This window comes from Streptococcus sp. 27098_8_66 (assembly GCF_041431945.1).
GTDB classification, from domain to species: Bacteria; Bacillota; Bacilli; order Lactobacillales; family Streptococcaceae; genus Streptococcus; species Streptococcus dentalis.
Genome location: NZ_JAPVYS010000006.1, coordinates 1 through 57,671, shown reverse-complemented (window position 1 = coordinate 57,671; position 57,671 = coordinate 1). Strand labels below are relative to the sequence as shown.

At 38.1% G+C, this 57,671-nt stretch carries 57 protein-coding genes (1 of these 57 running past the window's edge); 44 read left to right on the top strand and 13 right to left on the bottom strand.

Going from position 1 to position 57,671, the window contains the following annotated elements; translation table 11 throughout:
• From O3642_RS06100 to O3642_RS06065, 8 genes are all read right to left on the bottom strand, one after another.
• Positions 1–509: the 5' portion of a conjugal transfer protein gene (locus O3642_RS06100; RefSeq protein WP_371605609.1), read on the bottom strand. The gene continues 487 nt to the left of window position 1, outside the view; 509 of the gene's 996 nt are visible here — the first part of the coding sequence; its start codon is at positions 507–509; the stop codon falls past the left edge of the window.
• An 11-nt stretch (positions 510–520) separates the two neighbouring features.
• Positions 521–1,078: a conjugal transfer protein gene (locus O3642_RS06095; protein WP_371605608.1), complete on the bottom strand. Its 558-nt coding sequence runs from the start codon at positions 1,076–1,078 to the stop codon at positions 521–523.
• A 1-nt stretch (position 1,079) separates the two neighbouring features.
• Positions 1,080–1,313, bottom strand: coding sequence for a hypothetical protein (locus O3642_RS06090; protein WP_049474705.1), 234 nt, complete (start codon positions 1,311–1,313; stop codon positions 1,080–1,082).
• Between the two features lie 14 nt (positions 1,314–1,327).
• Entirely contained in the window at positions 1,328–2,560 is a 1,233-nt protein-coding gene (locus O3642_RS06085) for a replication initiation factor domain-containing protein (RefSeq protein WP_075565684.1), read from the bottom strand.
• 207 nt (positions 2,561–2,767) lie between these two features.
• Positions 2,768–4,456 carry an FtsK/SpoIIIE domain-containing protein gene (locus O3642_RS06080; protein ID WP_371605607.1) on the bottom strand — a complete coding sequence of 563 codons (1,689 nt, stop codon included), beginning with the start codon at positions 4,454–4,456 and terminating at the stop codon, positions 2,768–2,770.
• 13 nt (positions 4,457–4,469) lie between these two features.
• The gene (locus tag O3642_RS06075) at positions 4,470–4,931 is read right to left on the bottom strand and encodes a conjugal transfer protein (RefSeq protein WP_324738272.1); all 462 of its coding nucleotides are present in this window, start codon (positions 4,929–4,931) and stop codon (positions 4,470–4,472) included.
• A gap of 21 nt (positions 4,932–4,952) precedes the next feature.
• Positions 4,953–5,249, bottom strand: a complete 297-nt coding sequence (locus O3642_RS06070; protein ID WP_138261591.1) for a cytoplasmic protein — start codon at positions 5,247–5,249, stop codon at positions 4,953–4,955.
• A 34-nt stretch (positions 5,250–5,283) separates the two neighbouring features.
• The gene (locus O3642_RS06065; RefSeq protein WP_049488287.1) at positions 5,284–5,466 is read right to left on the bottom strand and encodes a hypothetical protein; all 183 of its coding nucleotides are present in this window, start codon (positions 5,464–5,466) and stop codon (positions 5,284–5,286) included.
• Between the two features lie 657 nt (positions 5,467–6,123).
• On the opposite strand from O3642_RS06065, the gene O3642_RS06060 reads away from it, so the two are divergent.
• From O3642_RS06060 to O3642_RS06035, 6 genes are all read left to right on the top strand, one after another.
• A complete protein-coding gene (locus O3642_RS06060; RefSeq protein WP_371605606.1) occupies positions 6,124–6,477 on the top strand; it encodes a helix-turn-helix domain-containing protein in 354 nt (117 codons plus the stop codon).
• Between the two features lie 65 nt (positions 6,478–6,542).
• Positions 6,543–8,666, top strand: coding sequence for an AAA family ATPase (locus O3642_RS06055; protein WP_371605605.1), 2,124 nt, complete (start codon positions 6,543–6,545; stop codon positions 8,664–8,666).
• Between the two features lie 32 nt (positions 8,667–8,698).
• On the top strand, positions 8,699–9,850 hold the full coding sequence (locus O3642_RS06050) for an HNH endonuclease (RefSeq protein ID WP_371605604.1): 1,152 nt from the start codon (positions 8,699–8,701) through the stop codon (positions 9,848–9,850).
• Positions 9,851–9,969: 119 nt separating this feature from the next.
• Positions 9,970–10,830, top strand: coding sequence for an ImmA/IrrE family metallo-endopeptidase (locus O3642_RS06045; RefSeq protein WP_371605603.1), 861 nt, complete (start codon positions 9,970–9,972; stop codon positions 10,828–10,830).
• Positions 10,831–10,838: 8 nt separating this feature from the next.
• Positions 10,839–11,525, top strand: a complete 687-nt coding sequence (locus tag O3642_RS06040) for a helix-turn-helix domain-containing protein (protein WP_371605602.1) — start codon at positions 10,839–10,841, stop codon at positions 11,523–11,525.
• A 152-nt stretch (positions 11,526–11,677) separates the two neighbouring features.
• The gene (locus O3642_RS06035) at positions 11,678–14,839 is read left to right on the top strand and encodes an N-6 DNA methylase (RefSeq protein WP_371605601.1); all 3,162 of its coding nucleotides are present in this window, start codon (positions 11,678–11,680) and stop codon (positions 14,837–14,839) included.
• A 12-nt stretch (positions 14,840–14,851) separates the two neighbouring features.
• Here O3642_RS06035 and O3642_RS06030 read toward each other — a convergent pair whose 3' ends face one another.
• Entirely contained in the window at positions 14,852–15,043 is a 192-nt protein-coding gene (locus tag O3642_RS06030; RefSeq protein ID WP_371605600.1) for a hypothetical protein, read from the bottom strand.
• A gap of 154 nt (positions 15,044–15,197) precedes the next feature.
• Positions 15,198–15,560 (bottom strand): hypothetical protein, encoded by a 363-nt coding sequence (locus tag O3642_RS06025; protein WP_371605599.1) that lies wholly within the window; start codon positions 15,558–15,560, stop codon positions 15,198–15,200.
• A gap of 320 nt (positions 15,561–15,880) precedes the next feature.
• Between O3642_RS06025 and O3642_RS06020 the strand changes: the two genes are divergently transcribed.
• The 24 genes from O3642_RS06020 to O3642_RS05905 all read left to right on the top strand — a co-directional run bounded on the left by O3642_RS06020 (position 15,881) and on the right by O3642_RS05905 (position 36,854).
• Complete coding sequence (locus O3642_RS06020; protein ID WP_371605598.1) at positions 15,881–18,040, top strand: AAA family ATPase; 2,160 nt, start codon at positions 15,881–15,883, stop codon at positions 18,038–18,040.
• Positions 18,037–19,083 carry a 5-methylcytosine-specific restriction endonuclease system specificity protein McrC gene (mcrC, locus tag O3642_RS06015; RefSeq protein WP_371605597.1) on the top strand — a complete coding sequence of 349 codons (1,047 nt, stop codon included), beginning with the start codon at positions 18,037–18,039 and terminating at the stop codon, positions 19,081–19,083. The genes O3642_RS06020 and mcrC overlap by 4 nt, the downstream gene beginning before the upstream one ends.
• A gap of 48 nt (positions 19,084–19,131) precedes the next feature.
• Positions 19,132–20,034 carry a helix-turn-helix domain-containing protein gene (locus tag O3642_RS06010; RefSeq protein ID WP_371605596.1) on the top strand — a complete coding sequence of 301 codons (903 nt, stop codon included), beginning with the start codon at positions 19,132–19,134 and terminating at the stop codon, positions 20,032–20,034.
• Positions 20,035–20,094: 60 nt separating this feature from the next.
• Positions 20,095–20,334, top strand: coding sequence for a hypothetical protein (locus O3642_RS06005; RefSeq protein WP_117644820.1), 240 nt, complete (start codon positions 20,095–20,097; stop codon positions 20,332–20,334).
• A 51-nt stretch (positions 20,335–20,385) separates the two neighbouring features.
• On the top strand, positions 20,386–20,802 hold the full coding sequence (locus O3642_RS06000) for a hypothetical protein (protein ID WP_371605595.1): 417 nt from the start codon (positions 20,386–20,388) through the stop codon (positions 20,800–20,802).
• Between the two features lie 67 nt (positions 20,803–20,869).
• Positions 20,870–21,457 carry an SMI1/KNR4 family protein gene (locus O3642_RS05995; protein WP_371605594.1) on the top strand — a complete coding sequence of 196 codons (588 nt, stop codon included), beginning with the start codon at positions 20,870–20,872 and terminating at the stop codon, positions 21,455–21,457.
• A 494-nt stretch (positions 21,458–21,951) separates the two neighbouring features.
• Positions 21,952–22,263, top strand: a complete 312-nt coding sequence (locus O3642_RS05990) for a hypothetical protein (protein WP_155127034.1) — start codon at positions 21,952–21,954, stop codon at positions 22,261–22,263.
• 300 nt (positions 22,264–22,563) lie between these two features.
• A complete protein-coding gene (locus tag O3642_RS05985) occupies positions 22,564–23,010 on the top strand; it encodes a LytTR family DNA-binding domain-containing protein (protein WP_003004160.1) in 447 nt (148 codons plus the stop codon).
• A 4-nt stretch (positions 23,011–23,014) separates the two neighbouring features.
• A complete protein-coding gene (locus tag O3642_RS05980) occupies positions 23,015–23,710 on the top strand; it encodes a hypothetical protein (protein ID WP_070449818.1) in 696 nt (231 codons plus the stop codon).
• Between the two features lie 118 nt (positions 23,711–23,828).
• Positions 23,829–24,017 carry a 50S ribosomal protein L28 gene (gene rpmB / locus O3642_RS05975; RefSeq protein ID WP_001140948.1) on the top strand — a complete coding sequence of 63 codons (189 nt, stop codon included), beginning with the start codon at positions 23,829–23,831 and terminating at the stop codon, positions 24,015–24,017.
• A 142-nt stretch (positions 24,018–24,159) separates the two neighbouring features.
• Positions 24,160–24,525, top strand: coding sequence for an Asp23/Gls24 family envelope stress response protein (locus tag O3642_RS05970; protein ID WP_003004393.1), 366 nt, complete (start codon positions 24,160–24,162; stop codon positions 24,523–24,525).
• A gap of 2 nt (positions 24,526–24,527) precedes the next feature.
• Positions 24,528–26,192, top strand: coding sequence for a DAK2 domain-containing protein (locus O3642_RS05965; protein WP_371605593.1), 1,665 nt, complete (start codon positions 24,528–24,530; stop codon positions 26,190–26,192).
• A gap of 284 nt (positions 26,193–26,476) precedes the next feature.
• Positions 26,477–27,031: an SP0191 family lipoprotein gene (locus O3642_RS05960; protein ID WP_371605592.1), complete on the top strand. Its 555-nt coding sequence runs from the start codon at positions 26,477–26,479 to the stop codon at positions 27,029–27,031.
• 135 nt (positions 27,032–27,166) lie between these two features.
• Entirely contained in the window at positions 27,167–27,358 is a 192-nt protein-coding gene (locus O3642_RS05955) for a hypothetical protein (RefSeq protein ID WP_223141338.1), read from the top strand.
• Between the two features lie 72 nt (positions 27,359–27,430).
• Positions 27,431–28,348, top strand: a complete 918-nt coding sequence (locus O3642_RS05950) for an ABC transporter ATP-binding protein (RefSeq protein WP_371605591.1) — start codon at positions 27,431–27,433, stop codon at positions 28,346–28,348.
• A complete protein-coding gene (locus O3642_RS05945) occupies positions 28,317–29,057 on the top strand; it encodes an ABC transporter permease (protein WP_371605590.1) in 741 nt (246 codons plus the stop codon). The genes O3642_RS05950 and O3642_RS05945 overlap by 32 nt, the downstream gene beginning before the upstream one ends.
• 26 nt (positions 29,058–29,083) lie before the next feature.
• Positions 29,084–30,151 (top strand): histidine kinase, encoded by a 1,068-nt coding sequence (locus O3642_RS05940; protein WP_371605589.1) that lies wholly within the window; start codon positions 29,084–29,086, stop codon positions 30,149–30,151.
• A 1-nt stretch (position 30,152) separates the two neighbouring features.
• Complete coding sequence (locus tag O3642_RS05935; protein WP_003013932.1) at positions 30,153–30,752, top strand: response regulator transcription factor; 600 nt, start codon at positions 30,153–30,155, stop codon at positions 30,750–30,752.
• 188 nt (positions 30,753–30,940) lie between these two features.
• A complete protein-coding gene (locus tag O3642_RS05930) occupies positions 30,941–32,641 on the top strand; it encodes an acetolactate synthase large subunit (protein WP_371605588.1) in 1,701 nt (566 codons plus the stop codon).
• A complete protein-coding gene (ilvN, locus tag O3642_RS05925; RefSeq protein WP_003010242.1) occupies positions 32,634–33,110 on the top strand; it encodes an acetolactate synthase small subunit in 477 nt (158 codons plus the stop codon). Before O3642_RS05930 ends, ilvN begins: the two co-directional genes overlap by 8 nt.
• Before the next feature lie 66 nt (positions 33,111–33,176).
• Entirely contained in the window at positions 33,177–34,199 is a 1,023-nt protein-coding gene (gene ilvC, locus O3642_RS05920) for a ketol-acid reductoisomerase (RefSeq protein ID WP_320910919.1), read from the top strand.
• 76 nt (positions 34,200–34,275) lie between these two features.
• Entirely contained in the window at positions 34,276–35,526 is a 1,251-nt protein-coding gene (gene ilvA / locus O3642_RS05915) for a threonine ammonia-lyase IlvA (RefSeq protein ID WP_371605587.1), read from the top strand.
• A gap of 110 nt (positions 35,527–35,636) precedes the next feature.
• Positions 35,637–36,530, top strand: coding sequence for an SPFH domain-containing protein (locus tag O3642_RS05910; protein WP_003004210.1), 894 nt, complete (start codon positions 35,637–35,639; stop codon positions 36,528–36,530).
• Between the two features lie 108 nt (positions 36,531–36,638).
• Positions 36,639–36,854 carry a hypothetical protein gene (locus tag O3642_RS05905; protein ID WP_003004771.1) on the top strand — a complete coding sequence of 72 codons (216 nt, stop codon included), beginning with the start codon at positions 36,639–36,641 and terminating at the stop codon, positions 36,852–36,854.
• A gap of 118 nt (positions 36,855–36,972) precedes the next feature.
• Here the strand turns inward: O3642_RS05905 and O3642_RS05900 are convergent, their stop codons facing one another.
• Positions 36,973–37,713: an amino acid ABC transporter ATP-binding protein gene (locus O3642_RS05900; protein ID WP_155127046.1), complete on the bottom strand. Its 741-nt coding sequence runs from the start codon at positions 37,711–37,713 to the stop codon at positions 36,973–36,975.
• Entirely contained in the window at positions 37,713–39,275 is a 1,563-nt protein-coding gene (locus O3642_RS05895) for an ABC transporter substrate-binding protein/permease (protein WP_070590528.1), read from the bottom strand. Before O3642_RS05895 ends, O3642_RS05900 begins: the two co-directional genes overlap by 1 nt.
• 117 nt (positions 39,276–39,392) lie before the next feature.
• Here O3642_RS05895 and O3642_RS05890 point away from each other — a divergent pair, with 117 nt between their 5' ends.
• The 9 genes from O3642_RS05890 (at position 39,393) to sufB (ending at position 49,608) form a co-directional block, all read left to right on the top strand.
• Positions 39,393–41,300 (top strand): DUF2207 domain-containing protein, encoded by a 1,908-nt coding sequence (locus O3642_RS05890; RefSeq protein ID WP_371605586.1) that lies wholly within the window; start codon positions 39,393–39,395, stop codon positions 41,298–41,300.
• A 108-nt stretch (positions 41,301–41,408) separates the two neighbouring features.
• Positions 41,409–42,245 carry an undecaprenyl-diphosphate phosphatase gene (locus O3642_RS05885; RefSeq protein ID WP_371605585.1) on the top strand — a complete coding sequence of 279 codons (837 nt, stop codon included), beginning with the start codon at positions 41,409–41,411 and terminating at the stop codon, positions 42,243–42,245.
• Positions 42,246–42,380: 135 nt separating this feature from the next.
• Positions 42,381–43,118 carry an adaptor protein MecA gene (gene mecA / locus O3642_RS05880; RefSeq protein WP_151379282.1) on the top strand — a complete coding sequence of 246 codons (738 nt, stop codon included), beginning with the start codon at positions 42,381–42,383 and terminating at the stop codon, positions 43,116–43,118.
• The gene (locus O3642_RS05875; RefSeq protein WP_369088136.1) at positions 43,115–44,272 is read left to right on the top strand and encodes a glycosyltransferase family 4 protein; all 1,158 of its coding nucleotides are present in this window, start codon (positions 43,115–43,117) and stop codon (positions 44,270–44,272) included. Before mecA ends, O3642_RS05875 begins: the two co-directional genes overlap by 4 nt.
• A 134-nt stretch (positions 44,273–44,406) precedes the next feature.
• The gene (gene sufC, locus O3642_RS05870; RefSeq protein ID WP_003004238.1) at positions 44,407–45,177 is read left to right on the top strand and encodes a Fe-S cluster assembly ATPase SufC; all 771 of its coding nucleotides are present in this window, start codon (positions 44,407–44,409) and stop codon (positions 45,175–45,177) included.
• 66 nt (positions 45,178–45,243) lie between these two features.
• Positions 45,244–46,506, top strand: coding sequence for a Fe-S cluster assembly protein SufD (gene sufD / locus O3642_RS05865; RefSeq protein ID WP_371605584.1), 1,263 nt, complete (start codon positions 45,244–45,246; stop codon positions 46,504–46,506).
• Between the two features lie 9 nt (positions 46,507–46,515).
• The gene (locus O3642_RS05860; RefSeq protein ID WP_371605583.1) at positions 46,516–47,742 is read left to right on the top strand and encodes a cysteine desulfurase; all 1,227 of its coding nucleotides are present in this window, start codon (positions 46,516–46,518) and stop codon (positions 47,740–47,742) included.
• Positions 47,729–48,163, top strand: coding sequence for a Fe-S cluster assembly sulfur transfer protein SufU (sufU, locus tag O3642_RS05855; RefSeq protein WP_371605582.1), 435 nt, complete (start codon positions 47,729–47,731; stop codon positions 48,161–48,163). Before O3642_RS05860 ends, sufU begins: the two co-directional genes overlap by 14 nt.
• Positions 48,164–48,195: 32 nt before the next feature.
• Positions 48,196–49,608 carry a Fe-S cluster assembly protein SufB gene (sufB, locus tag O3642_RS05850; RefSeq protein ID WP_003010279.1) on the top strand — a complete coding sequence of 471 codons (1,413 nt, stop codon included), beginning with the start codon at positions 48,196–48,198 and terminating at the stop codon, positions 49,606–49,608.
• Between the two features lie 58 nt (positions 49,609–49,666).
• Here sufB and O3642_RS05845 read toward each other — a convergent pair whose 3' ends face one another.
• Complete coding sequence (locus O3642_RS05845; protein WP_320910915.1) at positions 49,667–50,908, bottom strand: serine hydrolase; 1,242 nt, start codon at positions 50,906–50,908, stop codon at positions 49,667–49,669.
• Positions 50,909–51,113: 205 nt separating this feature from the next.
• Here O3642_RS05845 and O3642_RS05840 point away from each other — a divergent pair, with 205 nt between their 5' ends.
• The 5 genes from O3642_RS05840 to O3642_RS05820 all read left to right on the top strand — a co-directional run bounded on the left by O3642_RS05840 (position 51,114) and on the right by O3642_RS05820 (position 57,614).
• Positions 51,114–53,099 carry a peptide ABC transporter substrate-binding protein gene (locus O3642_RS05840; protein ID WP_155127073.1) on the top strand — a complete coding sequence of 662 codons (1,986 nt, stop codon included), beginning with the start codon at positions 51,114–51,116 and terminating at the stop codon, positions 53,097–53,099.
• A gap of 73 nt (positions 53,100–53,172) precedes the next feature.
• Positions 53,173–54,672: an ABC transporter permease gene (locus O3642_RS05835; RefSeq protein ID WP_070660865.1), complete on the top strand. Its 1,500-nt coding sequence runs from the start codon at positions 53,173–53,175 to the stop codon at positions 54,670–54,672.
• Positions 54,672–55,598: an oligopeptide ABC transporter permease OppC gene (oppC, locus tag O3642_RS05830; RefSeq protein ID WP_003010290.1), complete on the top strand. Its 927-nt coding sequence runs from the start codon at positions 54,672–54,674 to the stop codon at positions 55,596–55,598. The genes O3642_RS05835 and oppC overlap by 1 nt, the downstream gene beginning before the upstream one ends.
• Positions 55,599–55,609: 11 nt before the next feature.
• The gene (locus O3642_RS05825; protein WP_371605581.1) at positions 55,610–56,677 is read left to right on the top strand and encodes an ABC transporter ATP-binding protein; all 1,068 of its coding nucleotides are present in this window, start codon (positions 55,610–55,612) and stop codon (positions 56,675–56,677) included.
• Between the two features lie 10 nt (positions 56,678–56,687).
• Positions 56,688–57,614 (top strand): ATP-binding cassette domain-containing protein, encoded by a 927-nt coding sequence (locus tag O3642_RS05820; RefSeq protein ID WP_021154496.1) that lies wholly within the window; start codon positions 56,688–56,690, stop codon positions 57,612–57,614.
• Positions 57,615–57,671: the final 57 nt, after the last annotated feature.

Here is a 57,671-nt window from a genome sequence, read left to right as displayed (position 1 = left end):
CGACGGATAGTTTCCTTGTATTTGATCTTATAGGTCGCAACCTTCCCTTCTACAGTCACTAACTGAGAATAGAGAAGTTCACTAGGATTTCGAACTTGACCTTGGGCTTTCACGTCAGGAATGAAGTTGTAAAAGCTATTTAAGTATTCCACTTGAGCTTGTTGTTTATCTCCTTCTTGTGGAAGGGTGAAATAAGCGTAGACGTAGTCGTTCAAGTAGTACTGGAGTTTGTAGTCGTATTTTCTAGTAGACTCTATAGGCTGTGCTTTTTGTTTTTTAGTAGCCTCTACTTGAGCTTGTAGTGTACCTACCTTATTTGATAGTGTGATAGCACGAAGAGATCCCAAGAGACCAACAAAAAGGAGGAAAGCAATTCCTCCTATGACTGCGATATTGACGGTCTTTTTATTGGTGACTTTTAGTTTTGGTGAGCCACCTTTTTTCTCCACCTTTTTAAAGTGTGAGAGATATTCTTTTGCTTGAAGCAAGTAGCGTTTGGCTTTATCCATAGTTCCTCCTTTTAGAGACCAGCGAGTTCAATGAGCTTTGATCCTTTTGCATAGAGTCGCTTATTAGCTTTTTCGATCTCGCCATTAATGTAATAGTAGCCTCGCAACTCAGTTTGAAGTTGTTCAATCAAGTCAGGTTTTAGGTCTTTGGCTTCTTCTTTTTTTAGGAGACTATTTAATTCTCCAGCCTTGGTCCAAGCCTCTCTGTGATCTTTCTTTTTAAGTAATTCTCCCAGTTCATTCGTGACTTGAGAGACTTTCTTTTCAAAAATAGTTTTAGTAGCCATTTCAATTTCCTTTCTAAATTTTTCTTGATTGTCTTTGATGGTCTTTTGGATATAAGTAATGAGTGAGGGGCGCATTTTTTTATTTACACTCAATACTTGACCATCTAAAGTAAAACAGGCATGTTCATAGTCATAAAAACCTTTCGCATCCGGTAGCTTCTCGGTAGATCTTCCAGCGCATTCATAGTAGAAGTTCTTGCCTTTTCGTAAGAGGATATACATATGCCAGAATTCTTGTTCTGGAAGAAGCAGAAAATCTGCTTGATAAATCTTCTTCAGCATCTCAAGAAGCCTCAAGTAGATCATCGTAGCCTAGAGCTTGGTAGATGAAATCTGAATCGAACCAGAGCCAGTCATTGATTTGTACTTCGGTTGGCGTATCACCAGAGAAGATATCCTCACAAATGACGGTTAGGGTATCTACTCCACCACGTTCACGGACGGTGTTTAAGGTCGTTAGTCCACCAGACCAGGCTCTAAAGTTATCTAGTGAATTGATTTGAACTTTGTATTCCATATAGCTTTTCCTTTCTAGTGTTCATAGTGTTTATTAGCTTTGAGAAGTCGTAACATAGCTTTTCCTCTATCTGTTATCTCTCCGCTGTTCTGAATCATCTTCATGTATTCAGTTTGCAGGATTTTATCTGCTTCGGTGACTAGTGCAAGGGAGTTAGCAACTTGATAGGTCAGCCAGCGAATCGTTCTCTCAATACTGTAAGGCTGTGGATTGGTTGAGAGTTTCAAGGGTTCGACTCCTCCAAATAGCCGTTGCCATTTTTCATCAGGTTTATAGGCTCCGAAACGAGTAACTCCATCATAGACTTGGATTTCTTTATTGACGATTCCTCTAGCGATTTCTCCGAGGTCTACACCGTTGATGTATTCCTCCACAATACCTTGCGCTTTCTGATCTGAAAAACGCAATTCATAGCGATTCCAGATACCAAAAATCTCCAAGGATTCGTCCAAGGAGATGTTTTCCATTCTAGCTATTTCATAGCGCTTTTCATAAAAGTTGAAATAGAGTTGACTTTGACGGCTCCCAAAGTAAATGGACAAGCCGTGATTAGCTTCCATGTCTTCATTATCTGTGAAAGATCCACCACCCGTGATATTCCATTTCTTGATCGTGTCTAGAACAATCTCTTTGGAATAGAGTTTATCAATCAATTTTGGAATCTGAATTTGTTCGTCCTCGTGACCATACCCTTTATAGAGTTCATCAAGAGCAATATCGAGACGCTTTACACGAACATCTTCATAGGAATAAAGAATGTTTTGAAGAAAGATCTGCCAAGTGATTCCCTTGTCTTCTAGAAGCAATTCCAACTCACGGCATCCTTGACCAGATAGTTGGACACAAGTTTGGTAGTCATTGGTCACAGACTTATCAAAGAAATCAAAAATCCAGATATTTCCTCGTTGCCATAAGTGGGTATAGTTCATGAGACGGGTTTCTTGATCTGTAAATTCGCTTAAGTGACAGTGAAGGAAGTTTTCACAGAAAGCGTCTAAATCCTTTAATCTAGGAAAGGTCAATCGAAGATAGTCGATCTGAGCCCGAAGACTGTTTTTATCGCAGTCTTGATAGTAACCAAGTTTTTCTTTAAGTTCTCTAAACTTATCAATCGTCAGTCCTCTTTCGCCTGTTTCATAAGAGCGGTAGGTTCTTGTAGGTAGATCAACAGCTTGTGCAAATGCTTTTTGACTAAGTCCTGTTTGTTTTCTGAAATTCTTAATATGAAAAGGACTAATTTTGTCCATTCATCGCAACACCTCTTTCTAACAAAGTGACACACTTTTTTGACGAAAGTGACACACTTCATAAAAATTGAAAACCCAACTCCCATAAGGAATGAGGAGGGGTGGACTTGGCGTTTTTGCCAAATGTAACCCCCCTATTAGAAAACGGGGGTTGAAGTTTCATCATGGCCTAGAGACTTCGGGCTACGGTCTGCGCCTGACCTGCGGTCAGGCTTGCCCTTGCCCTTGTCCTAGCCCATGATGAACAATCGTCGCTTCAACTGCTTTTGGATAAGACCTGCGTCCTCCCTCTTCAAATTGAGCGAGGATTTCAAGAAGAAGTTTTTCTTGAAAAGGATCCACTAGAATAGCGGATACAGTCCGTTCAAAGATGATCCCTTGTTCTGTTAAGAGATAGATAATCTTGCGCAATGTTGGCATTTTAAGATTTTGTTCGTCCGCAAATTCCTTGAGTGGTCGTTTGTTTGATTCGTTTTCTATGGTCTCCTCTTCCTCTATAGGATCAATTGTTTCAAGCGGTGGTTTATATTTTTCAAATACTGAGAATTCTTCTCCTTCAAACTCCATAATCGGAATGTTAGAGTAGGCATCGTAGAAGGAAAAGCCTTGATCAAGCGGTACATAAGGAGAGAAAAACTCACCAGCCAGCTCCCCATTATTTGCGATATAGCCCCGTCCTTTGACCTTGACTCCATTAATTTCATCTAGCTTTTTAAACTCTTTGGTTTTATTAGCATCTCCAAACATCATGTCATATCCTGTTGATTCTAAATGACCGACGGAGAGACGCTTCATAAAGTTATCCCGAAGAGCTGTTTTAATAAATTCACCATCGGGCCGTTGCATAGCAAAGATGATAAAGACTCCAGCTTGACGCCCTTCAAGAACTAATTGTGAGAGATATTCCATGAGTTCTGACTGTTGGCTATAGTCACGGTCAATCTTGGCCATGAGAGCTGCCCACTCGTCCACAAGAATGAATTTTGGTTTCATATCATAGTGAGTGAAGTTCTTCCCAGCTTGAAATTTTGGCGAAGTAGACATACGTTCATAGCGTTTTTCCATGAACTCTACATTCTCTTTAAAACAGTTGATGATATCTTCCTTACTGGTGTAGACTCGACCATGAAAGACTGGAATTTTCTTTAATCCAGAAAGGTCCGAATTCTTTGGATCACAGATATCAACAAAGCCGATTTTAGCTAGGGCGTAGATAATAGTCATGAGAACAACGGTTTTTCCTCCACCAGTTCCACCACCGATAAGAAGATGAGGCTCTTCGATATAATCCCAAGATACATCTTTCATGAGCTGGAGTTTTGAGCCTTTGACTTTTACTTCATCGATGGTGATTCTGCTATCAATTCGGTTAATAGCAATTTCATATTTGATAAAGCGACTATCAAAGGTTTTATTGCGAAAGTCCCCGTTAAACATGACTTCAAGCGTGGCCCCAAGATTTAGAAAACGATCTTGGAACTTATTACCCTCTAGAATGAAACTCACTTCAATCTTGTAGCGAGACTGCTTGATATACACTTGAGGCAAGGTGATTTTTTCAATGATCTTGTTCTCACGCTTGACCTTTTTAACGAGATAGAGGTTATTCTCTAGCAGAAAGCGAGAGAGTATTCGAAGACTATTGAGCTTTTGAAAGAAGAGCATCTTCCTGTAGCAAATCCGATTAATAAACCAAGATAGAATTAAAGAAAAAAGTAACCCAGCTCCTAGAAAATAGCCTTGAGGTAAGGGATGAACTTTTAATTCTTCTAAATGTAAGTAGCTGTAGTAACTAATAGCCAATAAAAATGGAAACCACCAGATAAACCATGTGATTCCCTTTAGTTTACGATGAAAAGCGTGAACTCTTTTCCCGCGATAGGTAAAGAGTTTCATGGTGCATCACCTCCTAGTTGTCCTTCTTATTTTCTACAGGTTTGTTTTCTTTAGTTGGTGTACCTCCAGCTTTTTTCTTGATTTTAGAAGCAAAGAGCTTATAGATATCATTACGATTGACGTGGGTATGTGTGATAACAATATCTTCTAGTTCAACTTCTTCTCGGTATTTAATGCCCAAGTCTTCAATTTCAGACTCTGACATATCTGCGATAGTGAAAAAGAGTGTTTCGTGCTGGACAGAAGAATGAATTCCTACGACAATTCCACGGATCTCTCCAGTATTAACTTGGACAAATGATCCATCAGGATTACGTTGTGAGCGATCCACTTCAAAGATGATATCAGGGCCTTCAATGCCTCGGAAAGTCAGTTTCCCAAGGACAGCTGGGACATCTAGCCCATCTGTAATGACACGATAAGTCTTGTCAGCAATTTGTAGTTTTTCTCCGTAGTTTAATCCAATTTTAGCCATGTGATTTTCTCCTTTTGTTTCTTATTTTTTAATTACCAATTTTTCCGCAAAGACATTGAGATAAGGGGCAACAGTATTGCCATTTAAAGCAGTATCTGGGAAAAAGATTGGATTAACTGCTTCCACTAGAGCGTCTTCTGGGAAGACAGTTGTAGAGGCTGGTGTAATAACATGAAAGGCTCCATGCTCTGCACTATTTAGAATATGACGTTGGTATTTGCCTTCTTTCCCAAAAATAAATTTAGGAGCATTTCCCAAACGTTCGTAGTAAGCAGGGCCAATAAATTCTGGTTTCATTTTAAGTGTTTCTGAGATCATAAGATTTTCCTTTCTGAGTGTAAAATAAAAAGAGTTAAGCTAGTTGCTTGACTCTTGAGTAATAGTGGGTAAATAATTTGCGTTTAAACATACGACTATAGAATTGAATATCCCCATGAGCATAGCCATTTCTACGAGCAGCATCTGCGAGATGGTCTAAATCAATTTGGGCTTGAGCATAGAGTTTAGCTTGAAGTTTATCAGATTCACTAAACATACCATAGGTAAATTCATAGTTATCATAGAGTCGTTTACATTGTAGTGCGAAAAAAGTTTGTCATATCATTCTCCTTTATTGTAATAAGTAAAAAAGCTACTAAGTGAAAAAAGGAAAGAACTTAGTAGCTTGAGAGTAGGTCTATCCTATTAGATAGACAGCAGTAAAGAAAAGTTATTTGGTTGGAAAGATCCCTCTTTCCACGGTGGCAACGTTTAGCAAGGTGCTTTGCGTAAATTACCATCGCTTTCCCGGCCAATCTCATTGGGGAGTCATGATCATACCCTTAAGATTCTCTTACGCCCTTTGGCGAAGCCAGTTCACTTTACTATTCGGAAAAGTGCGAAAGTCCGAAATGCGTGGAAGCCCACAAATACTTGTTTTATATCATCACTTCAACCATTAAACGGCCTTGACTTTTAGTATCAAATAAATTACAATAAAGGTACGAAGTTTAGTGTAGTTTGATAGTCAGTCCTCTGGTTGTCAGACGCACTTTTTATTTAATTGTCAATGATCAAAATCCAACCTTTAAAATAGGTTATTATTTTTAGGTGGGATACAACTATTAGTTGTTGATTATATTATACAACCTATGGTTGTATTTTGTCAAGGGATTATTCCAAAAAAAGTAAAAAATATTTTAGAGGTTTTAAAATGGAGTTTTCAGAACGCTTAAAAAAACTTAGGAAAGATGCAGGTTTTACTCAAGTTGATGTAGCAAGTAAATTAGGGATTTCCCAACAAGCATATGCTTCGTGGGAGAGAGGAGTAAAAAAGCCAACACAAGAAAATTTAGTGAAATTATCCAAAATTTTATATGTTTCAGTTGATTACTTATTAGGAAACACAGAAAACAAACAAACTAGTGATGTATTAGAGGATATCGAGCTACTTTTTCGTATGAATTCAAATGGATTAACAGAGGAAGAGAAGAAAATCTTTAAGAAGGAATTGATTGAGTTTATGGAAGAGCGCAAGAGAGCTTTTAATAAAAATAAATATAACTAATTATTTTAATTTATTAATGAATCAAGATATAGAATGTGGAGAGTCAAAAAATATGGAGAAAAATTATGAAGATTGAAGAAGTAATAGAAGAAATTAAAGAAAGATATCATGAAATTGATTGGAATACTATTATCGAAAGGTTTAAAATAAGTAGGTGTGAATTATTATTTCGTTGCGAACATGACCTGTTAAGTAATAAATTTTATAATAAAAAGAAAAATAAATTTCTATTCATTACTCAATATATCAAGGATGATTTTAAAGTTAATAATGGGTATGATTATATAGTGATTGCTGAAATTATCCAAGATCCAAAAATTTCAGATATTGCAATTACGGACCCTGATGAATTAATAAAAATAAGTAATAACATAGATCGTGGAGAGAAATATTTTTCATACCAGTGTGAATTTTTAACATTACATTTTATTAAAGTCACCTCTAAAGATATCAGTGAATTATATGAGTTAGATAAAATCATAGGTTTTAATAGCTTAGATGATTTTATTGAAACAATAACAATTAATAAAGATAATTGGGATGATTATGGATATAAACAAACTTTACGTCTTTCAATTTGGGGTGAAGAATTTTATATACGTGTAAACCCCAGAAGTGAAGAAACGATTAAATATATAAAAAGTGCAGGTTATAACTCAGGTATTGACAATATTGTCTCACTTGGTTCCAATGATTATTATTATTTTTTAAAAAAATATCTGTCATATGATTTAAGAGAAAAGTGGTTTCAATTAACTGTAGATCTGGCATTTGATATGAAGAAACTTGATGAAATTTCTAATTATTACAAATCATATGTAGATAAAAACGTAGATTTTGAGATGAAAATAGCACCTGACGTAGCGCAAAATTTTTTTAACAATTCGTTCTTACGTACGACTACAATAAAAGAAATAAAAGAAATTTTTCATCCACTAACTATATCTGGAAAATCACATATTACTAATTTAGATAGTGAATTGTTAAAAAAATCAGTCGATGATAGTATTTCAGAAATTGAGTATTCATTTTTAGAAAATGGTGAATCGAAAGGAAAAATAATTTTTTACAAAGATAAGGTCTCCTATTTACCTATGAATGTTTATGGTATTGTTGGAGGTAATGGAAGTGGGAAATCATATAAAATAAATGAAATCATAAAGCGTCATTTTAATAATGATAATAATTTCTCTCAAATTATTCATTTTTCACTAAGTCCATTTGAGGACTCTATTCCAAAAGTACCAAATGATGATCTTAAATATTTAGATTCCAAAGTTTTGGATAGCAAAGAAAATATAATCTATGAGAAAGTAGGGTTTGTTTCAATAAAGCAACCATTAGTTAAAGAAGTTCTTCATAAATTAAAAGCCTCTAAATTAGACTATATATCAAATTCATTTTTAAATAGCTATGCAGAATATTTGTCTGAAAATAATTTGGATACTAATAATATTGAAATTAAACAAAATTTTATTTGGTATATCCAATATATACTTTTAGATTTAATTGCTTCTAAAGAAAAATTTAATCTATGGAAAAAAAGTTTAAATTTCTTTTCTTTTGAACAATGGGTATACGATATAGTATCTGAAATACAAGAAGGATATATAAGTAATGAATGTTTTGATAAAATAAACTATTTAAGTTCAGGGCAAGCAACAATACTTCTATATATAACTAAATTAGTATCTAACGTAAACAAAGGGAGTTTGGTAATTTTTGATGAACCAGAGACATTTATGCATCCTCCAATGATGAAGGCCTTTATAAGAGCTGTATCAGAAATAGCAAAAGATACAGGGGCATTTTGTTTAGTTACAACACATTCTCCAGTAATTATCCAAGAAATTCCCCACTGCAATGTGCTTATAATAAACTCAAAACACGTTATCACACGAATAAATTACAAAACTTATGGTCAGAATCTCGACACTCTTTACAAAAATATATATGGTGTGGAATTACAATATACTGGATATAATGCTTTATTAACAGATAGATACAAAGCTGTATTAAAATCGAAACTTGATAATCTATTACCCCATGATGATAATGATCCGTTAAAAAATGGAATTGATATGTTGAGTATTAAAGATATTCATTTTTTAGGCGATGAAGCATACTTGTTATACGGTCTTTACTCAGATGATTTAGAAGAGGAAATTAATGAAAGAGTAGAAAGTTAATGAAAAAGTGCACTAAGAATAATCTACCTTCTGTGGCAGAAATTGTAAATAATCTACCAAAAACAGTTACAGAAGATGATAAGGAAAAACTAACAACATATCTTGAAAAAATCGATCAAAAATATAAGAAAAAAGCAAGAGGGAGATTATTTGAATTAGATATTGATTCTATTTCGAAACCAGATTGTTTGACTGTGGAAAATTCGCATTATTGGTATTCTCAATATGTAAGAGACGGTAAAAATGGTCTGTTTTCATCTTTTCCAGAAGTAAAGAATATTAATGATGTTGCTATTTGTCCTATTTGTGAGGAGGTATTTTCTACAAAGATTACGTTAGAACACATTATTCCTAAAAATGAAACTAATGGGGATTTTCGCTTTTCAATATTACCGATAAATTTAATTAAATGTTGTTACGAATGTAACACTAACGATCATAGTAAAAAATCAGATTGTGTTGAGGAAAGTGAGATAAATCCTTATTTTGAATCTTTTAGCATTGATAAGTATATAGAAATAGAGTTTAAGCATATTTCTAATAATTATATTCCGACGGTCAGATTTAAAAATTTTTCTGATACAGATAATTTTGATAAACGAATTAAACATTTTATAAAGATTTATAACATTGAAAGATTATATAATAGAAAATTAAAACTAGCATATCAAAAACTTTTAACAGTCCTAAAAACAAATCCATTTATCTATAGGAGATCTATTTTATTAGATTATTTTCAACATGAATTAAAGTCCTACCAAGATAATGTGGAATATGAAAAGATAAATAATGACTTCTGGATAGATCAAAATTATTTTGCTTATAGATTATGTAAAAAAATAGTTGATCCCAAAGATACAGGTATATTAGATAATTTAGTTAATGAAATAAAAAATAAACGAAGAAAATCAAATGAACTTGTATTTCACAACCAGAATCTTTTTGATCAATGGAATAATGTAAAAGATGAGAATGAACTTTATATATTTATTCAGGATAATGAAAAAGATATAAGAAATTATTATAAACATAGGAAAAAATATAGGTTACCGTTTTACTTTCCTAATTTATATAAAGATGATTCCGGGAAAAAGGAAGTAGTAGAAACTATTTTAGAGTACTATTTAAAAAATGATAAGGAATTTGATACTTTCAAACAGAAGTGCAGTAATGTATTTACATAAAGGAGAATTTATTGTAATGTTTTCTTTTTAAAGTGGACAAAAATCCACTTTTTTTATACAATTAACTCAACCTTTTTGGTTTAGTTGTTGTAAATTCTACTTAAAGGAGGTATCATTCTTTGTATGAATTGTATACAAAAATTAGTAAGTCTACAAAACACGTGTTATATCAATACATGAAGGATCATGATATTTCGTTACTAAATTATAATTTCAATTACTTCTTTGAACATTGTATTCAAGAATATCAGATTCAGGTAATTTGCCACCATTTTTCAAATCATAAGATTGAAGGATTGACGGTTATTGATGAATTAGGTATTAGCTTTTCTTATGAGAAGGATAATCCTATTGTAAAGCAAAATTTTACTTTATGTCATGAACTGGGACATTTCATTCTTAAGCATGAAGGCACTTTTTTTACAGAATCTATTGATAATAAAGAAAATCTGTTAGAACGAGAGGCAAATGTTTTTTCAGCTGTAGTATTAATGCCTGACATTGTTTTGTTGTCTAAGATCTATTATAGTTGTGATACCTTTCAACACATTCAAAATAGTCTCGAAGTTTCAAAGCAAGCATTGTTTTTTCGTCTTTTAGACTTTCTAAGAGAATATTATCCTCACAAAGAAAGCACCATTAGGCAAGCTATTGAAGATTATATCGATGGACAAAATGCCACACTACTACTTTTGTTACACAGCATCAAAGAACATATTATAAAGGAATTTAACAACTACCAGACTTCTCTCATTTATAAGATTAAACAATCTGTGAGCAAAAGTGGCTTCGTTACTAGTCAAGAGTATCCTGAACTTTTAAATCAAAAGAATTGGAAAAAAATAAAAACTTGTCAGGACAATCTAAAAGTATGGCTCATTTATGACAGAGGGAAATCAATAGCTTATGTTTGGGATAAAAATAGGCTAACAGATAAAGAAGCAAAACAAAAAGCTGAATTGAAATTATTGTTAATGTGAGGTAAATGATGTACCAGCCAGAAAAACTAAAGGCTCGTAGAAAAGAGCTAAAAATGACCCAAAAAGATATTTCGGATCAATTAGGCATTAGTTATCAGGCATATTCTGCCTGGGAACGTGGAATAAAACAACCATCAATAGAAAAAGTAAATCTTTTGGAGCAGATTCTAAATGTCCCAAAAGGTTATTTTACAGAAGTCGAAATCCTCCGACTATATAATACTTTATCAGATGAAGGTAAGAATAATGCACTAAGTTATATCGGAAGCCTAGTTCAAAAAGAAAAATGTAAGAACGTTGTTTCAATATCAGAAAAACTATACGAGTACCATGTTTACGAAAAAATGTCTGCCGGTATCGGTTCGTCAGTTTATGATGATCAGAACTATGATATAGTCTATTTTGATGAAGAACTAGCCCATGATTTCGCCTCATGGATTTCTGGTGACTCAATGGAGCCCAAATATCAAAACGGTTCTGTTGCTCTTATTCGTGAGACAGGATTTGATTACGATGGGGCAGTTTATGCTGTAGTCTGTAATAGCCAAACTTATATTAAACGAGTTTATCGTGAAGAGGAGGGCCTACGCTTGGTTTCTATTAATCCAAAATACAAAGATATTTTTATTTCTTATAATGAGGATCCACGAATAGTAGGAATTATAATTGGAAATTTTTTACCTAAAGAGTGCTAAATTTTTTTGATGTGTTAAAAAGTATTTAAAACATACCGATTTTCTTCTTTCTATAATAATTTAGAGATATAAAAAATTGGAGAAGGTTTTAATTTATTATTGAGAGTTATGATAAAATAATAAGTAATAATATTCTTTTAGGAGATAAATAAGTGACTAATATAAAACCTTGGTTAAAAGCTCATAATTTTAAAGAAATAAAAAAAGATAAAGTTTTTGAGCTAGAGATTAATAATTATAAGATTGAAATTGATATAGAAAAGGAGAAAATCTACTACCCAAACCTGAAAGAAATTGGGAGAGAAACTACAACCAACTTCTCAGCAGAAGAAAATTTTGTGATATTAGATATAATTATAGGTTTATTAAAACAAGGATATCTTCCAAATCAAATTTCTATTGAAAAAGGTTATAAACTTGGACATAACACTAAATCTGGGAATGCAGATGTAACAATCGAAGACAATGAAGGAAATCCTTTTCTAATTATTGAAGCTAAAACATACGGTTCAGAATTTGAAAAAGAATGGAAAAATACATTATTGGATGGAGGACAATTATTTTCTTATGAAAAACAAGAAAATAAAGCACATGCTCTCGTCTTGTATGCTTCAAAGATATCTGATTCCTCGATTGAAAGAATTTATCATGCTATACAATTAAAAGACAATGATGAGTTTCTGACTACTCTAGAAAATCCTAAGTCATACAGAGATGCAAAAGGCGGAAATGATAAATTTGAAATATGGCGAGATGTTTATCAACAAGATTTTAGAACAAATGGTGTATTAGAAGAAACTATTAAGCCATTTGAAATAGGAAAAATTAAATCAACTTTATCAGATCTTAAAGAAATCACACATGATGAAGTTCAAAAAAAATATAATCAATTTGCTACAATTCTTCGAAAATATAATGTAGGTGGTAGAGAGAATGCTTTTGATAAATTGGTAAATCTTTTTTTAGCAAAAATTGTAGATGAAGAACAAAATCAAGATGATTTAATGTTTAACTGGAAAGGAGTTGCTCAAGATACATATTTTGATTTAGTTGATAGACTTCAAAAACTCTATCAAGTTGGAATGGAGAAGTTTTTAAATGAGAAAGTATCTTATGTGGCTGAAAAAGATATTGAAAGCGCCTTTAGACTCCGTAAAGATGCTGCCAAAGATGCTATTTTTAAATATTTTAAAGAACTCAAATATTTCTCTAACAATGACTTTACTTTTCTTGATGTTTATAATGAACAATTATTTTATCAGAATTCTAGGATATTAGTTGAAGTTGTACAAATGTTACAAGGAATGAAGTTAAAAACTGAGGAACAAAATCAGTTTTTAGGAGACTTATTTGAAGGATTTCTAGATAATGGTGTCAAGCAATCAGAAGGTCAATTTTTCACACCTCTTCCAATTGTGAAATTTATAATATCAAGTTTGCCACTAGAGAATATTAACCAAAACACTGACATTCCAAAAATAATAGATTATGCAAGTGGTGCTGGACACTTCTTAAATGAATATGCAGAACAAATTAAAAGCTACGTTGACGAAACAAAATTATCGGATTACTATTCTTCAATTTATGGAATTGAAAAAGAATACCGCCTTTCTAAAGTTGCAAAAGTTTCAGCTTTTATGTATGGACAGGATAATATAAATATTATTTATGGTGATGCATTAGACGAACAAAATAATATTAAAGATAATACTTTTTCAGTAATTGTTGCAAATCCCCCATACTCAGTAAAAGGCTTTTTAGAAACTTTGTCAGAAAAACAGCGTAAAAAATATGATTTAAGTTCATATGTAGAGCGATTAGATACTAATAATAGTATTGAGTTATTTTTTTTAGAGAGAGCTGCGCAACTATTGAAATCTGAAGGAGTTGCAGGAATTATTGTTCCAAGTTCTGTATTATCAAATGGCAAACTTTATACCAAAGCTAGAAAAATGTTATTAGAAAATTTTGATATCATTGCAATTTCAGAATTTGGTTCAAAAACATTTGGGTCTACTGGTACAAGTACAATTACATTATTTTTACGTAAAAAGAAATATCCACCAAACGAAGCAGATAATTATCGATATGCAGTAGAGCGTTGGTTTACTAATACAGACATAGAAACAGATGATGTTATTATATTAGAAAAATATTGTGAAACTATTGGTGTCGACTATAATTCATACTGTGAATTACAATTAGATAGATTAGATTCTCTTTTAGACTTTGAATTATTCCAAGAATACATAACAGTATTTGATAAATCCAAGCGAGCTAAAGACATTAAGAAAAAGAAAATTTCAGAAAAGTATTCTAAAGAAAACAAGGAAATTGAATATAAAAAAGCTCTTTATAATTTCATCAAAGAAATTGAACAAGAAAAAGTTTTCTATTTTGCTTTAATTAATTCACAGAAAAATGATGTCATTGTTGTGAAATCGCCAACTGACAAAGAACAAATAAAGGAATTTCTAGGATATGAATGGTCTAAACGAAAAGGACAAGAAGGAATAAAATATATAGGTGCTAATATCACTGATGAAGAGATGGAAGTTTCTAAAAATCAAGCAATTAATAGCACAAACACTCCTTTATTTAATCCTATAAATATAGAAGATACTTCGAAAATCAATACTGTTATTCGAAATAATTTTATTAATTCAAACGTAAATATTCCAAAAGAATTGGAACAATTCGTTTCAGCTATTTCTTTAGTAGATATGATTGATTTTACTCAGTCTACTTTTGATGCACAAATCAAAACTAGTGCTGATAAAAAAATTGAGGTAGTAAGTAAATATCCTGTTCAAAATCTAAAAATGATTGCTGATATTAATAAGGGACAAACAATTACCAAATCCCAAACACGAGAAGGAAATATTAAAGTAGTTGCAGGGGGAAAAGAATATGCCTATACTCACAATATTGCAAATAGAGAAGCAAATATAATTACAATTTCTGCTTCAGGAGCGAACGCAGGATATGTAAATTATTGGGATGAACCTATATTTGCTAGTGATACTATAACTGTTCAAGCTGATACTGAATTAGAGACCAAATATATTTTTAATTTTTTGAGAGCCTACCAAGAAGAAATTTTCAATCTTTCAAGAGGTGCAGCACAGCCACATGTTTATGTAAAAGATATAGAGAAATTTCCAATCCCAGTACTCCCTATTAATATTCAAGAACAAATTATTTCAGAAGTTGAAAAATTAGATATTCAATATCAAAATTCACGAATGAAGATCGAAGATTATCGAAAAGAAATCATGAACATTTTTAAAAAGTTAGACATTCTATGTGATTGAAAAACATAATTTTTAAAACACTCTATCCATATTTGGATAGGGTTTTTTACTATTCATCACACGTTCCAAACATTCAATGCTCGATTGTAAATGAAACATTTCATATTTCCTATCTTCTTCATCTTGTGCATTCCATAGTCCTTCTAAGTGTCTCTTTATATGCCAGATAGCTCTTTTAATATTTTCTTCTTTTATATTATTCATGAATCAATTATATTATAAAGTACTGTATAATTTTTTGATTTAACTATTTGGTAAGAAATATAAACTATTTGGTACAAGTTGATAAGTCCAAAATAGAGAAATCATCTATAATGCACTAAAATACACCTATTCAGTAAAATAGGTGTATACGATGTTATTTGTAACCAAATTCTTTGAGAGCTTTCTCATAGGCACTGCTCCCCTTTAAGTAGTAGTCGTGTTTCATTCCACTAATATCAACAGAAAATACCCCATCTTTAAACGAATATTCTTCTGTCATTTTTGCAATATCTTGTCCAGTTAACTCAATGGTTTTCTTTTGTTTATCAATCTTAAAGTTATCGGCCTCTCCATGTTCAATGGAACCTTTATCACCTTTTATAGTGAATGCTAGCTCGTTTCTTTCACTTGATACCCAATAATATTCTCCATCCAAGGACTGTTGATTGCTATTAGAACATGCAATTAACATCACTGCCATTATTGAAAGTAGCAAAACACTTATAAATTTTTTCATATCTTTCGCCTCCTTTTGTAATATTATTTTACCAAAATAATATTACAAAAATGTGTCAATGTCTGTTATAATAGAAATTCAACAAAATGTCTGTTATAACAGCAAATATATATTTTTCCGAAAAAGAGTCGTTTTTCGGAAAGATATACAGGATTATTGCTTAATAAAACGATGTGATTGAACAACAAAAAGGCTTCTTTCGAATGAGGGAAGCTATTTTATTGGTTGGAAATGTAAGTGCTTTCGTGGTATACTAATACTTAGTAAAATTATAGGTATCAAATAAAATTTGTAAATTTAGATGTAGAAAGTAAATCAATATGAATACAGTAGATCAATTTTTATGGGTAGATTTTTATCAAGAGTTTGCAAAAAAACTAGTGGATTATAAAGATAATAGAGCAGAACTGATAAAGAAGCTCAAGGAAATTTATAAGTTAACAGGATTTTCAATGCCAACGTTGGAAAAGGAAAATAATCTGGTTGATATTGATCCCTTTACTGTGTTTGGCTTATTTAATAAGAAATTAACTAATAGAAACCGAATTAAAATTCTAGAAATAGTAGCAAAGTTATTCGATTTGAAAAGTAAGGTACCAACTTCCTTTGATGGACTTCCCGTATTAAATAACCAGAATGCAACATACTACCGTTTTATTGATGAAAGAAATGTTAGGGACATTGATGATTTGTGGTCACTATTTATTTCAGCATTAGAATATGACAAGGACCCTAGTAGTGAAAACAAGGAGAAATTTTCGCATTATTTTGATATTGTCAATAACCAAAAAGGAAATGGCAATAGCAAGATAACTATGGGCTTATATTGGATCGCTTCAGATACTTTTTTGAATCTAGATAAGCGAAATCAATGGTATATTTTAGAATCAGGGGAAATCCCTTCAGAAATAATAGAAAGTTTACCGAGTATTGATTCAAAAATATCCTCTGCCAAATATTTCAAGATAATTGAAGTAATGAAAGATTACTTAAACAGATCGAAATCTCAATTCAATAATTTTAAGGAATTATCTTTAGAAGCATGGAATTATTCTGAAATAGTAAATAAAGAAATTCGAGAAACAAAAAGGGAGGAAGTACATTCTACTAGTATGACCGATGAATCTTCTAATGTTCAATTTTGGATATATGCTCCTGGGGAAAATTCTTTTATGTGGGAAGAGTTTTATAAACTCGGAATCATCGGAATTGGTTGGGATGCTATGGGGGATCTACGTCTATATCAATCGAGAAATGAGATGATAGACATGATGAGGTCAATCAATAATAACAATAATGCTTATACTAATGATTCACTAGCAACTTGGCAGTTTGTTCGTGATGTAAAGGTTGGGGACGTCATATTAGTAAAAAAAGGACTAACTAAATTAGTTGGAAGAGGAGTAGTTACTTCGGAATATATTTATAATCTGGAAGCTGATAATTTTAAACATCAACACCATGTGAAGTGGACTCATAAGGGAGAGTGGCCTTATCCTGGTAAAGCACCAATGAAAACCTTAACTAATATTACCAATAAAAGTGATCTGATAGAGAAATTAAATAACATTTTTGGTGATCAACAAACAAAAGAACTCAGACAAACAGAGGAGAGGATATCTTCTTCATATACAAAAGGGGATTTTCTTCAAGATATTTATATGTCTGAAGAAGAATATGAAAAATTAAAAACTATTCTAAACTATAAGAAGAATGTCATTTTGCAAGGAGCTCCGGGAGTAGGTAAAACATATACAGCAGAACGATTAGCTTATTCTCTTATGGGAGAAAAAAATCTTGAGAGAGTTATGATGGTTCAGTTCCATCAAAGCTACTCGTATGAAGATTTCATTATGGGATTTAGACCTTCTGATAATGGATTTGAATTAAGGAAAGGCGCATTCTATAATTTCTGTAAAAAAGCAGAACTAGACGCTTGTAATGATTATTTCTTTATCATTGATGAAATTAATCGTGGAAATTTAAGTAAGATTTTCGGTGAACTATTCATGCTAATTGAGAATGATAAAAGAGGGGCTTCATTGCAACTTGTTTACTCAGATGAAAAGTTTTCTATTCCAGAAAATCTATATATCATTGGTATGATGAACACTGCAGATAGAAGTTTAGCTATGCTAGACTATGCTTTGAGAAGAAGGTTTGCATTCTTTGAATTACAGCCAGGATTTGACACAGATGGATTTAAAACCTATCAATCAATTATAAACAGTAGAAAGTTGGATAATTTGATTGCTTGTGTGAAAAATCTAAATTATGCTATTGCTACAGATGAGAGCTTAGGCGAAGGATTTTGTATAGGTCATAGTTATTTTTGCAATTTAACGCCAGAAAGTGTGAATGCTCAGGTAATTTCTAATATTGTAGAGTATGAACTTATACCTTTATTAAAAGAATATTGGTTTGATGAACCAACTCTGGTGAGAGAATGGAGCGAAAGCTTGAGGAGCGCAATTAAGTGATACCAATTAAGAATGTCTATTATATGCTAACTTATGCTTTCAGTGTTCTAAAAGGACAAGGCTATAAAAAACTCTCTACAGAAGAGTTTCAAAACACTGCGGACCTGATGAGTGCTATCTTAGTTAAGGCAATTGCAATTCAACTTAAGAGAGGTTTAGAGAAAAAGTATATCCCTAAAACCGAGGAAATCACGACGTTGAGAGGAAAAATAGAAATTGGAGAATCATTGAAGTCCCAAAGTTCCATCAGAAAAAGAGTAGTGTGCTCTTATGAAGAATTTTCGATTGACAATACAATGAATCGTATCATTAAGTCTACGATGTGTCTTCTTTTAAAATCTGATATTCCTAAAAAACGAAAAAAAGAATTACGGAAATTATTGGTTTTTTTCAATGAAGTTGAATGCATTGATTTGAATAAAGTAAATTGGAAGTTTCAATACAATAGGAATAATCAATCCTATAGAATGATGATTTCTATTTGTTATTTGGTTGTGAAGGGACTCCTACAGACGACGTCAGATGGTCAGATGAAACTAATGGATTTTCTTGATGAACAAAGAATGAATCGACTATATGAAAAATTTATTCTTGAATATTATAAAAAGCATTACCCTAAGCTAAATGCAAATGCCTCTCAGATACCGTGGGCCCTTGACGACGGGGATGGCGATTTGTTGCCCATTATGCAGAGTGACATTCAACTTCAAAAAGAGAATTCTATTTTGATTATTGATGCAAAATATTATTCACGGACTACTCAAATGCGTTTTGATAAGTACACTATTCGTTCCAATAACCTTTATCAGATATTCACATATGTGAAAAATAGCGAGTATCAATTTGATAAAAGCAAATATACGGTATCAGGGATGTTACTATATGCTAAAACAGATGAACAGATTCAGCCAGATAATATTTATCAAATTCATGGGAATCAGATTAGTGTTCGAACATTAGACTTGGAACGCTCATTTGACGAAATCGCGGGCCAGTTAGATTCAATAGTCTTGTTTCATTTTGGAAAGATTCAAAAGAAGTAGATAAGTATTGAAATATAAGGAAGATTAAAAAATCTAAGGAATACGATGATGGATAGATTATCTAATAACATAAAAAGTTTAAGAAAAAGTATGGGTGAGTCTCAAGAAGAGTTAGCTTACTCTATTGATCTAAATAGTAAAAGCGCAATTGCAAATTGGGAGAGTGGAATAAATAGACCTTCGCCAGAAAACTTAAAGAAAATAGCAGCTCACTACAGAGTTACAGTTGATCAGTTGTTAGGGGGAGATTTAGGTACAGATTTTTCAATGGTAAAAATGTTAAATAATTTGAGTAAAAGTGATAATTACGATTATTTCCATTCATTTTTATGTTTGTTTCCAATTGCAGATTTTAAAAAAGAAGAAGAGTTATATCCAAAATTAGTTGATGCAAAAAATTTTCACAAAGAGTGTTTTGAATGTTTAAAAAATCAAGATGAAAATTATCATATTTATCTGACTAAAGCAATAGAAGTTTATGGAGAATTAGAAAAAGATGAATGTATTTCTGCAAAAGCAAATGGATTAAGTCTACTTATTTTATGGTTGATAATGGTAAAAGGCTGCATTGACTTAGATGGTATTGATGAATGCTTTGTCATTAAAAATGAGAAAAAAAGGAGGAAAGAAATTAAACGTTTTATTTCAGAAAATCTCTTGAGTGGAGATACAAATAGTTCTGATGCATTTAAACAAATAGTATTTGAGGACTTCTATAAAGATATAATGGAAGAAATTATGGCGTTGAAAAGACATAAAAGTCTATTTCAATTAGGAGATTATTATCATTGTATACTGTATCTTTTTGATATTACCGATAATGACCTGGGCACTGCAATTAATCAACAAATTGGCTCAGCATTGTTATCTGATTTATCATTAATGAAAAATAAACATGTTAGTCGAATTAAATATTTTTCTAAAAAAATGGCAAAAGTTCACGATTGCTGAACGACAAAGAGCTGGTATTAGTGTATAATTTTAAAAAATTTAGAAAAGAGGTATTTCTTAATGGATTTTTTGGTTATACTCATAATTTTTCTACTCATCTTACTGCTTGTTTTAGCAATAAAAAAAGCAAGAGTTAATCATAGATTTACTCAATATATCATTGACAATGGAGGATATGAGATTGATTTTATAAAAAATAAAGAAATAAGCTTTTATGAATCTGTAAAATTGCTTAATAAAAAATATAAAATTGGTCTTGTGAATTCTTTTACAGTCGTGAACGAATTTAGAGAAAATTAACCATAAAAAATTAATCTGTAACAGAATATATTCGAAAAAGGATGACATAGAATGGTAATTAACTATACTGAATTAAAAAAGAATACTATTGCTTTTTCAAAAAAAGTGGGGAGTCAAATAGTTGATGGTGGAAAAAAATGTTGGAAATTTACTAAAGAAAATCCAGGAATTGTAATTGGAACTGGCATAGGAATAGTGGCAGCGGTTCTTGTATGTCGTGAAGGTTATAATTATGAAACAACTGAGGTATCAGAATATAACAGTATTTTTTTAGAAAGTGAAGCAGACAGCCTATTTCCTTCTATGAATGAAATAGAAAAAGAAAGTGAATTACGTAATTATCCTGAAAACAGAAAATCCCCAGTTACTCATTTATATAGATCTAATAAAGGAGATAATTTTGTTAGAGGAGGTACTGAGGAAGATAAGCGGCTATTTATAGAAGCCAATAAAAATTTATTTGAGTAGATTTATAGTTGAATTTGAATGTTATAACTTGGTATATTATTAAATAGAATCAAAAAAGGAGGTTCTTATGTGTATAGTTGACCAAGTTAAGAAAATAGCAACTTATATTTGTGAAGCTTTTGAAGACTGGGGTTTGGATGATCCTGTAGAAGAAGGATACCTGGAAGATTATCAGGAAATTTCTGGAGCATCTGAGGAGGAAATTCAGGAGTTTGAGAAGAGACTTGGAATTTCTCTCCCCGATGAACTTAAGGAAGTCTATCGCTACAAAAACGGTAGTAAATTCTTAGCAGTCTTACCCTGTGTGATTGACCAAAGAGAAATGGCTTTTTCTCTGATGAGTTTGCAGGAAATAGAAGTTGGGAAAAGATATTTTCAAAATAGGGATGCTCTGTTAACGGAATTTCCCGACTATTTTTCGAGCGAAGAAGTTGAAGAGATGCGTGATAGTAGAGTCAAACCCTATCTTTTTAATAAAAAATGGCTTCCTTTTGCGGAATATTGCGATTCTTGTTATCTCATGCTTGATTTTGATCCAGACCAGGAGGGGCAAGAAGGGCAGATTATTTGCTACATTCATGACCCTGATGAAATTATCTATGTGGCAAAAAGTTTTACGGAGCTGATTGAAGGGATAATGGAAGTGATCGTATAAAAGAGGGGAGTATATTCCCCTATTTAAAAAATATTGATTCAAATTTTATGAAATTAATCAGTAGATATCGTTCTGAAAAACCTTGATATTAGGCTGTTTTTAATTCAACTGAAACCCATACTTTCCAAACCAGGTTTTACGAAAAGTTTTATTTGTACCAAATTTGTACCAAATTTGTACCAAATTGAATTTTAGTCTATTTGTATATGAAATCTAATTTAGTTAAATTAGCTTTAAATTCGGTATATTATTGTTGAGTTTAGTTCGTCCAAACAACTAGAATGCTTGCAATCGGCATAGGAAGAAACGACTTTGAAGGAGCGAGACGACGAATGATGTTCATCACATATTCGTTCGGTCTCGTTTCTTTTTTTGACCGCATAGGCACCATTTTTGACCGCTTAGTCAAAAGTCCTTGTCTCCGTAGGAGCTCTCTGCTATCATAGAATCATCAAAGGAAGAAATACTTCCGAATAATCAAAATGAGGTATATGATGAAAAAATTACTTGGACTTGCATTGATTCTTGCTGCTCTTGCAGTTGTGGTAATGGGAATGGTTGGCTTTCCAAAGATCGATGTGAATATCTGGCCTTTGTTCCCTGTTCTCTTATTTGCTTTCTTTACACTTGAAAATCTCTTGAAAAAAGATTACAAGGCAAGTGTTATCTGCGCCTTGATCGCCTTTATGATCGCAAATGCGATTTACGATGTCCTGCCGGTTTCAAATGGTCTGGTCATCACAGCAGGTGTGCTCGCTTGCCTGGGTCTTAGTTTTCTTTTACCGGACAAGGAAAGCAATAAATAAAGAAAGGAGGCTGGGATAAAAATCCTAGCCTCTCAATTGTCTTTGGATTGTAGAGCAAGACGCAGTGGTTGAGTGGGCTCTACTACGCTGATTTCATCAGCTTATACAGCCCTACTCAACTGTGCGGAGGTGGGACGACGGAATCGAATTCTAACGAATTACCGATTTCTGTCCCACTCTCTTTTTTACTTCTCAAATACGACCTCTTGATGGGGAAAACGTGCCACTTACTGAAAAGCCCTTGTTTTGTTTTCAACAGCTGTTATAATGGTACTATCAAAACGTTTGGAAAGGAGTTTTATGAAAGTTAGAATCGAATTGGATCCATCAATGGATGAGCCTGAGATCTTGATTCGAGCTCCGCGCTTGACCCCGGAGTTGACCCAGCTGCAAGAGAGAATCTTAGAACAAAAGGTTGCTCCTTTAGCCTTCTACAAGGATCGAAGTGAGTATTTTCTAGATGTGGCATCGATCCTCTTTTTTGAGACGGACGGGGAGAAGATTTTTGGGCACACCAAGGACGAGGCCTATGAGGTCAAGCAGAAGCTCTATGAGTTGGAGGAGTTGCTTCCCATCGCCTTTTGTCGGATATCCAAATCCACCATTGTCAACGCCAAGCAGATCTACTCTCTGGAAAAGTCTTTTTCAGGGACCAGCACGGTCAATTTCTATCAGACCCATAAGCAGGTTCACGTATCCAGACGCTACTATCAACTCTTAAAAGAACGACTAAATGAAATGAGGTAATATCATGAGAAAAAAATTAATTGGAGTATTCTTAATCCTTTTAGCAGCCTTAATCCTCTTACAAGGCTATTTTGTAAAATGGGACATTAGCATCTGGACCTTAGCTTGGGTCACCTTGCTTGCAGTCCTATCCCTCTCTAGTTTCTTAAAACGCCATTTTGGTTGGGGCTTCATCTATGGACTTTTAGCCCTCTTTTGTCTCAATGGACAATACCATTTCCTTCCGGTGTCCAATTCAGTTGTCATCCTTTCCTCAATTCTCGCTGTGATTGGGCTCAATATTTTGTTTAAACCCTCTAAGAAAACAAAAGCCCGCCTAGCTTCCTATTCTGCTGGATCCATGAATAAGTCGGATGGCAATGACATCGATGTCACTTTTTCAACGGTGACAAAATATCTCAATGACCAACACTTTACCCACGGAAGTGCAGATGTAAGTATGGGAGAAGCATCGGTTTATTTTGATAATTGCCGGATTGAGGGTCCTTCTGCTCAGTTTGTTGTCGATGTTTCCCTTGGGAGTCTGAGCCTTTATGTACCAAGCGATTGGCGCGTCCATGTAAATGTGGATAATTCCCTCTCAGCGATCCAACATCAGGAAAATCCAAGTGCTCTGACAAGCAAGGATTTCTACATTACGGGCGATGTTTCCTTAGGAAATCTGGAAATTATCTATGTCGGAGCGAATTCGTTTTCTTAAGTCTGAAATGAAAAACTTTGGCCAAAAGCTTGCCAAGAGAGATTTTTTTTGATAATATAGTACGGTATGTGGTGCTAGCACATCCGTTATATTAGATCTAATAGGAGGAAACACAGAAATGGCTAAAGTATGTTATTTCACAGGTCGTAAGACTGTATCAGGTAACAACCGTTCACACGCTATGAACCAAACAAAACGTGCCGTAAAACCAAACCTTCAAAAAGTAACTGTCCTTATCGATGGTAAACCTAAAAAAGTTTGGGCTTCAGCTCGTGCATTGAAATCTGGTAAAGTAGAACGCGTTTAATAAAGAATATAGAACCTCATAGAGGTTCTTTTCTTTTTCTCTAGAGACAGCTGTCACAGCGGGAGAAGAATAGTCCCTACCCTTTTACAGCTGATCTCTTTTATGGTAAAATAGAATATAAAATACTTTTGAGGTAGAAATTATGACAGTAAAAATCAATACAAAGGACGGTCAAATTGAATTGACTGATGAGGTTATCGCAACTGTTGTAGGCGGTGCTGCTACTGAGATTTTCGGTGTGGTTGGAATGGCCAGCAAAAATGCGATCAAAGATAATTTCCAAGCCCTCCTAGGGAAAGAAAACTTCTCTAAAGGTGTTGTTGTCAAAACAACGGAAGCAGGAACTATCGCAGTTGATGTTTACACTGTTTTGAGCTATGGAACAAAGATTAGCGAAGTCTCAAAAAATATTCAAGAACGTGTGAAATTTAGTTTGGAAAATCAACTTGGAATCACTACGGATACTGTGAATGTCTATATTCAAAATATCAAGATTGTGGGAGAATAATCGTGGCTAATATTACTACAAGTTTATTTCAAGAAATGGTTCAAGCGGGGGCTACGCGCTTAAATAAACAAGCGGAATATGTAAACTCTTTGAACGTCTTTCCTGTACCAGATGGAGATACAGGGACTAATATGGGAATGACCATCGAAAATGGGGCCAAAGAAGTATCTGACCGTTCTGCATCAACTGTTGGAGAAGCAGCAGGAATCTTTGCTAAAGGTCTCTTGATGGGTGCGCGTGGGAACTCAGGAGTTATCACTTCTCAATTGTTCCGCGGATTTTCTCAAAGTGTCAAAGACAAAGAAGAATTGGATGGAGCAGCGCTTGCAGCAGCCTTCCAATCTGGGGTAGAAGTTGCTTATAAAGCCGTTATGAAGCCAGTTGAAGGGACTATTTTGACGGTTTCTCGTGGAGCAGCTATCGGGGCCAAGAAAAAAGCAGAATCTACCAACGATGCAGTAGAAGTCATGCGTGCCGCTCTTGAAGGAGCTAAGACTGCTCTTGCGAAGACTCCAGATATGTTGCCAGTCTTGAAAGAAGTTGGCGTGGTAGACTCTGGTGGTCAAGGTTTGGTCTTCATCTATGAAGGATTCTTGTCAGCCTTGACAGGTGAATTCATCGCTTCTGAAGAGTTCCAAGCAACACCTGCAACCATGTCAGAAATGATCAATGCAGAACACCACAAGTCAGTTGCTGGCCATGTCGCAACTGAAGACATCACCTTTGGTTACTGTACAGAAATCATGGTCGCTTTGAAACAAGGTCCAACCTATGTCAAAGACTTCGATTATGATGAGTTCCGTAACTATTTGAACAACCTTGGGGATTCCCTATTGGTGGTGAATGACGATGAGATTGTCAAAGTTCACGTCCATACAGAAGATCCAGGTCTTGTCATGCAAGAAGGTCTTAAGTACGGAAGCTTGGTCAAGGTGAAAGTCGACAACATGCGCAACCAACACGAAGCGCAAGTTGAAAAAGAAGAGCGTCAAGCGAAGCCAGTTGAAGAAAAAGAATATGCCATCATCGCAGTCGTTGCTGGTGACGGATTGGCTGATATCTTTAAAGCGCAAGGAGTTGATTACATCATCTCTGGTGGTCAAACCATGAACCCATCGACAGAAGACTTTGTCAAAGCGGTTGAAGAGTTGAATGCGCGCAACATCATTATCTTACCAAACAACAAAAATATCTTGATGGCCGCTCAATCTGCAGCAGAAGTGATTGATCAACCTGCAGCAGTTGTTGAGACCAAGACCATCCCTCAAGGATTGACCAGTCTTCTTGCCTTTGATGAAAGCAAGTCGATCGAAGAAAACTACGAACGCATGAGCGCTTCATTGGGCGATGTTGTGTCTGGTAGTGTGACGACAGCGGTTCGCGATACCACTATTGATGGGCTTGAAATCCATGAAAATGATAATCTTGGAATGGTCGATGGCAAAATCGTTGTTTCAAACCCAGATATGATGGAAACCTTGGAAGAAACATTCGCTCATATGTTGGACGAAGATAGTGAAATTGTGACCATCTATGTCGGTGAAGATGGCAGTGAAGAGTTGGCAAATGAATTGGCCCAAGTCCTTGCTGAGAAGTATGAGGATGTAGAAGTGGAAATCCACCAAGGTGGCCAACCAGTCTACCCATACTTGTTTAGTGTAGAATAATTGAACAGAAGGTTCCTTTCGGAACCTTTTTTTGTATATAGAAAAACGAGGAGATTCCCTATGAAATCAGTGTGATTCAAAGGGATTGAGACTGAAATGAACTCTCCACGGAGACTTTATTCGTGAGAAAAAGGAGTTTCTGCAAAAAGTCTCATATTCATCAGATTTTTATTCAAATTGAAGAGCTTGAAAAGAGGAGGAAATGGTTTGAGAAGTGGAGTTTTTAGACAAGAAAGACGCGATATGTTATACTGGTATCAGTATGTGAAAGGAGAGTTATAAAAATGAAGAAATTTTTTGTAACCCTTGGGCTAGCCATTTTGGTATTGACTGGTTGTTCGCAATCCCAAACAAAGAAAACTACAACCGCTAGCTCATCTAGCAGTTCCTCTGTTAAAAAAGAAGTAAAAAATGAAGAAAAAACCACAACCTTAGTAGGAGATATCAATGGAACAAAACACCGGGATATCATCAAATCTAAGGGAGATAAGGTTGAAAACCTTCGCATCGAAGTGACAGCTGATCTGCCCAAACAACTTGGGACCATTGCAGCAGAGAAATCACCTGAAGAACTTACAGCAGCCATTCAAGCTTTGTTGGAACAAAACGAAGACTACAAGAAGTTAAAAACTGTTCCTGGTTTTAGTTTGGAGTATACAATCACGCCAGAGAAAAAATTGCTCTCAACTAGTGTGATTGACATCAACCTAATTGACGCCAAGTCTCTAGAAGAAATTTCTTACTTTAAAGATGCCGGTCTCAATAACTTGAAGAATATGAAGGCAGATGCCTTGGTCAAGGCCTTGAAATTGCATGGCATGAAAGAAGAAGGTCAGTAAGAAGAATAGAAAAAGTCGAGTGAAGTCACTTGGCTTTTTTTAGTGACTTTTGTCATGTGAGCCAGTGACAAAATTATCTAGTGGCTGTTATTTTCTTTCGCTATAATATAGTCAGAAAGTAAGAGGTAAGGAAAAATGAAACAATGGATCTATAAAGTATTTACGTTAACAGTGGTGGGAATGGTCATCTATTTGATCTTTTCAAAGGATGATAGCCTCTATTACCATTTCCCTTGGGAATTATTTGCTGGGCTTGGTATCATGAGCTGGGCGGTTCAAGAAGGATTGAAAATGATCAAGTCTGTTAAAAAGGAAATGGAGCAATGAAACAAACGGGAGTGACCTTGGTTGTTTTTGTCATCATTCTGGCCGTTTAAGGCTGCTTGAAAGGAGAGTATCATGAGCGTCATTAGAGTAGAGAACTTGAACAAAAGTATCAGAGGAAAGGTGATCCTAGAAGATCTTTCTTTCACAGTGGAATGGGGGGATTGTCTGGCCTTGATTGGGCCAAACGGAGCTGGGAAAACAAGTTTGATGAACTGTCTTCTGGGAGATATGAAGGCGACTTTTGGGATTATTGAAGTAGAGGGGAAGGCACCTGGTCATCCTCAGTTAAAGGCTAGTGTGTCCTATCTCCCTCAAGAGAATGCCATCGTTCAAAAGTTAACCGTGCAGGAACTGATCAACTTCTTTCGCTCTATTTATCCCCAACCCTTAACAGGGGAAGAAATTGATGATTTATTACGTTTTAGCTCAGAACAAAAGAAACAATTGGCTAGTAAGTTGTCTGGTGGTCAAAAGCGCCTCTTATCCTTTGTTCTAACCTTGATTGGTCGTCCTAGCTTACTTTTCTTAGATGAGCCAACTGCGGGAATGGATACGTCCACTCGCCAACGCTTCTGGGAGATTGTTGGGCATTTAAAGGAAGAGGGTGTGACCATTGTCTATTCTTCCCATTACATCGAGGAAGTAGAGCATACAGCTGATCGGATTCTAGTCTTGCATCAGGGGCATTTACTTCGGGATACAACGCCTCTCGCTATGAGAAGCGAAGAGGTAGAAAAACATTTCACCTTGCCTTTGCGCTACCAAGCTCTAGCAGCAGAGATGGAAGGTGTTAGTGAAGTAATCATTAAACCCGATGCTCTTCAGATTGTGACACGTGATGCCAATCGTTTGTGGACTCGATTACAAGAAGAAGGATGTTCGATCCAAGAAATCGAAGTAAGCAATCGAAGTTTATTGGATTCTATTTTTGAAAATACAAAGGAAGTAGGTAGAGAAGATGAAACGCATGAAAGCTCTCGGCGTGGTTGAGTGGCATTTGACCAGTCGCCAAGCTATTTATTACTTGTTATCAATTGGGATGCCCACGGCCTTTTATCTCTTCTTTTCAGGGATGTACCAGGACACGCCAGGGGCCCCCGCTCACTTTATGAGGGATTATCTCCTCTCCATGACGGCTTTTTCCATGATGTCTACGGCTCTATTTTCTTTTCCAACGGTTCTTGAAACCGATCGACTCAATAATTGGCAAAAAGTCTTGCGCCATACCCCCGTATCTATGGTAGAATATTATCTAATAAAGGTTGTGGGTCTTTTTGTCGATTTTCTCATATCGATTGGAGTTGTCTTTACCGTGGGCCATGTGGTGCGGCATGTGAATATGTCCCTACAGAATTGGGTCTTGTCGGCCTTTATTCTCATCCTAGGAAGTCTAGCGTTTGTGGCTCTCGGTCTGGTCTTGACCCTGCTTCCTTCTAGTCAATTGATGTCTGTTGTAGGTAATCTCCTTTACATGGGACTGGCTGTCATGGGTGGCCTTTGGATGCCCATTAGCCTCTTTCCAGAATGGATGCAAGCCATCGGCAAATGCCTTCCAACCTATCAATTGATGGAACTGATTAAGACCTTTTTAAACAAGGGACAGGTCAATGTCTTTGCGAGTGTCTATTTAACCTTGTTTAGCCTGGCCTTGTTTGCCCTTGTTATTGTCTATCGTCGTCATTCTGAGGTTCGTTCATGATTGAAAAACTCAAACATATTCACCATATGTTTTACGTAGGCTTAATCTTTATGGCCTTTCCCTTTGCTTCTATTTTCTTAGGGCAGATTCCCTGGTGGCATTTCTTTTTAGCCATCTTCTTTATGATAAGCTATCTAGGAATCCTCATTACTGAAAATAAGAAACTGACCTGGCTTTTTTGGATTTATCTTCTGCTGTATATTGCAGGAAATACCTTTTTTGTTGGAACTAGCTTTTGTTGGTTTTACTATTATCTGAGCAATATTTTGATCTATCGTTTTGGGATTCGCGATTTTCGCTCGCCCTTTCTTTGGACGGCTGTTGGATCACTACTGATCCTTTTTGGAGCGCTATTATTTAATAGGGAGATGAGAGAAAATGATTGGCTTTTTGTCCTGATCGTCTCTTTGTTTATCGCGGTTATGACCTTTAGTATGGTTCGGATGGAGATGATGGAAGAGTTGAAAGCTGACCATGCCAAGCAAAACGCCCAGATCAATCTCTTGCTGGCAGAAAACGAGCGCCATCGGATTGGTCGTGATCTGCATGACAGTCTAGGACACACCTTTGCCATGCTCAGTGTCAAGGCGGACCTAGCTGATCAATTCTTAGCATTGGGTCAGGTTGAGAAGGCCCAGGAACAGGTGCAAGAGATTCAAGCCATCAGTCAAGAGTCCATGCACCAAGTCCGAGAGATTGTCGAGAACTTGAAGCAGCGAACCTTGGCAAGAGAGCTAGAAACCGTCAAGCAAATGCTGGAAGTGGCGCAAGTAAAAGTGGAGATTCAAAACGAGCTTGATACAGCCAGCATCTCGCCGATCCTAGAATCTGCTCTGGCTATGGTATCTCTAGAATTAGCTACCAATATGATCAAACACGCTAAAGCGACGCAAGCTCTCCTCTCTTATCGCTCCACCGAGACAGGAGTGGAAATGGTCGCAGAAGACAATGGAATTGGCTTTGACAAAGTTTCCGACAAGGACCTGCACTCGATTCGCGAACGGATTGCCTTGTTGGGAGGAGAGCTGGAGATCAGTCAACAACACAAGCCGACCTGGATAGAAATACGGATCCCCTATCAAGAAAGGAAATAAGATGCGCTTATTAGTTGCTGAAGACCAAAGTATGTTGCGCGATGCTCTCTGCCAGCTCTTGCTCCTGCAAGAGGATGTGGAAGATGTCTTGCAGGCAGGCGATGGACAAGAGGCCATTCGTTTACTCGAAACACATCCAGTCGATATTGCGATTTTAGATATCGAAATGCCCATTAAAACAGGGTTAGAAGTGTTGGAGTGGGCTAAACGTCAACAACCCCAGATCAAGGTCGTCATCGTTACCACCTTTAAGCGGCCGGGCTATTTCGAGCGGGCTCTCAAGGCTGGAGTCGATGCTTATGTCTTAAAAGAACGCCGCATCACAGATTTGATGGCGACTCTTCATGCAGTATTAGCAGGGCAAAAAGAATATTCGCCTGAATTAATGGAAGGGATCTTGACCCATCCCAATCCTCTAAGCCCTCAAGAAAAGGCAGTTTTAAAAGAAGTCGCAAAAGGGGCTTCTAACCAAGAAATTGCTGATCGCTTATTTCTCTCAAACGGGACCATCCGCAATTATATGTCAGCCATTCTGACCAAATTGGATGCGGAAAACCGGACTGAGGCAGCTAAAATTGCCCAAGAAAAGGGTTGGTTATAAGGAAGAAAAGTTTCTAGGAGTTCCTAGGGACTTTTTTTGTGATAGATGTAGCATTTTTAGAAAAACTCTCATTCTTCGGATTTGGATAGAAAATTCAGAAAATTTACTATTTTTCCTTGAAATATTTTCTAAAAATGGTATGATAGTAGCATGCTAATTTGATATACAAAGTACTGGAAAGGAGAGACATGGAGAAAATTACCTTAGAAACTGCAAAAACCGGTTCAGAGCTCGTTCTTGAAACCCTGCGTGATTTGGGCATTGATACGATTTTTGGTTATCCTGGTGGAGCGGTTTTGCCTTTATACGATGCCATCTATAGCTTTGAGGGTATCCAGCATATCTTGGGTCGTCATGAACAAGGATGCTTGCATGAGGCTGAAGGCTACGCCAAATCAACTGGAAAGCTGGGTGTCGCAGTCGTCACTAGTGGACCGGGGGCGACCAATGCCATTACAGGGATTGCAGATGCCATGAGCGATAGCGTTCCCTTATTAGTCTTCACTGGTCAAGTCAATCGTGCTGGGATCGGGAAAGACGCCTTCCAAGAAGCAGATATTGTGGGAATTACCATGCCCATCACCAAGTACAACTATCAAGTACGTGAGACGGCAGATATTCCGCGAATTATCACAGAAGCTGTCCATATTGCGACGACCGGCCGTCCTGGTCCGGTGGTGATTGACCTTCCAAAGGATGTGTCTGCTTTAGAGACAGATTTTATCTATGAACCAAGTGTGAAGCTTCCAAGCTACCAGCCTACCATTGAACCCAATGAATTGCAGATCAAAAAGATTTTGAAGCAATTGAGTAAGGCTAAAAAACCAGTTCTTCTTGCTGGTGGTGGGGTGAGTTACGCTGGAGCTGCAAAAGAGTTGATTGCTCTAGCAGAGCGCTATCAGATTCCGGTAGTGACCAGTCTGTTAGGTCAAGGAACGATTGCGACCAGTCATCCTCTTTTCCTAGGGATGGGAGGAATGCACGGATCCTTCGCGGCCAATATCGCTATGACAGAGACGGATTTCATGATCAGTGTTGGTTGTCGATTTGATGACCGTTTGATAGGGAATCCAAAGACTTTCGCTAAAAATGCTAAGGTTGCCCATATCGACATTGATCCTGCAGAGATTGGGAAGATCATTGATGTCGACATTCCTGTTGTTGGCGATGCAAAGAAGGCCTTGCAGCAGTTGCTAGCAGAGCCGACGGTTCATAACAACACAGAAAAATGGATCGAAAAGGTGACCCAAGATAAGAACCGAGTTCGTTCATACGACAAAAAAGAACGGGTTGTGCAGCCACAAGCTGTGATTGAACGCATCGGAGAGTTGACCAAGGGGGACGCTATTGTCGTCACAGACGTTGGACAACACCAAATGTGGGCAGCTCAATACTATCCTTACCAAAATGAGCGCCAATTGGTGACATCTGGTGGTCTAGGAACGATGGGATTCGGTGTTCCTGCAGCTATCGGAGCGAAAATTGCCAATCCAGATAAAGAAGTTGTTCTCTTTGTCGGAGATGGTGGTTTCCAAATGACCAACCAAGAATTGGCGATCTTAAATATTTATAAGGTTCCGATCAAGGTCGTTATGCTCAACAACCACTCGCTTGGGATGGTCCGTCAATGGCAAGAAGCCTTCTATGATGGTCGGACGTCAGAGTCAGTCTTTGATAGCCTTCCGGATTTCCAATTGATGGCGCAAGCTTACGGGATCAAGAATTATAAATTTGATAATCCTGAAACTCTTGAGAAGGATTTGGAAGTCATCACAGAAGATGTACCAATGTTCATCGAAGTAGACATTTCTCGGAAAGAGCATGTCTTGCCGATGGTACCAGCTGGTAAGAGTAATCATGAGATGTTGGGGGTGAAGTTTAATGCGTAGAATGTTAACAGCCAAACTTCAAAACCGATCAGGTGTTCTGAACCGCTTTACTGGAGTCTTGTCGAGACGTCAAGTCAATATCGAAAGCATCTCTGTTGGCGCAACAGAAAACCCTAATGTATCGCGGATTACCATTATCATTGATGTTGCTTCGCACGATGAAGTGGAGCAAATCATCAAACAGCTCAACCGCCAGGTGGATGTGATCCGTGTCCGGGATATCACGGATAAACCACACTTGGAGCGCGAAGTTATCTTGGTGAAAGTTTCTGCACCAGCTGAGAAGCGGGCAGAAATCTTGGCCATTATTCAACCTTTCCGTGCAACCGTGGTCGACGTAGCTCCAAGCTCGATTACTGTTCAAATGACGGGAAATGCAGAAAAGAGCGAAGCCCTCATTCGTGTCATTCGACCTTATGGGATTAAAAACATTGCCCGCACCGGTGCAACCGGATTTACTCGAGATTAATTCTCGCCTTAACATTGTTAACCCCGCCTTAAAAAGGCAAATTAAAATAGAAAAGAGATTTTACTTATGGCAGTTCAGATGGAATACGAAAAAGATGTTAAAGTTGCAGCGTTAACTGGTAAAAAAATTGCTGTAATCGGTTATGGTTCTCAAGGACATGCACACGCACAAAATTTGCGTGACTCAGGTCATGATGTTATTATCGGTGTTCGCCCAGGGAAATCATTCGATAAAGCAAAAGAAGATGGCTTTGATACCTATACGGTGGCAGAAGCGACTAAATTGGCTGATGTCATCATGATTTTGGCACCAGATGAAATCCAACAAGAATTGTACGAAACAGAAATTGCGCCAAACTTGGAAGCTGGTAATGCGGTTGGTTTTGCGCATGGATTTAATATCCATTTCGAATTCATCAAGGTTCCAGCAGATGTCGATGTCTTTATGTGTGCTCCAAAAGGACCAGGTCACTTGGTACGTCGTACTTACACTGAAGGATTTGGTGTACCAGCACTTTACGCTGTCTATCAAGATGCTACTGGTAATGCGAAAGATATCGCTATGGACTGGTGTAAAGGTGTTGGTGCGGCACGCGTTGGTCTTCTTGAAACAACTTACAAAGAAGAAACGGAAGAAGATTTGTTCGGAGAACAAGCTGTACTTTGTGGTGGTTTGACTGCCCTCATCGAGGCTGGTTTTGAAGTATTGACTGAAGCCGGTTATGCTCCAGAATTAGCATACTTTGAAGTTCTTCATGAAATGAAATTGATTGTGGACTTGATCTACGAAGGTGGCTTCAAGAAAATGCGTCAATCAATCTCTAACACTGCTGAATACGGTGACTATGTATCAGGCCCACGTGTAATCACTGAACAAGTGAAAGAAAATATGAAAGCTGTTCTTACTGACATTCAAAATGGTAACTTCGCTAACGACTTTGTTAACGACTACAAAGCTGGACGTCCAAAATTAACTGCTTACCGCGAACAAGCTGCTAACCTTGAAATTGAAAAAGTTGGTGCTGAATTGCGTAAAGCAATGCCGTTCGTTGGTCAAAATGACGATGACGCCTTCAAAATCTACAACTAATTGTCTGTAGAAGACTAAGCAAGTTGGGACACCCTGGCTTGCTTTTTTCATCAAATCACAGCAACAGAGGTATGAAATGATAACAGCAAAAGATGTGGCTAAGGCCCATAAAATATTAAGTGGAGTCGTTGTCAATACGCCCCTTGAATACGACCACTATTTATCTGAAAAATATGGGGCAAAGATTTATTTGAAAAAAGAAAATGCCCAACGCGTTCGTTCTTTCAAGATTCGTGGCGCCTACTTTGCGATCTCTCAATTATCAAAAGAAGAGCGGGAACGTGGGGTAGTGTGTGCATCTGCGGGAAACCATGCGCAAGGGGTTGCTTACACATGTAATGAGATGAAAATTCCAGCGACTATTTTTATGCCCATTACGACACCGCAACAAAAGATTGGACAAGTCCGCTTCTTTGGTGGGGATTATGTAACAATCAAGTTGGTCGGAGATACTTTTGATGCTTCAGCGAAGGCAGCACAAGAATTTACACTTTCAGAAAAAAGGACCTTTATTGACCCATTTGATAATCCATTCGTACAGGCTGGTCAAGGGACGGTTGCCTACGAAATCCTTGAGGATGCTCGGAAAGAGTCGATTGCCTTTGATGCTGTCCTTGTTCCGGTCGGTGGAGGAGGCCTCATTTCAGGTGTTTCTGCCTACATCAAAGAAACGGATCCTCGGATTGAGGTCATTGGGGTAGAGGCCGAGGGAGCACGCTCCATGAAGGCGGCCTTTGAAGCAGGAGGCCCCGTCAAATTACCAGAAATTGATAAGTTTGCAGACGGAATTGCCGTACAAAAGGTGGGACAATTGACCTATGAAGTAACCCGCCAGCATGTGGAAACCCTGGTTGGGGTCGATGAAGGTTTGATTTCAGAGACTTTGATTGATCTTTATTCTAAGCAAGGGATCGTAGCCGAACCAGCGGGAGCTGCCAGTGTGGCATCCCTTGAAATCTTGCGCGAATACATCAAGGGTAAAACGATCTGTTGTATTATCTCAGGTGGGAATAATGACATCAACCGTATGCCTGAGATGGAAGAACGTGCCTTGATCTACGATGGAGTAAAACACTACTTTATCATCAATTTCCCACAACGTCCAGGTGCCCTTCGCGAATTTGTAAATGATATCTTAGGGCCAAATGATGATATCACGCGTTTTGAATACATTAAACGCGCCAGCAAGGGGACAGGTCCTGTCTTGATTGGGGTTACTTTGGCTAATAAACATGACTATGCAGGCTTGGTCAACCGTATTGAGCGTTTTGATCCGTCTTTCATTAATTTGAACGGAAATGAAACTCTCTATAATATGCTAGTCTGAATATCATACAGAAACAAACGACTATTTAAGCAATATATTTTGATGGAATATATTGCTTTTTTATGAAGACTTGTGATATGATATGCGTAAATTAAAAGGAGGAACTTTTTATGCCAGGATTTATTATCTTTGTTTTATTCTTGCTACTAGTTGCAGGAGTCATTGTGATCAGCTCACTATATGTGGTGAAACAACAATCCGTTGCCATCATTGAGCGTTTCGGACGTTATCAAAAAATTAGTGATAGTGGCATTCATATGCGAGCGCCTTTTGGCATCGATAAAATTGCCGCACGAGTTCAATTGCGCGTCTTGCAGAGTGAGATCGTGGTTGAAACAAAAACTCAGGATAACGTATTTGTCACCATGAATGTGGCGACGCAATACCGAGTGAACGAAAGCAACGTAAAGGATGCCTACTACAAACTCATGCGCCCAGAATCACAGATTAAATCATACATTGAAGATGCTCTTCGTTCTTCTGTGCCTAAGCTGACCTTGGATGAATTGTTTGAGAAAAAAGATGAAATCGCCCTTGAAGTTCAAAAACAAGTGGCAGAAGAAATGTCAACTTATGGATATATTATTGTTAAAACCTTGATCACCAAAGTTGAGCCAGATGCCGAAGTGAAACAATCCATGAATGAGATCAATGCAGCGCAAAGAAAACGCGTGGCAGCTCAGGAATTGGCAGAAGCAGACAAAATCAAGATCGTTACTGCTGCCGAAGCTGAGGCGGAAAAAGACCGTTTGCACGGGGTTGGTATTGCTGAGCAACGGAAGGCTATTGTCGATGGATTGGCAGACTCTATTAAAGAGTTAAAAGGTGCGAATGTAGACTTGACTGAAGAACAAATCATGTCTATTCTCTTAACCAACCAGTACTTAGATACCTTAAATAATTTTGCAGATAAAGAAGGAAATAATACGATTTTCCTACCAGCAAACCCAGATGGCGTCGAAAACATTCGTACACAAATATTATCAGCCTTGAAAGCAAAGTAAACTTTTTTTCATTTTTTAAAAAAGGTTCGTATTTTCAGCGATTTTAGTTGACAAAATGTGCAAAAAAATTTATATTAGTATTGGAAATAATAATATAGGAGAAAGATCATGGCTAAATCGAACTTTGAAAAAGTAGAATCAGTTGTTGGATGGGTGCGTGATAAGAAAATTACAGGTTATCGTATCAGCAAAGAAACAAACGCCCGTGAAATGTCTATCATTGCCTTGGCTCAAGGACGTGCAAAAGTGAAGAATATCTCGTTTGAAACTGCACTTGGATTGATTGATTTTTATGACAAAAATCATCAAAAATTCGAAGATTAATTTGTTGTTCCAATTGAAAACCAGAGAGTTTGCTCTCTGGTTTTTTTGATGCCTCACAAGCAGAAGCGGTACAAAAAACAGCTTGCTTCCATACTGGTAAGCAAACTGTTTCAAGAGATTAATGTAAGAAGCGTTGAAGGAATTCCTTGGTCCGTTCTTCTTTGGGATTGCTAAAGATTTCTTTTGGATCTCCTTGCTCAGCGATGACACCCTTGTCCATGAAGATGACCCGGCTAGAGACATCGCGGGCAAATTCCATTTCGTGGGTGACGACAATCATGGTGAGGCCTTCTTTTGCAAGGTCCTGCATGATTTTCAAGACTTCCCCAACCATTTCTGGGTCTAGGGCAGAAGTTGGTTCATCGAAGAGAATGGCATCAGGATCCATTGAGAGGGCACGTGCGATGGCGACCCGTTGCTTTTGACCACCTGAAAGTTGTTTCGGACGGGCAGCCCAATATTGAGAGCCCATACCGACTTTTTCAAGGTTTTCTTTGGCAATTTTTTCTGCGGTTTCACGATCACGCTTGAGGACGGTTGTTTGTGCAACGATCGTATTTTCTAAGACATTTAAATTTTCAAAGAGATTAAAGCTTTGGAAAACCATTCCCAATTTCTCGCGGTAGTGAGTAAGATCATACTCAGGATCAAGAACATTTTGTCCACGATAGAGAATCTCTCCAGCTGTAGGAGTCTCTAGAAGATTGATGGAGCGAAGGAAGGTTGATTTTCCGCTACCAGAGCTCCCGATGATGGAGATCACCTCTCCTTTTTCAACGGTGAGCGAAATATCTTTCAAGACTTCATTTTGACCGTAAGATTTTTTTAAATGTTGGATTTCAAGAATTTTTTCTGCCATTATTTCACCTCTTTGACTTGCATTTGATTTGCACCTGTAGTGTAAGTATCAGAATCTAAGCGACGTTCGATGTAGCGAAGGATTCGTGTGATAGTAAAGGTGAGAACGAAGTAAATCACAGCGATGATCGTAAAGGTTGGGAAGTATTGGTAGTTTTGAGTTGCGACCGTATTTCCTGTAAAGTACAGTTCAACTACAGAGATAACATTCAAAACAGATGTATCCTTGATGTTAATAACAAATTCATTCCCTGTTGCTGGCAAGATATTGCGAACAACCTGTGGAAGGACGACCTTGCGCATGGTTTGTCCATGGGTCATTCCTAGAGCAGTCGCTGCTTCAAACTGACCTGGATCCACTGCTAAGATCCCACCACGAACAATCTCACTCATATAAGCTCCGGTATTGATTGATACGATAAAGATGGCGGCCCAGGTACGATCCAAGGAAATGTTGAAGGCTTGGGCGGAACCGTAGAAAATGACCATGGATTGAACGATCATCGGAGTTCCACGGAAGATTTCAATGTAGACATTGAGGAACCAACCAAAGGCAGTTTGGCATCCAGCAAGGAATTTATTTTTAGCCTTCGGAGCTGTCCGGAAGACACCGATTAACAAACCGATAATCAACCCAGCGATAGTTCCAGTCATAGAGATTAAGAGGGTCATTCCAGTTCCCCGTAAGAACTGTGGGCCATTATCCTTTAAAATCTTCATCATTTGGCTAAAGAATGTCTGCTTATCATCACTAGCATCACTGGAAGCTGGTTGCTTCTTAATCATATCATCCATGAGTTTGACTTGGTCTTCAGACGAAATCTTAGCTAGTGCGGCATTGACCTGGTCAATTCTAGTGTCACCCTTCTTCATCCCGATAGCGATAGTCGCATCTTCTTCCCCAACTTCAAATCCTTTTTTGAATTGAATCATCTTAAATTTAGAATTAGCGGACTCGGCGGTTAGGGCTTCGGGACGTTCAGAAACATAGGCATCAATAACACCCGATTCTAAAGCTTGACGCATCTGGGCAAAATCACCCATTGCAGTTTCTTGTTTCGCACCCTTGAGTTGGGAAATGAGAGAATAGAGGTAGACCCCTTGTTGAGAGGTGACCTTTGCATCCTTAAAGTCATCTAGACTAGTGGCGTTTGCATAGTTTCCATCTTTACGAACGAGCATGACCGGTTCACTGGTATAGTAGCTCTTGGAGAAGGCGACCTCTTTTTTACGTTCAGCGGTTGGACTCATCCCAGCGATAATCATATCGATTTTACCAGAAGTGAGGGCTGGAATTAAACCGTTCCAAGATGTTTTTACGATCAGAGGTTTTTTACCTAACTCCTCAGCAACTTTTTTGGCGATTTGGACATCGTACCCATTGGCATATTGATTGGTACCGTCAATTTTAACAGCTCCATTTGCATCATCTTCTTGGGTCCAGTTGAAAGGAGCGTAGGCCGCTTCCATTCCGATTCGTAAATAGTCATCTGCATGAGCAACCTGTGTGATCCCCAGGCAAATGAAAAGCCCCGTTAAGAGCGCGAATAATGTTTTTTTCATTTTTTCTCCTCTTCCTTATTTTAACTTCTCCTATTGTACAGTAAAATAGGTTGCATTTCAAACATGGTCCTCTTTTTATTTAAAAAATGCTATAATAATACAAAGGAGCGTGATCAAATGAAAAAGTATTTGTATGTTTTTTTCGCCTTTCTGGCCTGCCTTTTTGTCAGTCAGAATGTCCATGCATCTAGTCCATCTTATGATGTACTTTACTATGGTGGAACCTTGACCTTGGACACCTGGGACGACGCCACCTATGAGGAAGAACTGGTTTATTATTTCAAAGATTCTTATAGAGGGCAGTATGTTAGCCTAGGAACTGCGGGGAACATGCCACAAGGCTTTGCAATTGAGATACCGCCAAAGGTTGAGGTGGAAGGTCGTGAGCTTCAAAGAGAACCCGAGATTACGAATCTAGGTGATGGCTACCGAGTGAAAATTTATAACAGTGGTGTAGCGACAGATACAGTCAAAATTAAAGTTACATGGAAATTAAAAAATCTCCTCTATTCACACAAGGATATCTTGGAGTTGAACTGGAAACCGATCACAGATGGTGATCAGAAGGTGGATGAAGTTCAGTTTCGTGTTATTCCTAAGTTCGCGCCCGCCAATGCCCAATCGGAACTGTATATCCATACAGCCTTTATGGGACCGGATGTGACTGTAAAGAAAGAAGATGGAATCTATTCTGCCACTTTCTATAACCTAGGCAAAGGAAAGGTTGTGGAGTTGTATGGTTACTGGTTGAAGTCAGACCTAACTACCTTGTATGATTCTGGTCGAAATACAGGATTAACCAAATTGGATGAATTTCACAAGAACCAAGCTAAAATTGAACAGGAAAAATACTGGACACGCATGTTTTGGAACTGGATCTTACCAGCCTTATTTATTGCACTCTGGCTTCTTTCTCTCTTGGGTCGCAATCGGTTCAAAAAAATGATTTGGCCTGGTGTGACCTATCCGACCGATACTCGTCTTTATGAAATTCCACAGGATATTGCACCTCTTGTCATGAGTTCGGTTGTTTATTCAGCTGAATTAGACGAGGCCTCCCCAACCAATAAAGAGAAGGCAACTCCGCCAGTATTCACATTTGAAAAAATGCTTCAAGCTACATTGCTAGATTTGATGGATCGTGGAGTGATTGTCTACGAGCAACAAGGAAATGAAGTCGTTTTAACGAGAAAGTCTCATGGGCATGTAGATGATTTTGAACGCTCCTTTATGAATATGGCTTTTGGGGATCAAGTTTCCTGTCCTGTTAACCGTCTCTTTGAAAATTATAAATTTAGTGATGATGTATACAAACATGCCAAAAAAGCAGATCAAGATGCCATTCGTTCACTAGGAAGTTGGGCTCAGGGTCGTTTTGATACGGCTGTCAACCAAGTGGCCAGAGATGTTCATCGCAAGGTGGAAGATCTCCATTTGCCAAGCTACTATCGCCCTTTAGAAGCAAAAGAAGAAGCGCAAGCTAGACGAAGTCTCTTCTTTGGTTGGGCTGCTTGGTTTATCGCCCTTGGAGCAGAAATCTTTGCCATCTTTGGGATGGGTTGGTTCTCTGTTCCTTGTTTGATAGGGATCCTCATACTTTGGTTTATGCCAGTGCGCTTCAATGGTGTCTTTAAGGCCTGCCTACGAGATGGTGTTGTTAATCTTGCGGGTGCTGAGCAACGCTATTACTGGGATAGTTTTGGTCGGATGTTGAAAGAGATTGCTCACCTCAACGATGCAGAGTTGCAGTCTCTGGTCCTATGGAACCGCTTATTGGTCTATGCGGCCTTGTATGGTGTAGCCGATCAGGTCACAAAGGTCATGAAACTTCGGAATATTCATTTAGAAAATCAAGCCTTAAACGCCTTCGTTTACACCCCGTTCTATCATGATGTGACCCACTCAAGTCATGCCATGTCTACTTATGGATCGACAGCATCGACGGCTAGTCATTTCACAGTTTCCTCTGGTAGTGGAGGAGGTTTCTCTGGCGGAGGAGGCGGAGGAGGCTTTGGTGCCTTCTAAGTAGCACTAAGAATGGTCTTGGTCGCTCTTTCCCTTCTAGTTTAGAAGGCCTGGTCCAGTCCATAGATTTATGATATAATAGAGCAAATGTAAGTTTAGGAGAAAAAGATGTTTCTGATCGAATTAATCAAGGCGGTTCTTTTTGGGATTGTCGAGGGGATTACAGAATGGTTACCGATCTCAAGTACAGGTCACTTGATTCTGTTACAGGATTTTGTGCAGTTTAAAAATCAAGATCCAGCCTTTATGGAGATGTTCAATGTCGTGATCCAATTGGGTGCGATCCTAGCGGTTGTGGTGATTTATTTCGATAAATTATATCCCTTCAAACCTGGGAAATCTCCACTAGAAGTACGTCGGACTTGGCAATTATGGGCAAAAGTTGCGGTTGCAACCCTCCCTCTTGTCTTTGTTTTTAAATTGGATGATTGGTTTGAGGCGCATTTCCACAATTCGATTTCCGTTGCGATTATGTTAATCACCTACGGGATTGCCTTTATCTATCTGGAAAGACGGGAACAAGTTGAGCCAGCAGTAACGGAATTGCATAAGCTTCCTTATCGAACAGCTCTTTATATCGGACTCTTCCAAGTCTTATCGCTATTTCCAGGAACAAGCCGTTCAGGTGCTACGATTGTAGGTGGCTTGATCAATGGTGTTAGCCGTCCAGTGGTGACAGAATTTACCTTTTATTTGGGGATTCCAGCTATGTTTGGGGCTAGCCTCTTAAAGGTTGGGAAATTCGTTCTAGGAGGGCATTCGCTTGCACTGGGACAACTCTTTATTCTACTGGTAGCGATGGGAGTAGCCTTTGTGGTTAGTATGTATGCCATCCGCTTCTTGACAGATTATGTGAAAAATCATGATTTCACCGTCTTTGGGAAATACCGGATTGTTCTTGGTTCTATCTTGTTATTGTATGGACTCCTCCGTGTCATTTTCTAATAGAACGGTTGAACTCGATCAAATTGTTTTTTGAGGTTGGAGACTTTTGTCCCAACCTCTTTTCTATGCATCCTTTTTTTGAATTCTATCCAATTTTTTAGTATAATAGTAAGACTAGAAGTATGAGGTTATGCTATGAAGATGAAGCAAATTAGTGATTCAACTATTAAAATCACAATCCAACTAGAAGACTTAGAAGAACGTGGGATGGAAATTGCTGATTTTCTTGTCCCGCAAGAAAAAACAGAAGAATTTTTCTACGCCATTTTGGATGAGCTCGAAATGCCAGAAAGCTTCCTGGATAGCGGGATGCTGAGTTTTCGTGTGACACCAAAACCAGATAAATTGGATGTTTTTGTTACCAAATCAAAAATTGACCAACAATTGGATTTTGAGGATTTGTCAGATCTTCCTGATATGGAAGAGTTGTCGCGCATGACGCCAGATGAATTTATCAAAACCTTGGAAAAAACAATCTCTGATAAGACAAAAGGGGATGCAGAAGCTATTCACCATTTGGAACAAGAAGAGTTACGTGACAATCAAGAACAAGATCCGACACCTGAATCACTAGTAAGTCAGTATATTTATTACATTTTGCGTTTTTCAAATATCCAGCAAGCAGTCGCTTTTTCAAAAACGGTCAGCTTTCCAGTGGATACCTCTGAATTATACAAAATGGGATCCGATTATTATTTAACTGTCTTGATCGATACAGAGGATCAACCAAATCAATATCCAACCTGGTTACTTGCTATCATTCGGGAGTATGCGGATGATTCAGAAGTGACACGGGCAGTTCTGCAGGAACATGGTCATTTATTAATGGTGTCTGGTGCGATTGAGAATTTGAAGAAAGTTGCTAGCTTATGATGTCCTTTTCCTTGCAATTTGTTCTGGTGCTGATTGGGACTTTTGTGATTGCCTTGGTATTGACGCCCTTGGTTCGCCTATTCTCCTTTAAGATTGATGCCGTAGATTATCCGAATGCGCGTCGGATCAATACCAAACCCATGCCAAGCGCGGGTGGACTGTCTATTGTGATCGCTTTTTCGATTGCGACTCTCGTCTTTATTCCTATGCTGACATCCACCGCCGCACCAATCAAAAGTTACCTCTCCTATACATTGCCGGTCGTAGGAGCGGGATGGATTATCGCTCTCACAGGCTTGATCGATGATGTAAAAGAGTTGTCTGCCAAGAAAAAGATGATCGGCATCCTGCTAGCGGCGAGTCTGGTCTGGTTTTTGACGGATTTTCGGCTGAATGATTTTAAGATTCCTTTCGGTGGTCCCTTACTTCATTTTGAACCATGGCTATCGTATCTTTTGACAGTGATTTGGATTGTTTCTATCACCAATGCGGTCAATCTGATTGATGGACTAGATGGATTGGTGAGTGGGGTCTCTATTATTTCTCTCGTGACAATGGGGATTGTGTCCTATTTCTTTCTGCCGGTGCCCAATCTCTTTTTGACCATGACGATCTTTGTCTTGGTTGCGTCCATCGCAGGTTTCTTTCCTTTTAACTACCATCCGGCTATTCTCTATTTGGGAGACACGGGTGCCTTGTTTATAGGATTCATGATTTCTGTCTTGTCCTTGCAAGGTTTGAAAAATTCAACGGCAGTTGCTGTCGTTACTCCTATGATCATTTTGGGAGTACCGATTACAGATACCTTTTTAGCCATTATCCGTCGGACCCTGTCTGGTCAAAAATTTTATAAACCGGATCGCAATCACTTACACCACCGACTTCTGTCTCTGGGCTTGACACATCGGGGAACTGTACTTGTGATCTATGGAATTTCGATGATTTTCTCCTTGATTTCTCTCTTGCTCAACATCTCGAGTCGCATTGGGGGCGTCCTACTTGTGATCGGGCTCTTGTTTGGAGTAGAGTTGTTAGCAGAATTGATCGGGGTACTGGGTCCACATCATAGTCCTTTGTTAAATGTTCTGCGCTATATAGGGAATTCTTCCTACCGGGAGGAAGTTCGTCAAAAACGAAAAGAAAAAACTAAATAAGAATAGTTCTAATCAAAAGAAAAGCCATTTGGGCTTTTTTTTGATATACTTGAAAGGTAAAAAAATACTTTGTGATGAAGGAATCTTTGCTTTGAGAACCTTCTAGACTTCAAAGTAAAAAGAAAGGGAATGCAATGTCGACATTAGAAATTAAAGACCTTCACGTTGAAATTGAAGGCAAAGAAATTTTAAAAGGTGTAAACCTGACCCTAAAAACTGGTGAGATCGCAGCCATCATGGGACCAAACGGAACAGGGAAATCTACTCTGTCAGCTGCCATTATGGGAAATCCGAATTATGAAGTAACCAAAGGGGAGATTCTCTTTGATGGTGTCAACATCTTGGAATTGGAAGTAGACGAACGTGCACGGATGGGCTTGTTCCTTGCTATGCAGTACCCTTCAGAAATCCCAGGAATTACCAATGCAGAATTTTTACGTGCAGCCATGAATGCTGGTAAAGAAGAGGACGAGAAGATCTCTATTCGTGATTTCATCAAAAAATTGGATGAAAAGATGGAACTGCTCAACATGAAAGAAGAAATGGCAGAACGCTATTTGAACGAAGGCTTCTCTGGTGGTGAGAAAAAACGCAATGAAATCCTTCAATTGTTGATGTTGGAACCAACATTTGCCCTTTTGGATGAAATTGACTCTGGTTTGGATATCGATGCTCTTAAGGTTGTATCTAAAGGGGTTAATGCAATGCGAGGTGAAGGTTTTGGAGCGATGATCATCACCCACTACCAACGTTTGTTGAACTATATTACTCCTGACGTCGTTCATGTGATGATGGAAGGCCGTGTCGTGCTTTCAGGTGGACCAGAATTGGCTGCACGCTTGGAACGTGAAGGATATGCCCAACTTGCAGAAGAACTCGGTTACGACTATAAAGAAGAACTATAACCTGATGACAAGTGATCTAATGTTGTCATAAAATCAAACAGATAGTATCTTTATTAGGAGAAAAAAATGAGTATTGAAAATATTACCCTCTTTTCGGAACTACATGCTGAGCCAAGCTGGCTGCAAGATTTACGAAAACAATCTTTTGACAAGATCGATCAGTTGGAATTGCCAGCCATTGAACGCGTCAAATTCCACCGCTGGAATCTTGGGGATGGAACGATCACAGAAAGCGAGGCTTCTGCCAATGTTCCCGATTTTACAGCCCTTGATTCAAATTTAAAATTGGTCCAAGTTGGAACCCAAACTGTATTTGAACAGGTGCCACAAACCTTGGCAGACCAAGGAGTCCTTTTCACAGATTTCCATACTGCCCTAGAAGAAATTCCGCAGGTAGTGGAAGACTACTTCATGTCTTCGGTTAAATACGATGATGATAAACTAGCAGCATACCACACAGCTTATTTTAATAGTGGGGCTGTCCTTTATGTTCCAGACAATGTCGAAATTTCAGAACCAATCGAAGGCATTTTCTACCAGGATAGCGACAGTGATGTACCTTTTAATAAGCACATTTTGATTATCGCAGGTAAAAACAGCAAGTTCAGCTATTTGGAACGTTTGGAATCAAAAGGTGAAGGCTCAGCAACAGCAACTGCTAATGTGACGGTTGAAGTGATCGCTCGCTCAGGTGCCCAAGTGAAATTTGCGGCGATTGACCGTCTGGGTGAAAATGTCACAGCCTACATCAGTCGACGTGGGAAACTAGGACAGGATGCCAGCATTGATTGGGCTATTGGTGTTATGAACGAAGGTAACGTGGTTGCAGATTTTGACAGTGACTTGGTTGGAAACGGAAGTCATGCAGATTTGAAAGTCGTTGCCTTATCAAGTGGTCGTCAGGTACAAGGAATTGACACCCGCGTGACCAACTTTGGTTGCAACTCGATCGGAAATATCTTGCAACACGGGGTTATTCTTGAAAAAGGAACCTTGACCTTCAACGGAATTGGTCATATCATCAAGGGAGCTAAAGGAGCAGATGCTCAGCAAGAAAGCCGTGTCTTGATGTTATCGGATCAAGCGCGTTCAGATGCCAACCCAATCCTCTTAATTGATGAAAATGACGTCACAGCAGGTCATGCTGCATCGATCGGTCAAGTGGACCCAGAAGATATGTATTACCTCATGAGTCGTGGTCTGGATCAACACACAGCAGAACGCTTAGTGGTGCGTGGTTTCTTGGGATCTGTTATTGTTGAAATCCCAGTTAAAGAAGTACGTGATGAAATGATTGCGACTATCGAAGAAAAGTTATCTCAACGCTAAGGAGAAACGATGCTAGATAAAAATACGATTGCTCAAGATTTTCCCATTCTCGATCAACTAGTTCACGATGAGCCTTTGGTTTATCTAGATAATGCAGCGACGACGCAAAAACCTAAACGTGTTCTTGAAGCCGTTAATCACTATTATTTGCAAGATAACGCCAATGTTCATCGTGGAGTTCATACTTTGGCTGAACGAGCGACAGCAGCCTATGAGGCGGTGCGTGAGAAAGTCAGAAAATTTATCAACGCTTCATCAACCAAGGAGGTGCTCTTTACAAGAGGGACAACGACTGGACTCAACTGGGTGGCACGCTACGCAGAAGAAGTCCTAAAGGAAGGGAATGAGGTCCTGATTTCCATCATGGAACATCACTCCAACATCATTCCTTGGCAACAAGCCTGCAAGAAGACAGGAGCAAAACTGGTCTATGTCTATCTAAAAGATGGCTTGCTGGATATGCAGGACTTAAAGAGCAAGCTTAGTGAGAAGACAAAATTTGTCTCCATCACCCATGCTTCGAATGTCTTAGGGGTGGTCAATCCGATCAAGGAAATTGCTCGATTAGCTCATGAAGTTGGAGCGATCATGGTCGTAGATGGGGCTCAATCAACCCCTCATATGGCCATTGATGTACAAGGCTTAGATGCGGATTTCTTTGCTTTTTCTGGCCATAAGATGGCTGCACCAACAGGGATTGGTGTCCTCTATGGGAAGGAAGAAATCTTAGAGCAAATGTCTCCGATCGAGTTTGGGGGCGAGATGATTGACTTTGTTTATGAACAATCTGCCTCTTGGAAGGAATTGCCTTGGAAATTTGAAGCTGGAACACCTAATATGGCGGGTGCAATTGGACTTGGTGCAGCAATCGATTACTTAGAAGAGCTGGGTATGGACCAAGTAGAAGCGCATGAGCAAGAATTGATTGCCTATGTGTTTCCAAAATTACAGGCTATCGAAGGCTTGACCATCTATGGTTCCCAAGACTTAGCCCAACGTTCTGGCGTCATTTCCTTCAATCTAGGAGATATCCATCCGCATGACTTAGCAACAGCACTAGATTATGAAGGGATTGCCGTTCGTGCAGGTCACCTCTGTGCACAACCGCTCCTTCAATACCTACAAGTCCCAGCGACAACGAGAGCAAGTTTTTATATCTACAACACCAAAGCGGACTGTGATAAATTAATTGAGGCATTGATCAAAGCAAAGGAGTTTTTCAATGGCACTTTCTAAATTAGATTCGCTGTACATGGCGGTCGTAGCCGATCATTCAAAACACCCCCACCACCAAGGACAAATTGAAGATGTTGATCAGATCCAACTCAACAATCCAACTTGTGGAGATGTGATCCAGTTAAGTGTGAAATTTGATGAGAATGACAGGGTGGAAGATATCGCCTTTGTTAATTCAGGATGTACGATCTCGACCGCTTCAGCTAGTATGATGACGGATGCTGTAATGGGAAAAACAAAAGAGGAAGTCGAAGAATTGGCGCAGGTCTTTTCAGAAATGGTCCAAGGGAAGTCAGATCCTCGGCAAGAGGAGTTGGGAGATGCAGCCTTCTTCTCTGGAGTCTCAAAATTCCCACAACGGATTAAATGTGCGACCCTCTCCTGGAATGCTCTTAAAAAAGCGATCGAACGTAGCAAATAGTTAAAAGAAGAAACAGAGAAAGAAAGGAAATTATGGCTGAAGAAAGAGTCGAACCGAAACCAATTGATCTCGGTGAATATAAATTTGGATTTCACGATGATGTTCAACCCATTCTCTCTACCGGGAAGGGATTGAATGAAGCGGTTATTCGTGAATTGTCTGCAGCAAAAAATGAACCCGAATGGATGCTCGAATTCCGTTTGAAATCTTTTGAAACCTTCAAAAAGATGCCCATGCAAACCTGGGGAGCCGATCTATCAGAGATTGACTTTGATGATTTGATCTATTATCAAAAACCTTCGGATAAACCTGCCCGTTCATGGGACGAAGTTCCAGAGAAAATCAAGGAAACCTTTGAGCGTATCGGGATTCCTGAAGCAGAACGTGCTTACTTAGCAGGGGCTTCTGCTCAGTATGAATCAGAAGTGGTTTACCACAATATGAAAGAAGAGTTTGAAAAGTTGGGGATTATCTTTACTGATACCGATTCTGCCTTAAAAGAATATCCAGATCTTTTCAAACAGTACTTTGCGAAGTTAGTGCCACCAACGGATAACAAATTGGCTGCCCTCAACTCAGCAGTCTGGTCTGGTGGAACCTTCATTTATGTACCAAAAGGCGTAAAAGTCGACGTCCCCCTTCAAACTTACTTCCGTATCAACAACGAAAATACAGGTCAGTTTGAGCGTACCTTGATTATCGTGGATGAGGGAGCAAGTGTTCACTATGTGGAAGGCTGTACAGCACCGACCTATTCAAGCAATAGCCTCCATGCAGCGATTGTTGAGATCTTTGCCTTGGATGGTGCTTATATGCGCTACACGACCATCCAAAACTGGTCTGACAATGTCTACAACTTGGTCACCAAGCGGGCCAAAGCTCAAAAAGATGCTACAGTTGAGTGGATCGACGGGAACTTAGGAGCGAAGACAACCATGAAGTACCCATCTGTTTATCTAGATGGAGAAGGAGCGCGTGGGACCATGTTGTCCATTGCCTTTGCGAATGCAGGTCAACACCAAGATACAGGTGCCAAGATGATCCACAATGCCCCTCACACTAGCTCGTCTATCGTATCCAAATCCATCGCGAAAGGTGGCGGAAAGGTAGACTACCGTGGACAAGTAACCTTTAACAAAAATTCCAAGAAATCAGTTTCTCATATCGAGTGCGATACCATTATTATGGATGATTTGTCAGCATCAGATACGATTCCATTTAATGAAATCCACAACTCACAAGTTGCTTTGGAGCACGAAGCTAAAGTTTCAAAAATCTCAGAAGAGCAACTGTATTATTTGATGAGTCGTGGTCTGTCTGAATCAGAAGCGACAGAAATGATTGTCATGGGATTTGTAGAACCCTTTACAAAAGAACTTCCAATGGAATATGCCGTTGAGTTAAACCGACTCATTAGCTACGAAATGGAAGGATCTGTAGGATAATTCGTTTTAATAGCAAAATAAAATCACAATGGATTTGACTCCATTGTGATTTTTTTGCTTATAGCTTTTCGTTGACATAACGAACAAATTCATTCCACCAAACCTTTAAGAAAAAGCTTTTCTCAATGGTTCTTCCCGATACCATATCGACCGTTGGCTCTTGATCTTCTAAGTAGCCACGTCCGATTTTATCTGGATCAGTGTAGTGTAATTTTCCAAGATTTGTGCCTGATTTGACAGGTGCTCGGAATGATTCTTGGTTGCTCTTGAATTGAATTTTTGGTTCCGCTTGACTGCCTTGCTTTTCAACAATATAGAAGTCTTTTTTTGCAACAGCTAAAACAGTCTCGGACTTCCCGTCCATGACAGTTGCCTTACTTTTTCCGTAGGGATCTCCTTCTTTGACGACAATGGAAGAAACAAAGGTTCGTACCACGTAGTTCATCAGAGAAGAAGTAGCCACAAAACGTGCATATGGATCACCGTCAACTGCCTCCACTCCTAGGACAACCGTGATCATGTGGATGCCATTTTGCGTCGTTGATGCAGCAAATGTGATACCACCTTTGGTAGAGTTGCTGACCCGAAGGCCGTCGACTCCCGACCGGTAATTCGGCATGCCTTCTAGCATCAGGTTGGGGTTTTCAATCTGCGTGTTTGAAAAAAGAGCAGTGGGTTTTGAAGTATATTTGGTCACTTCAGGAAAATCCTGGAGTAAGTGCTTGGCAATGACAGCAATATCATAAGCACTCAATTGATTTTCGTCTCCTTTCCCGTCAGGATCTCCGCTGATGGTTTGAGTATTTAATCCGGTAGCATTAATTAAATGAGGAGATTGAATGCCCCATTCAGAAAGTTTCTGCTTCATTTTTTCAACGAAGCTTTTCTCAGAGCCCCCCACTTTCTCAGCTAAGGCCAAGGCAGCAGTACTAGAATTTCCAACTAAAAGAGCAGTCAATAACTGTTCAACCGTATATTGGTTCGCTTCCATAGGAAGAGTACCAGCACCTTCGATATCATTTAAAGCCAGAGCTTTCTCAGACAATTTGATAGGATCTTTTAGAGAAAGTTTTTTTTCATGAATAGCTTCGAAAATCAGATAAGTGGTCAAGAGTGTAGATAGTCCCCCCACATCTCGTTTTTTCTCTGAATCCTTTTCATATAAAATTTTACCTGTATCAGCTTCAACAGCAATAGCACTTTGAGCAGGAAGTTCTAGCTCATCTGCCAGAACGACTTGATAAGGTAAACTGCATAACAGCAGCATGAAGGTTAAAAAAGAAAGAAAGAATTTTTTCACAGTAATTTCCTCATTATTTAGTCTTCTCTATTGTATCATACAAATGATTAATGGAAAATTGTAAAATCATCAATTAGGCTAAAAAGTCAGTCATAGCAAGGTTTTTGAATAGTGATAAAACGAATATTCAGAAAATTTAGTTTACTTTTTTTTCTACTTGTGATATAATCTTAAACAAATCTAAAAAAACTATTGGAGAATTCCTATGAAAAAAGGTAAAGTATTCGCAGTTGCCGGAGTAACACTCCTTGCAGCTGGATTGTTAGCTGCATGTTCTAGTTCAAATACTAGCAAAGCAAGCTCAGGCGAAGACAAAAACTATGGTTATGTCTACACTTCAGATCCAACAACTTTGGACTATACAATTTCTTCTAAAGCTGCTACCCATGACATCACTACAAATGTGGTAGACGGTTTGTTAGAAAATGATAAATACGGTAACCTTGTACCTTCACTTGCGGAAGACTGGTCTGTTTCTAAAGATGGTTTGACTTATACCTACAAGATTCGTAAAGGTGTCAAATGGTATGATGCGGATGGTGAAGAACACGGCGAAGTGACTGCCAAAGACTTCGTGACTGGTTTGAAACACGCTGCTGATAAAAAATCGGAAACTCTTCCACTCGTTCAAGGTTCTGTCAAAGGATTGGATGATTATGTCCAAGGAAAAATCACAGACTTCAGCCAAGTTGGTGTCAAAGCGGTTGATGATTACACACTTCAATACACATTGAACAAACCTGAAACTTTCTGGAACTCTAAAACGACTAACGGAATTTTGTTCCCAATAAGCACAGAGTTCTTGAAGAGTAAGGGAGATGATTTTGGTCAACCAAACGATGTGAAGTCAATCCTTGCAAACGGACCTTTCCTTCTTAAATCAATCACTTCAAAATCATCTGTTGTATTTGAAAAGAATGACAACTACTGGGATAAGAAAAACGTTCACCTGAAAGAAGTAAAATATACTTATTACGATGGATCAGACCAAGATTCATTGGCACGTGGATTCTCTGATGGTGCTTATACAAAAGCTCGCCTTTTCCCTGCAAGTTCAAACTTTGCAACTGTAGAGAAAAAATATAAAGACGATATCTTTACTACACCAGCAGGATCAGGTGTAGCAGTTCTTGGCTTTAACCTTGATCGTCAATCTTACAAACACACTGCTAAAAAATCAGATGCTGAAAAGACTGCGACTAAGAAAGCAATTTTGAACAAAGATTTCCGTCAGGCCATCACTTTTGCCTTGAACCGTGAAAACTACTCAGCACAAGTCAATGGTAAAGAATTTGCTAAACCAGCTATCCGTAATACATATGTTGCACCTGCATTCGTACAAGTAGATGGAAAAGACTTCGGAAATGTAGTTGCAGATAAGTTGACTACTTATGGAGACCAATGGAAGGGTATCAACCTTGCAGATGGTCAAGATGGTCTTTATAACAAGGATAAAGCAAAAGCGCAACTTGAAAAAGCCAAAGCTGAACTTCAAAAAGATGGTGTTCAATTCCCAATTCATATTGATGTACCGGTAGCACAAAATTCTACAAACTTTGTTTCACGGATGCAATCTCTGAAACAAACGGTAGAAGATACTCTTGGTAAAGACAATGTCGTTCTTGATCTTCAAATGATGGACTCAGACGAAGTGTTGAATATTACTTTGAATGTGCCATCAGCTGCAGACGCAGACTGGGATCTTCAAGGAATGGTAGGATGGAACCCAGACTATGATGATCCATCAACTTACCTTGATACTCTTCAACCAGCTTCTGAGGACCAAACAAAAGTTTACCTTGGTTTTGCAGGTGGTGTAGATAACCCATCAGCAAAAGCTGTAGGTTTGGATGAGTTTGCAAAACTTCTTGACGATGCAAACAACGAAACACAAGATGTTGTGAAACGTTATGAAAAATACGCAGTAGCTCAAGCTTGGTTGACAGATAGTGCGATTGTTATTCCAACGATGTCAAGTACAGGTGCTGCAACAGTTGTTTCTAAGGTAGTTCCATTCTCTGAACCATCATCACAAACAGGTAACAAAGGTTCAACATACTTGAAATACGTTGAAGTTCAAGATGAGCCGGTTACTAAGAAACAATACGATGAAGCCCTTAAGAAATGGCAAAAAGAAAAAGCTGAGTCAAACAAAAAAGCTCAACAAGATCTTGAAAAACACGTTAAATAATTAAATTATTGATTTTCATTAGAACTTTCTCTTCTAGGGGAGAAAGTTCTTTTGGACATTAAAGGAATGAAATATGAAAAAATATGTTTTTATGCGTATTTTGCGTTCGTTAGTGTCGATCTTTCTCGTCACGACATTAACCTACATGATTATCTATACGCTAACACCGAGAAATCTCATCTTTAAAAATGACCCTAACTACAATAAAGTAGCGAAGACAAAGGATTCGAAGATCAACTACGAAAATACTGTCTATGATCGCATGGGTTATTTGGAATACATGGATTCAAAGAGCTTGCAACAAAAAGCAAGTAAAGAAGATTCTTCTGTAACAGTTGATGCGACTACTGCTAATGAAAAGATCTATAAAGAATACATTAACAAATTAGGTCATGGTTGGCAGTTGAAACGTTTCCCAGAAAGTAAGTCTTTTTATGCGGTGCGTGAAATTCCGGTTTTTGAACGTGTCATTAGTTTCTATGCGAATTTGATTCAATTTGATCATCCAGGTTGGGTGAAAGATGCCTCAAATCCAAACCTCAAACGCTATATCCGTATTGAAAATGATCCATCTATTGGTTGGTCTGTTGTAGGTTCTGGTACGAAGCACAAATACCTCTTGTACTTTAATGGTCAATTCCCATATGTACACCAAAACTTTGTGACCTTAAACCTTGGAAATTCATATCCAACTTATTCAAATACCCCTGTTCTTCAAGTTATTACCCAAGGACAAGGAACAACTAAGAAGAGTGAAGTGAACTTCCCAACAGGTAAAAAGACATCTTCAATCGATATCTACTCACGTACCTACAAATCACCAAGTAAGGCAGACTCACAAGATATCAGTCGATTTGGTAAAGGGGACGCTTATACAGCAACGTTGAGCAACTATGAGAATCCATCCATGATTGCATCTTCTTCAATCATTGGTTTGATTGGTATTGCGATTGCTTACTTGATTGCGATCCCATTAGGATCTTACATGGCTCTGTTCAAGGACTCATGGTTTGATAGCATCTCAACAGCAACCTTGACATTTATGATGTCTCTTCCAACTATTGCCCTTGTTTACATTGTGCGTCTAGCAGGTTCATTCTTTGGACTTCCAGACTCATTCCCAGTACTTGGAGCACAGGATTGGCGTTCATATGTATTGCCTTCTCTGATTCTTGGCTTGTTGAGTGCTCCATTTATCGCAGTTTGGATTCGTCGTTACATGATCGATATCCACTCGCAAGATTTCGTCCGTTTTGCTCGTTCAAAAGGATTGTCAGAACGTGAGATCTCAAGAAAACACATCTTCAAAAATGCGATGGTTCCATTGGTATCTGGTATTCCAGGTTCTATTATTGGAGTTATCTCAGGTGCGACACTTACTGAAACGGTCTTCGCTTTCCCAGGTATGGGTAAAATGTTGATTGACTCTATTAAAGCATCAAACAACACCATGGTCATCGGACTTGTCTTCATCTTCACATCACTTGGTATCTTTGCTGCCATGTTAGGTGATATCTTGATGACAGTGCTTGATCCACGGATTAAATTAACGAATACGAAAGGAGGCAAATAATGGCTACAATCGATAAAAATAAATTTCAGTTTGTAAAACGCGATGACTTTGCCTCTGAAGTAATCGATGCTCCAGCATATTCTTACTGGAAATCTGTATTCAGACAATTCTTGAAAAAAAGAACTACCATCATTATGCTTGCTATTTTAATTGGGATTCTCTTGATGAGTTTTGTCTATCCTATGTTTTCAAATTTTGATTACAACGACGTAAGTAAGGTAAATGACTTTTCAGCACGTTTGAATCCACCAAGTGCCAAAGCTTTCTTTGGTACAGATAATAACGGTAAATCCCTCTTTGATGGAGTTTGGTTTGGTGCTCGAAATTCTATTATCATTTCCTTCATCGCCACTGTTATTAACGTTGTAGTCGGAGTCATCGTTGGTGGAATTTGGGGGATCTCAAAATCTATCGACCGTATCATGATGGAAGTTTATAACGTTATTTCAAACATTCCATTTATGTTGATCGTTATCGTCTTGACTTACTCAATGGGATCTGGTTTCTGGAACTTGATTCTTGCCATGTCCTTAACAGGATGGATCGGAATTGCTTATACCATTCGTGTCCAAATCATGCGTTACCGTGATTTGGAGTACAACCTTGCCAGCCGAACATTAGGAACACCAACTTTGAAAATTGTTACGAAAAATATTTTGCCTCAATTGGTATCTGTTATCGTGACACAAACATCACAGTTGCTTCCAAGCTTTATTTCTTACGAAGCTTTCCTTTCATTTTTCGGACTTGGTCTTCCAATTACAGTTCCAAGTTTGGGACGGTTGATTTCTGACTATTCTCAAAACGTAACTACAAATGCCTACCTATTCTGGATTCCGCTTACTGTTTTGATTTTAGTATCCTTGTCATTCTTTATCGTCGGACAAAACTTGGCCGATGCCAGCGACCCACGTACACATAGATAGGAGGAGTAGATATGACATCAAATAACAATATTATTTTATCTGCTCAAGATATCGTAGTGGAATTTGACGTGCGCGATCGCGTACTGACAGCTATTCGTGGCGTATCGCTTGAGCTAGTGGAAGGTGAAGTTCTTGCCTTGGTTGGTGAGTCAGGTTCAGGGAAATCAGTTTTGACAAAAACATTCACTGGAATGTTAGAAGATAACGGCCGTATTGCCCAAGGTTCGATTAAATACCGTGGTCAAGAATTGACAGATTTGAAATCGAATAAAGATTGGGAAAATATTCGTGGATCAAGGATCGCTACAATTTTCCAAGACCCAATGACAAGTTTGGACCCAATCAACACAATTGGTTCACAAATTACAGAAGTCATTATCAAACACCAAGGGAAAACAGCTAAAGAAGCCAAAGAAATGGCTTTGGACTATATGGAGAAAGTTGGAATTCCAGATGCTGAACGTCGTTTTGATGAGTATCCATTCCAATATTCAGGTGGGATGCGTCAACGGATCGTTATTGCCATCGCCTTGGCCTGTCGTCCAGATATCTTAATCTGTGACGAACCAACAACAGCCCTTGACGTAACCATTCAAGCGCAAATCATTGATTTATTGAAATCCCTTCAAAAAGAATACCAATTTACAGTTATCTTTATCACCCACGACTTAGGTGTGGTTGCAAGTATTGCAGATAAAGTAGCCGTTATGTATGCTGGAGAAATTGTTGAGTTTGGTAAAGTAGAAGAAATTTTCTACGATCCAAAACATCCATACACATGGAGTTTGCTTTCAAGCTTGCCTCAATTATCAACCTCAGATGGTGATCTTTACTCTATTCCAGGGACTCCGCCATCATTGTATGCTCCAATTAAAGGAGATGCCTTCGCACTTCGTTCAGACTATGCAATGCAGATTGATTTTGAAGAAGAGGCACCTGCTTTCAAAGTAACCGATACTCACTGGGCTAAGACATGGTTGCTCCATCCAGATGCACCAACAGTTCATAAACCAGAAGTAATCGAAAACCTTCACGAAAAGATTGGCTCAAAAATGGGCTTCACTCACATGACAGAATAGGAGGAAGGAAATGACTGAAAAATTAGTTGAAATTAAAGATTTAGAAATTTCCTTCGGTGAAGGAAGTAAAAAATTCGTTGCTGTAAAGAACGCCAACTTCTTCATTAATAAGGGAGAAACTTTCTCTCTTGTTGGTGAATCAGGAAGTGGGAAGACAACAATTGGACGTGCTATCATCGGTTTGAATGATACAAGTGCTGGAGAAATTATTTATGACGGTCGCAAGATCAACGGAAGAAACTCTCATAGTGAAAAATCAGAGTTGATCCGTAAAATTCAAATGATCTTCCAAGACCCAGCAGCAAGTTTGAATGAACGTGCAACAGTTGATTATATTATCTCTGAAGGTTTGATCAACCACCATTTGTTTAACAGTGAAGAAGAACGTCAGGAAAAAGTAAAAAATATTATGCATGAAGTTGGACTTCTTGCAGAACATTTGACACGTTACCCTCACGAATTCTCAGGTGGTCAACGTCAACGGATCGGTATTGCACGTGCACTTGTCATGGAACCAGAATTTGTCATTGCGGATGAACCAATCTCAGCCCTTGACGTTTCAGTACGTGCGCAAGTCTTGAACCTTTTGAAAAAATTCCAAAGAGAATTAGGCTTGACCTACCTCTTTATCGCCCATGACTTGTCAGTTGTACGCTTCATTTCTGACCGTATTGCAGTTATCTATAAAGGGGTTATTGTAGAAGTAGCAGAAACTGAAGAGCTATTTAACCACCCAATCCATCCGTACACGCAATCGCTTCTTTCAGCGGTCCCAATTCCGGATCCAATTCTAGAACGTAAAAAAGTTCTAAAAATTTACGATCCAGAACAACATGATTACTCTGAAGATAAACCACAAATGGTTGAAATTAAACCAGGTCATTATGTATGGGCTAACAAAGCTGAAGAAAACAAATACAGACAAGAATATAAATAGAGAGGATTCCCTCTCTATTTTCTTTATTTCAAAAAACTTTCAAGAAAGTAAAAAAAT

Excerpts from the sequence above, each read along its gene's own strand:
- O3642_RS06095 (WP_371605608.1), bottom strand. The coding sequence starts at position 1,078 with ATGCTGAAGAAGATTTATCAAGCAGATTTTCTGCTTCTTCCAGAACAA.
- O3642_RS06090 (WP_049474705.1), bottom strand. The coding sequence starts at position 1,313 with ATGGAATACAAAGTTCAAATCAATTCACTAGATAACTTTAGAGCCTGG.
- O3642_RS06085 (WP_075565684.1), bottom strand. The coding sequence starts at position 2,560 with ATGGACAAAATTAGTCCTTTTCATATTAAGAATTTCAGAAAACAAACA.
- O3642_RS06080 (WP_371605607.1), bottom strand. The coding sequence starts at position 4,456 with ATGAAACTCTTTACCTATCGCGGGAAAAGAGTTCACGCTTTTCATCGT.
- O3642_RS06075 (WP_324738272.1), bottom strand. The coding sequence starts at position 4,931 with ATGGCTAAAATTGGATTAAACTACGGAGAAAAACTACAAATTGCTGAC.
- O3642_RS06070 (WP_138261591.1), bottom strand. The coding sequence starts at position 5,249 with ATGATCTCAGAAACACTTAAAATGAAACCAGAATTTATTGGCCCTGCT.
- O3642_RS06065 (WP_049488287.1), bottom strand. The coding sequence starts at position 5,466 with ATGTTTAGTGAATCTGATAAACTTCAAGCTAAACTCTATGCTCAAGCC.
- O3642_RS06060 (WP_371605606.1), top strand. The coding sequence starts at position 6,124 with ATGGAGTTTTCAGAACGCTTAAAAAAACTTAGGAAAGATGCAGGTTTT.
- O3642_RS06055 (WP_371605605.1), top strand. The coding sequence starts at position 6,543 with ATGAAGATTGAAGAAGTAATAGAAGAAATTAAAGAAAGATATCATGAA.
- O3642_RS06040 (WP_371605602.1), top strand. The coding sequence starts at position 10,839 with ATGTACCAGCCAGAAAAACTAAAGGCTCGTAGAAAAGAGCTAAAAATG.
- O3642_RS06030 (WP_371605600.1), bottom strand. The coding sequence starts at position 15,043 with ATGAATAATATAAAAGAAGAAAATATTAAAAGAGCTATCTGGCATATA.
- O3642_RS06025 (WP_371605599.1), bottom strand. The coding sequence starts at position 15,560 with ATGAAAAAATTTATAAGTGTTTTGCTACTTTCAATAATGGCAGTGATG.
- O3642_RS06020 (WP_371605598.1), top strand. The coding sequence starts at position 15,881 with ATGAATACAGTAGATCAATTTTTATGGGTAGATTTTTATCAAGAGTTT.
- O3642_RS06010 (WP_371605596.1), top strand. The coding sequence starts at position 19,132 with ATGGATAGATTATCTAATAACATAAAAAGTTTAAGAAAAAGTATGGGT.
- O3642_RS06005 (WP_117644820.1), top strand. The coding sequence starts at position 20,095 with ATGGATTTTTTGGTTATACTCATAATTTTTCTACTCATCTTACTGCTT.
- O3642_RS06000 (WP_371605595.1), top strand. The coding sequence starts at position 20,386 with ATGGTAATTAACTATACTGAATTAAAAAAGAATACTATTGCTTTTTCA.
- O3642_RS05995 (WP_371605594.1), top strand. The coding sequence starts at position 20,870 with ATGTGTATAGTTGACCAAGTTAAGAAAATAGCAACTTATATTTGTGAA.
- O3642_RS05990 (WP_155127034.1), top strand. The coding sequence starts at position 21,952 with ATGAAAAAATTACTTGGACTTGCATTGATTCTTGCTGCTCTTGCAGTT.
- O3642_RS05985 (WP_003004160.1), top strand. The coding sequence starts at position 22,564 with ATGAAAGTTAGAATCGAATTGGATCCATCAATGGATGAGCCTGAGATC.
- O3642_RS05980 (WP_070449818.1), top strand. The coding sequence starts at position 23,015 with ATGAGAAAAAAATTAATTGGAGTATTCTTAATCCTTTTAGCAGCCTTA.
- rpmB (WP_001140948.1), top strand. The coding sequence starts at position 23,829 with ATGGCTAAAGTATGTTATTTCACAGGTCGTAAGACTGTATCAGGTAAC.
- O3642_RS05970 (WP_003004393.1), top strand. The coding sequence starts at position 24,160 with ATGACAGTAAAAATCAATACAAAGGACGGTCAAATTGAATTGACTGAT.
- O3642_RS05960 (WP_371605592.1), top strand. The coding sequence starts at position 26,477 with ATGAAGAAATTTTTTGTAACCCTTGGGCTAGCCATTTTGGTATTGACT.
- O3642_RS05955 (WP_223141338.1), top strand. The coding sequence starts at position 27,167 with ATGAAACAATGGATCTATAAAGTATTTACGTTAACAGTGGTGGGAATG.
- O3642_RS05950 (WP_371605591.1), top strand. The coding sequence starts at position 27,431 with ATGAGCGTCATTAGAGTAGAGAACTTGAACAAAAGTATCAGAGGAAAG.
- O3642_RS05945 (WP_371605590.1), top strand. The coding sequence starts at position 28,317 with ATGAAACGCATGAAAGCTCTCGGCGTGGTTGAGTGGCATTTGACCAGT.
- O3642_RS05940 (WP_371605589.1), top strand. The coding sequence starts at position 29,084 with ATGTTTTACGTAGGCTTAATCTTTATGGCCTTTCCCTTTGCTTCTATT.
- O3642_RS05935 (WP_003013932.1), top strand. The coding sequence starts at position 30,153 with ATGCGCTTATTAGTTGCTGAAGACCAAAGTATGTTGCGCGATGCTCTC.
- O3642_RS05930 (WP_371605588.1), top strand. The coding sequence starts at position 30,941 with ATGGAGAAAATTACCTTAGAAACTGCAAAAACCGGTTCAGAGCTCGTT.
- ilvN (WP_003010242.1), top strand. The coding sequence starts at position 32,634 with ATGCGTAGAATGTTAACAGCCAAACTTCAAAACCGATCAGGTGTTCTG.
- ilvC (WP_320910919.1), top strand. The coding sequence starts at position 33,177 with ATGGCAGTTCAGATGGAATACGAAAAAGATGTTAAAGTTGCAGCGTTA.
- ilvA (WP_371605587.1), top strand. The coding sequence starts at position 34,276 with ATGATAACAGCAAAAGATGTGGCTAAGGCCCATAAAATATTAAGTGGA.
- O3642_RS05910 (WP_003004210.1), top strand. The coding sequence starts at position 35,637 with ATGCCAGGATTTATTATCTTTGTTTTATTCTTGCTACTAGTTGCAGGA.
- O3642_RS05905 (WP_003004771.1), top strand. The coding sequence starts at position 36,639 with ATGGCTAAATCGAACTTTGAAAAAGTAGAATCAGTTGTTGGATGGGTG.
- O3642_RS05900 (WP_155127046.1), bottom strand. The coding sequence starts at position 37,713 with ATGGCAGAAAAAATTCTTGAAATCCAACATTTAAAAAAATCTTACGGT.
- O3642_RS05895 (WP_070590528.1), bottom strand. The coding sequence starts at position 39,275 with ATGAAAAAAACATTATTCGCGCTCTTAACGGGGCTTTTCATTTGCCTG.
- O3642_RS05890 (WP_371605586.1), top strand. The coding sequence starts at position 39,393 with ATGAAAAAGTATTTGTATGTTTTTTTCGCCTTTCTGGCCTGCCTTTTT.
- O3642_RS05885 (WP_371605585.1), top strand. The coding sequence starts at position 41,409 with ATGTTTCTGATCGAATTAATCAAGGCGGTTCTTTTTGGGATTGTCGAG.
- mecA (WP_151379282.1), top strand. The coding sequence starts at position 42,381 with ATGAAGATGAAGCAAATTAGTGATTCAACTATTAAAATCACAATCCAA.
- O3642_RS05875 (WP_369088136.1), top strand. The coding sequence starts at position 43,115 with ATGATGTCCTTTTCCTTGCAATTTGTTCTGGTGCTGATTGGGACTTTT.
- sufC (WP_003004238.1), top strand. The coding sequence starts at position 44,407 with ATGTCGACATTAGAAATTAAAGACCTTCACGTTGAAATTGAAGGCAAA.
- sufD (WP_371605584.1), top strand. The coding sequence starts at position 45,244 with ATGAGTATTGAAAATATTACCCTCTTTTCGGAACTACATGCTGAGCCA.
- O3642_RS05860 (WP_371605583.1), top strand. The coding sequence starts at position 46,516 with ATGCTAGATAAAAATACGATTGCTCAAGATTTTCCCATTCTCGATCAA.
- sufU (WP_371605582.1), top strand. The coding sequence starts at position 47,729 with ATGGCACTTTCTAAATTAGATTCGCTGTACATGGCGGTCGTAGCCGAT.
- sufB (WP_003010279.1), top strand. The coding sequence starts at position 48,196 with ATGGCTGAAGAAAGAGTCGAACCGAAACCAATTGATCTCGGTGAATAT.
- O3642_RS05840 (WP_155127073.1), top strand. The coding sequence starts at position 51,114 with ATGAAAAAAGGTAAAGTATTCGCAGTTGCCGGAGTAACACTCCTTGCA.
- O3642_RS05835 (WP_070660865.1), top strand. The coding sequence starts at position 53,173 with ATGAAAAAATATGTTTTTATGCGTATTTTGCGTTCGTTAGTGTCGATC.
- oppC (WP_003010290.1), top strand. The coding sequence starts at position 54,672 with ATGGCTACAATCGATAAAAATAAATTTCAGTTTGTAAAACGCGATGAC.
- O3642_RS05825 (WP_371605581.1), top strand. The coding sequence starts at position 55,610 with ATGACATCAAATAACAATATTATTTTATCTGCTCAAGATATCGTAGTG.
- O3642_RS05820 (WP_021154496.1), top strand. The coding sequence starts at position 56,688 with ATGACTGAAAAATTAGTTGAAATTAAAGATTTAGAAATTTCCTTCGGT.